Source organism: Cypionkella sp. (assembly GCF_034376685.1).
In the GTDB taxonomy this organism is placed as follows: Bacteria; Pseudomonadota; Alphaproteobacteria; order Rhodobacterales; family Rhodobacteraceae; genus Cypionkella.
Genome location: NZ_JAXMJJ010000011.1, coordinates 1 through 57,671 on the forward strand (window position 1 = coordinate 1; position 57,671 = coordinate 57,671).

The following is a 57,671-nucleotide window of genomic DNA, read 5'->3' on the forward strand; positions in this document are numbered from 1 at the left end:
GCCAGCTCCGCTGCCGCATCCGCCGCCAAGAAAAAGAAGGAAACAACACACAGCTTGACCCCTGCATGAACCGAAATCCATAATCAGAGGTGGCTCACTTCTCGGTGAAAAAACCGGCTCAGTTCTGGGTGAAAATCAACAGTCGAAGGTCGTTTCAACCGTAATTCGAACGTCCATGGCAGCTCCCCTTCCAAAAAACTCACCTTAGCATGGCCGACACCATCGACGAGGACCCCCACGTTTTGTCCACTCCCGTCGAAAGACCGGGGGCGAGACTTCAACCCGAACAGGGTTTCGATGAAAGATCGTAAGTGGACGAAGGCGCTTGGCGACGCCTCACTGGACCTTTCGGATTTGGTCCGCGCGCTGCATTGAATCCGTGATGATCGGACCGCTCACGCCGACCGGTACCTGATTGCCCAAGCCAAGCTTCGTTCGTTCCAGTGCCGGATCGAGGCGGTCGGCTATCTCTTCGAGAAGATCCAGAGCACGGTTCCTTGGAAGGCCACAGGCCTTGCCTTCGGCCTCAAAGTGGCGCGGCACAATTTCGTCAATGCCATAATGGCCGTCGATCGACATGGCGAGTCGGTAGCGTTTGCGCTGAAGGCGTCCGGTATGGACGACCGGCGCTACACTCAGGATGTCGTAGAGCGGTGCAAGACGGAAACGGCCGCGGCGGCCCAGCTGTAGGCTGAAATTCTTGGCATGCCCGTCAGATGCGCCGATCAGGAAGTAGAAGATTTGGGCGCGGAAGAAGGTTTCGCGATCGTGGATCGGATTGTCGGATTCCCGTAGGAGGTCCATGACTTGACCGATGCCCGGGCCACCTGACTTTTGGTATTTCCGGGCGGAGGGATAGCCAAGGGATTGGCAGATGTCTTCCTGCGGCAAACGTTTCAGGGTTTCGCCTTCCCACGTCCGGTCGATACGTTCAACAGCCAGTGCTGCTAACCCCGGCAGGGAGATCTTCTCGACCTTGGCCACAGGCAGCCCAATCTCGCGGGCCAGCGTCATGCAGAAAAGTTCGTTCTCGACGCTGTCGCTCATGTCGATTTCGTCGGGGCCGGGAAGGATGCCCATTGGGGTTTTGAAGATGTGGCTTGTCGGCGTGATGCCGCGCGGTTTCCCCCAATGGTCGCCGATGCGAAGATAGGCGGTCTTTTCTTGGGCCCCGGCGATGGAGATCCGGAAGTCCTCGTCTTCCCCGAGCGCTAATGGCGCCGCGGCGAGATTCTTCAGATCGGTGACCATCTCCGCCTCGGAAATCTCGCGATATTCCATGTCTTGGGCCGCGGGTTCCTCGTCCAGCGGCAAGAACTGCAACGCCCCCACGCAGTCCCGCCCGAGTGCGGACAGAAGGCAGAAGACGTCTTTTCCCTCGGCGCCGACCCGCGCCGCGATCTTTTCACGGAGTTCACCTTCCGCATCCGGCAGAAGGTTGTCGAAAGCGGCAATCACCGGATCGCCTTTCCAGTCCGCCTGTGTCAGAGGCAATACACTTGCCACGGGGAAGGCCAAGTCCGAGGCCAGCCAGGCTGAATTGTAGGAAAAGTTAACGCCGCCATCGGTGGCTTTGATCAGTGTCCCTACCGGTGTCCTTTCGTACCAAACTGCTGTCTTGCTACGCCGGATGCCGGCCCGCCTCCGTGCCAAGCGCGCCATGTTAGTTTGGATCCTGTTCGGGCATGCGCCCGGTCACGGTCAACTCGGCACCGAGGGCTTCGAGCAGCCGGAGGTAGACGTCGAGGCTGACTGAGACGACGCCGGTCTCTATATCCGAGACGGTGGATTGCGCGGTCCCCGTGATTTGGGCCAGTTGTTTCTGGGTCATACCACGCGCACGCCGTCTGGCGCGAAGCGCGGCGGCGGCCTGCCGCAGACTGCGTATGGATTGGGTTGATGCTTCTTGCATGAAGCGACAATAGCCCATGAACTATATCTATTCAATATCGCTTATGGGCCATTCTGTACGTTTATCGCCTATGGGCGATCAAGATGCATTATAGCTTAAGAACGATATGGCTACAGCCGAGCAGGGCAGTAACAGGGCATTGGTCAATCCACCGGAGCCTGTAGCCGCCGCTCGGACACCTCGCCAAAACGATGCCTTGTCACATATTTAGCCCCGCCAACGATGGAGCAGTGCGGCGGGCATTGTCAGGTTGTCGGTACCGATCTGGGAGGCTAACGCAGGATGATGATATTGTCTGTCCCCTCCTCGGCCTTGAAGGGCTATCGCTTTCCACGCTCGGTTATTGGCTATGCCGTCTGGGCCTACCACCGTTTCGCCCTAAGCCTACGAGACGTTGAGGATCTGCTGGCAGAACGCGGCATTACGGTCAGCCATGAGACGATCCGAGATTGGGTGGCTAAATTTGGAGCGCAGATTGCTGCAAAGATTCGGCGTGATCGCCCTCAGCCCGCCGACAAGTGGCACCTAGACGATGTTGTGATCCCGATCCGGGGGCAGAAGCACTGGCTCTGGCGTGCAGTCGATGGCAACGGAGATACGCTAGAAATCCTTGTGCAGTCGCGCCGAAACGCTAAAGCCGCCAAGCGTTTTCTGCGGAAACTCTTGAAGCGTTGGGGCATGCCTCGGGTCATTGTAACGGATAAATTGCGCAGCTATGGCGTTGCTATGCGCGAGCTTTGCCTTGGCGTTGATCACAGATCGCACAAGGGATTGAACAATGTCAGCGAGGCATCACATCGGCACACCCACAGAAGAGAGAAGATATTCGGCCGGTTCAAATCAGCAAGACATGCTCAGAAGTTCCTCTCTGTCCATGATCAAATTGCAGTTCTCTTTCGCCCAAAACGCCACCGCATCAACGCCGCTGACTACCACTGCACACGAACAGATGCCCATGGCCTCTGCGTTCGTTACGTGGGCGAAATCGTCGCCTGAAGCTACCGCATCAGCTGCTTATCCAAGCACTGGAAAATAACCTGACAATGCCAGAAAGGCAGCATTCAGGATCGCTGCTCAGATATTTTGGCGGAGAAGGCTTTACTGAATGATCTGGCCCGAGTGGCAATTCGTATCAATGCAAGGCGGACTGCGGCAGGCAATGCCGCAGCCCTCTTGAAATCAGGCCCTGGCGAAGGCCAGCAGATCGGGGTTAATCACCTCGGGATGGGTGGCGAAAAAGCCATGCGACAGGCCTGGATAGGTTTTCAACGTCCCATTGCGCAACAGTTTGATCGCTTTGTGGGCCGAGTTCGCAATTGGCACGATCTGGTCATCCTCACCATGCAACACCAGCACCGGCACGGTGATCGCCGTCAGATCCTCGGTGAAATCGGTTTCCGAGTAAGCCTTGATGCAGTCGTAATGCGCCTTTGCACCACCAGCCATGCCCTGACGCCACCAGTTGTTGATCAGGCCTTGGCTGATCTTGCCACCATCACGGTTGAAGCCGTAGAAAGGGCCCGAGGGCACATCGACGTAGAACTGCGCCCGGTTGGTGACCAGCGCTGCACGAAAGCCGTCGAAGACCTCCAGCGGGATTCCGTCAGGATTTGCTTCGGATTTCACCATCACTGGCGGCACAGCACCTATTAGTACAGCCTTGGCAACGCGACCGGGTTCGGCGCGGGCCACATAGCGCGCGACTTCGCCCCCACCCGTTGAGTGGCCGATGTGGATAGCATTGCGCAAATCCAAGGTGCGGGCCAGTTCAGCCACATCGGCAGCATAGGTGTCCATGTCATTGCCGGCATCCGTCTGATCGGAACGCCCGTGCCCGCGCCGGTCATGTGCAATCACGCGATAGCCTTCCGACAGGAAGAACAGCATCTGGTTGTCCCAGTCATCGCCGGACAGTGGCCAGCCGTGATGGAAGACCACCGGTTGCGCGTCTTTCGGACCCCAATCTTTGTAGAAGATGTTGGTGCCGTCTTGGGTCTTGATCGTAGCCATCGTGATATCTCCTTGAGTGTGAGCAAAAATGATCTGCGGCAGAGCGGTCAGTGCCGCCGCAGCGGCAGCCGTCAACATCATAGCGCGCCGGGTAGCATCTGTGTGCATCGCCTGTCCTTTCGGTTTTAACATGGACAAATCTAGAGATACGGATACATGAAGAAGAGTGGCGAAACGGACAATGATCGAGGCAAAACGGACATGATAGGCATCACGGGTGCGGTGGCTGAAATCGGGCTTTTGATCTATCCCGATTGCCAGCTTGCGGCGATTTATGGACTGACAGACTTGTTCCGTATCGCCGGGGAATGGACTGGGGATCCGCCGCGCGTCCTGCGAGTGTCACATTGGCAGGCCTCAGCCGAAGGCGTCGTCTGCGTCTGGGACAGTCATCCGGGTGCGCCACACCGCCTCAGCCATGTGATCGCTCCGCCCAGCATCATCATGCCTGAATTGATGGCCCCGGCCCCCGAGGCGGCACGCTGGCTGCGCGAACAGCATGCGGCAGGGACGACCCTGTGCTCGGTCTGCGCCGGGGCGTTTGTGCTGGCGGAAACTGGCTTGATCGACGGTCGCCGCGTTACCACGCATTGGGCCTTTGCCCAGCAGTTGGCGCAGCGCTTTCCGAAAGTGCATCTGGCCGAGCAGCATATGGTGCTTGACGAGGGCGATATCATGACCGCTGGCGGCATCCTTGCCTGGGCCGACCTTGGCCTAACGCTGGTACAGCGCTTGCTGGGCCCATCGACCATGCTGGCCACGGCGCGTTTTTTGCTGATCGAGCCGCCGCGACACAGCCAGAGGGCTTTCGCACAGTTCATCCCACGATTCGACCATGGTGACGACGCGATCCGACAGAGCCAGCATCATATCCACGCCCATGCGACAACATTGAACGGTGTAGCAGATCTTCAATTGGCCGCGGGGATGACAGGCCGCACCTTTTTACGCAGGTTCAGCGCGGCCACGGGATTTCGCCCGGTCGAATACCTCCAGCAGGTGCGTATCGCGAAAGCGCGTGAGGCATTGGAGCATTCGCTGACGCCGGTGGATCGTATTGCTTGGGATGTCGGCTATGCTGACCCTGCCGCCTTTCGCAAACTGTTCCAAAAGCTGACCGGGCTGCCACCTGCGGCATATCGCCAAAGGTTTGGTATCGCGTCTGAGGCGCATTAGCCTGCGCCACGCCTCGACCCGTAGCCTGTCTGGTGTATGGGAGTGCGTCACACTCGCAATTGGATCGGCAGTGGGCTAGAACACATCAGCAAAGTTGCCGCGAGATCCAGAGTGCCAGCTGTTACACCGCCGCAAGATAGCCCGAACAGTGATCAATTGATGTTCGGCGACACCGATCCGCGTCTGGGCTATTCGCGGGTGTTCTTCGCGCTGCAACGCATCAACCGTACGATGATGCCCGGCGTTGACCGCGCGCTGAAAGCAGAGGGGATCGCTGATCCTATCTGGTACGAAATTCTTTTGGCCGCAAGTGAGGCAGGGGCTGCCGGGGTGCAGATGATCGCACTGCAACGGCGGCTGTTTTTGCCGCAGTATGCTCTGTCGCGGCACATCTCACGGATGGAAAAGGCTGGGTTGATTTGCCGGCAAAGCCAACCCGGTGCAGGGCGTGGGCAGATCATTCACCTGACTGAGAACGCGCAAGGGCTGCATGAGAGGGTCTGGTTGGTGTATCGGGCCGAGATCGAGGCGCATCTTGCCGAGCGTCTGTCAACGGCCGAGGCTTATCAGGCCTTGAAGTTGTTGAACCGCCTATACCCCTGAACGAAACAGGGGCGGTTTCCCGCCCCCCACTCGTCAAACCATGATCAACGTTGATCAGAACTTCATCGCCGCAACGATGGAGATGGTGCGCCCCGGCTCGTAGAATGGCGTCACATCGGCAAAATCTGCGCCATAGCTCGCCCGGTCTGCATATTCTTTGTCGAAGACGTTGTTCACCTCGGCACGGACCACCAAGCCCTCGATGCTGGGTGAAGCGTATTCGGTGAACAGGTTCAGCACGGCATAGCCGGGGATTTCGGCATCAGCGACGCCCTCGATATCGCTATAGCGCGTGGCGGCGTCGATGCTGCCGCCAAAGGTGAAGTCACTGCCTTCGGGCGTATGTTGCAGTTCAATCGCAAAGATGCCGCCAAGCGGTGCGCCAAGGTCAAGCGCCGAGAAGCTGTCGGCACCCGCCCCGTTCACCTTGACCTTACTTTGCGAATAGCTGGCGCGCAGATAGCCATCGTCCCAGCCATAACCAAGGCCCAGATTGAAGCCACGGCTTTCTGCATCGCCATTTGTGTTGGAGCGGAAGCTGCTGACGCGGGCATCGTCGATCTTGGTCAGGAACAACTCGCCGCTGAGATCAAGGCTGCCTGCTTCATAGTCGAACCCCAAGGTGTAGTTGGTGGAGCGTGACGGGCGCAGGCTGTCATAGTCCCATGCGGGATTGTAGATGAAGTTATCCTCGATGGTCAGTCCACCAAACACCGAAGAGGTGCCGCCGCGCAGTGTCAGCTTGTCATTCAGGGCGTAGGACACCGACAGGTTGCCACTGAAGCCCGCAAAATCATCCGACCAGCCAGTGGTGCCGGTGAAGTCCTGTCGATCATAGCGCATGCCGAAGGACAGCGACAATGCCTCGGTCGGGTCAAGCCGTGCCTGTGCAAACAGGCCGGTGTTGCGCGAGGCCTCGGTGATGGCTACCACGGTATCATCGCTATAGGTGCTTTCGCGATCATAGAAATCGACCCCGACCGTGACGGTGCCCATGCCCAGCTTGATACGGTTCTCGATCTTGCCTGATGTGGTGGCAGAATCGCCCCAGCTTACGCCAAGCTCGGGGAACGTGGGCTGATCGACGCCGATGCGGACCTTTGATTTACCCAACACTATCTTTGGATCCCAGAAGCCCTCGGCCAAGGTGTTTTCATAGCTGAACGCAACGGTGTCCCGTGTGGTATCGTAGCGGCGCGGCGCGAAAGGCCGACCGTCTGAGATAAAATTGGCGCGGAACGGGCGCAAGGCGTCATCCGCCATCCGTTGACCCGAAAGCTCGAAGCGGTGGCCATCGGGGGACTCAAAAGCCAGTTTCAAAAGCATCGTCGTCAGATCGGCTGCGCTGCCCGCAACTTCGTCCCCTGATCCGGTTTCATAGTCATCACCGGTGGCGCGCTTGGCATAGCCCAACCACTCGAAACCGCCCGAACGGCCCGCCAGCGTGGCCGCGCGCCCGAAGGTGTTGCCGTTGTCGCCGAACGACAAGCGGACATTGCCGCCGACGTTCTGACCGTCTTCAAGCACGTCTCTGGCATCGACGGTTTCCATCACCACAGCACCTGCCATGGCATGCGGTCCGGCATCAGCCGGAGCGGCACCTGCATCAACGCGGACGAATTTCATCAGGCCGGGATCGAAGGCGTTGGCCGAAACATGGTGGAACAGTCGGTTGTTTTGCGACACGCCATCGACTGTGACCGCAAGGTTCAGCATATCGACGCCGTTGACGAAAATCTTCTGCGCCACAGGGATTGCACCACCGACCGAGACCGAAGCGATACCGGCGAAAAGATCCTTCAGATCGCCCATACGGGCACGGTCAAGCTCGGCCTCGGCAACGTATTGGCTATTGGCGCGGTCTGCGGCGTTGCCGTCGGGATCCGTGGCACGCACGAGCGACGGGTCCAGCAGAATGCGACCCAGAAACACCGGAGCCGACTCTGGCTCGGCTTGCTGAGCGATTGCGGTGCCGGGGCAAAGCAGTGCCAGCGCCGTTCCCGCAGAAATCGTGGACATAGAAAGGCGCGCGCGGGCGCGGCGGGTGTGAAACGCAGCCATCAGGACCTCCGAATTGCGGCTTGATTGGCTTGGGATTCCCTGGCTTTTGCCGCGAACTAGCAGTCCAGCATCGAACATGCAACTGCATGTTTGTGAGATCTGGCAGAGGGGATCGTTGGGGCAACCGTGGTGCAACAGTCTGGAGCAATGGGTTGGATTTGACCTCGAACAGTCTGTTCCGACGGTTACACGAACCGTAATCGGGGTCTGCCAGAAGATGGCATGGTGCGGCCCGGTGCCTAGACGTGGTGCAAGATCAGTGGGCGACCCTCAAACTGTTCAACCCGCAGCGTCATGTCGTACAGCGGTTCCAAGACCCGTGGCGTGAATACCGCTTCGGGCGGGCCCTCGGCCACAATGCGGCCCGCCTTCATGGCAACGACATGGTCGGCCCATGCGGCGGCGTGGTTCACCTCATGCAGCACCATCACCACGCTGCGGCCAGCGTCACGCAGACTTGCCAATTCTTGCATCAACCCACGCGCGTGGGCCATGTCCAACGCGGCAAGCGGTTCGTCCAGCAACAACCAGTCGGTGCCCTGCGCGAAAGCCATTGCCAGATGGGCGCGTTGGCGCTGCCCACCGGAAAGTTCGTCAAGGAAACGATCAGCCAGATCGGTCAGGCCCAGCCGTGTGATCGCGGCTGCGACCAGCGCCTGATCGTCCTCCTGCGGGCGGCCATGATGATGCGGCCAGCGCCCAAAGGCGACCAACTCGCGCACCCGCAGGCGGCTGGCGATACCCGCGTTCTGCGGCAAGATCGCCATCGCCTTCGCCAATACCTCGGTCGGCGTCTGCGTCAGATCCAATCCGGCCACGCTGATCTGTCCCGATTGCACCGGCAGCAGCCGTGCGATCAGCGACAATAGCGTGGATTTCCCTGCGCCGTTCGGGCCGATCAAAGCGGTGATTTGGCCTTTGGGGAGGGTCAGGTTGATATCGCGCAGAATGTCGGTTTTACCGATGCGGTGGTTCAGCCCGCGCACTTCAATCATCGGATCCGTCCTTTCAAAAGAAGGCCAAGGAACACCAAACCACCCACAAATTCCACAACGGCGGGCAGCGTAGATTGCTGGCCCAACGCGCGCTCGAACAGGGTTTGCCCCGCGACCAGCATCAGCGCGGCCAAAAGCATCGCCGTCAGCAACAAGGGCAAATGTCGGTCAGAACCAGTCAGAGGCCGGGCCAAAGCTGCGACGATCAGGCCCAGAAACGCCAGCGGCCCGACCAGCGCGGTCGCCACTGCGACCAGCACGGCGACAAGCACCAGCACCAAAAGCACCAGTCTGTCATGCCGCAATCCCAGCGACACAGCCGTTGGCCTGCCCAGCGCCAGCACGTCCAGCTTTGATGCCAGCCCTATCGCCACCGCAATCACCATCGCTGTCGTCAGCGCGACAAAGGGCAGAAGGCTTGCGTCGATCCGCGAAAAGCTGGCCGCCGATTCCGACTGCACGATCACAAAAGCGTTCGGGTCCATCACCCGCGACAGGAAACCGCTGGCGGACCGGAACAGGATCCCCAGAATCACCCCGGTCAGCATCATGCGCGGCACATCCTGCGCGCCCCGGCCCAGCAACGTGCCGAACAGCAGCAGCGCGGCACCAACCAGCACCGTCACCTCAGTCGCGAACTTCGCGGGCCCGGAAATCGCCGCAAATCCTATTGGGCCAAGGCTGACCACCAGTGCGGTCTGCAAGAACAGAAACAACGCATCGATGCCCATGATCTGCGGCGTCAGAATGCGGTTGCGTGCCACGGTCTGGAACAAGATCGTCGCGACGGCGACAGCCATCCCAACCACCAGCAAGCCTGCCAGCCGAGTGCTGCGCAAAGACAGCACGAACTGCCACTTCTGCCCAAGGCCGGGCAGCAGATACAGTGCCGACGCGAACATGAGGGCTACGGCTAGCAAGATCAGCCTCTTACCCATGCCGAGGCGCCCGCCACAAAAGCCACAGGAAAAGTGCCGCACCAACGATGCCCAGCACCGAGCCCACCGGCACCTCATAGGGAAAGATCACCAGCCGCCCGATGACGTCGCACACCAACAGCAGCGCCGCACCGCCCAGAGCCGTCACCGGCAGGCTGGCGCGCAGATTGTCACCCATCAGCCGGGAGACGATGTTTGGCACCACTAGCCCCACAAAGGGCACCATGCCGACCGTCGCCATGACCAGCGCTGTCACCACCGACACAACCACCAGCCCGAGCCGCATCACCGCAGCAGGTCGCAACCCCAACCCGCGCGCCATGCCATCGCCAAGACCCAGAATGGCGAAGCGATCAGCAGCGAACAGGGCCAGTGCTGCAGCAGCACCTGCGACCCACAACAGCTCATAGCGCCCGGCGATGACGCCCGAAAACTCGCCCGTCATCAGCCAGATGCCCACCAGTTGCAAAAGATCGGTCTGCCAGCCGATATGCAGCACCATCGCGCCAAGCACTCCCGACCAAACCAGACCTGCAAGGGGCACCAGCAGCACCTCTTGTGGCGGCAGCCGACGGATCATAGCCAAGAACAATGCGGTTCCGGCCAGCCCGCCCGCGCTTGCCGCAAGCATCTTGACCCAAAGCGACGCCTCGGGCGCCAGCAGCGTCGCGGCAATCAACCCCAGCGCTGCAGCCTCGCCGGTGCCGGTCGTGCCCGGCTCGACAAAGCGGTTGCGCACCAGTTGCTGCATCACAACGCCCGCCACCGCCAGCGCAGCCCCAGTCAGCATCACCGCCAACGTGCGCGGCAAGCGCGACACCCAAAAGATCAGGCTGGCGTCGCCCGACAGATCCGCGACGCCAACCAGCAGACTTGTCGCCGCAAGTGGGACAAGCGCAATCGCAAGGATCAAGCTGAGCCGCACCGGGCTACTTCGTGAACGCAGCGAGAAGCTCGTCCAGCGTGGTCATCATGGACGTATAGCCGCCACCCGCTATGTAAATCGGGGTTGAGGAAAGGTAGACAATCTGTCCCTTCTGCCCGGCCGCTGTTCCTGCGACCAGTGGATTGTCCAGGGTTTCCGAAGCCAGCGCTGGCTCGCCGATTGCGGCAGACCGATCGACCACGATGATCCAGTCTGGGTTCACCTCGGCCACAAACTCAAACGACACCGCATCGCCATGGGTTTCGGGGTTCAGGTTCTGGTGTGCTTCGGGAATGCCTAAAGTGTCGTGCAGCCATGCAAACCGCGAGCCCTTGCCATAGGCCGAGATCTTCGGCCCATTGCTCATCAGGATCAGCGCGCGGCCCTTGCCACTGGCGGCGGCCTTCACCTCGGTAATCTTGGCATCCAGTGTTGCGTTCAGCTCGGCTGCCTTTTCCGCCTTGGCAAATAGTGCGCCGTAGGCCGTGATCCGATCACGGCCCTGCCCCACGACGTCTTCCCAGATCGTCATGTCGATGGTTGTCGCCACCTGCGACAACGGCTCGATCTGAGTCGAGGACCGGCCACCAGCGATGATAAGATCCGGCGACAGTGCAGCCAACGCCTCCAGATCAGGTTCGAACAGCGTGCCCATGACCGGAACTTTTCCGGCAAGATCGGCCAAGTAGGGCACATACAGCTTGTCCGGCACGCCAGCCAGAGTGACGCCAAGGGCTGTCAACGTATCGATCGCTGCAATGTCCAGCACGGCGACGGTGGCAGGCGATAGCGGCAAGCTGACCTCACCCTTGGCCGTCGCAATGGTCACATCCTCGGCAAGGACAGGAGCGGCAACCACGGACAGGGCAAGAACGGCCGCGAGGCGGCGGAACTGATGCAGCATGACAGTCTCCAAGGCTTTGGGCGTGTGGCTGGAGAACTGGCTTCACGCGATTGCGCGCTGGATAGCGGCTTGCCGCGCGCCGGTCCAGCGAATACTCAGGGTAAAATACTAAGGTATTTCCCGCAATTGTCGCCACCACCGACACTGAAATGGCTGTGGTAGTTGCCACCCCCGGTCCGCCACCGGCCTTACGGCCTCGATCTTGAACTCACGGCTGAACTTGCGTCTCATCATATCCGCTCTCCAGTTCCTTGGTCACGATCTTATCTTCGTTTCCACGAAACCGGCAGCATGTCACCTGACTGCCTGTCGGCGATTGCTGCGCATTCGCCTGTCGGCCAACGGATCCCGGCCTTGCGACAGATCTCCGCAACCGCCGTGCCCTCTTCGCCCTGCTTGATGATGAACGCCTTCTGCGCGTCCGTGAATTTGCTCGCCTTCATCCGATTCCGCTCCTCTCCCAGCCAGGAAAACGTAGCGGAAAACTCCAGCTTCAAACGATCCAGTTTCCGGGGATCAGATCATCTGGATGCAGCCGTGGGGGAGAATAAGTCAGTTGAGGTGGAGGAATTCGTTCAAAAACCAAAGGCCCGCCGGTGAGGGCGAGCCTTTGGCGATCAGTTTGTGGGAAGGCTAGCCTGCAAAGTTTGGCATCGCTTCCAGCTGTTCTTTGGTCTGGCTCAGATACACACGCAGATCTTCGCCTTCTGCCTCGCGCAGAATGTCAACATCTGCCAGCGGCAGAGCAACAGGCTTTTCGCCCATACCTAGGAAGCCACCCACATCAATCACTACATCCGTGGCTTTGCCATCCGCCGCAAGCACCAGATTGGAGACTTCGCCAATGGCTTTGTCATTGGCATCGTAAACCTTCGCACCGGTCAATTTTTCGGCGGTCAGGTAGGTGGCATCAGCCGCCACATAACCATCGCGGGTCATTGGTTGACGTGTGGTCGCTGCAGGGTCGCTTGCTGCCATCGTATCAGTCGCAGCAGGATCTGTTGCAGCCATCGTGTCGGTCGCGGCGGGAGCCGCAGCGGCAGGCGCCGTCGCATCGGTATTCATCGAGTAGTCAGGTGCGGCCTCAAAATCAGCACGCGCAGCCGACATCACCAGAAAGAAGTCATCGGGTTTGTCTGCCGTGGCGCTGTCGCTGACGAATTTGATGGCTTCCATGCCAACCGCGACCTGACGTTCCCCCATACCCAGGAAACCGCCGATATCAACCAGCACGGCATCTACCTTACCGTCACGCGACATCACCACATCGTTGATTTCGCCGATGTCATCCCAGCCCTCTTGGGTGCCACTATACTCGGTCGCATCAATCGCCGCTTCCGAAGCGTAAACACGCATGCCGATAAAGTCAGAGGCCCGGACATTCATCGGATCGACTGCAGCGCGGAACATGCTGCCCGAGTCCTGAGCGAAAGCCGCACCTGCAAGGCCCGCAAAAACGGCGGTGGAAAGCATTAGGTTTTTCATCTTCATCTCCAGTCGATGCATTTTTATGACGCTGTGTTGCGCTGACTGGAAAACGTCACCGCCCAAGGGTGGTTCCGAAATTTATCAACAAATACAGCAGGAACCATCGGGCAGTTTATGCGTTTGCATTGCTTTTCTGGCATGACGGTCCGCGCGGACACTTAAAAATCAAACCTGCTCTGACAGCGACAGTCCTGATCTGTTACGCGCTGTGGAACGAATTTTTCCTTGAGGATTTAACGACGTGGCGGGTCTTGAAGGTTTTGAACGCCGCCTATGTTATTTTGCAAACCGTCCTACAAGGAGCCCGCGCCATGCAGATCCCGTCGGCCTTGGTGAATTTCCGGGCGACCCGTCTGATCGCAACCCTGCGGCTGGTGCTGCTGCCAATCGGCAGATCGACCCGCCCAACCCGGTGTGGGCGCTAAGCATGCGCGCCGAAGACATCCTTTTTCCGACCGAGGCCGGGTTGTACTGCGCGCCGGGGGATTTCTATATCGATCCGCTGCGCCCGGTGCCGCGCGCGCTGGTCACGCACGGCCATTCCGACCACGCCCGTCCCGATCATGGCGCTGTGATGGCGACTCGGCAAACGCTGGAAATCATGGCGATCCGCTATGGCGAAGGATTCACGCCAAGCCGCCAGATTGCCGAAGGCTTGATGCGGGTGGGCGATGTGACCGTCAGCTTTCATCCCGCAGGGCATGTGCTGGGATCAGCGCAGATCCTGATCACCCCCGACCACGGGCCGCGCATCCTTGTGTCGGGGGATTATTGCCGCGCGCCAAACCCCGTCTGTCTGCCGTTTGAGCCTGTGGCCTGCGATATCTTCATCACCGAAGCCACCTTTGGTTTGCCAGTGTTCCGCCACCCTGATCCCTTGACCGAGGCTGCACGTCTGCTTGCCAGCATGGCAGAATTCCCCGACCGCCCGCATCTGGTCGGGGCTTATGCGCTGGGAAAAGCGCAGCGGGTGATCGCACTGGCGCGAGCGGCTGGTTACGCAGGGCCCATCGCCATCCACGGTGCGCTGAAGCGGTTGTGCGACTACCATGTCGAGCAAGGCATTGACCTTGGCCCCCTGGTCTCGGCCACCGATCCGGGCGAGGCGCAACTCGTTCTTGCTCCGCCCTCCGCCTTCGCAAGCCCTTGGGTGCAACGCTTTCGCGATCCGGTGATTTCCTATGCCTCGGGCTGGATGACCGTGCGCGCCCGTGCCCGGCAACGCGGGGTCGAACTGCCGTTGGTGATCAGCGATCACGTCGACTGGCCGCAACTGACCGCAACCATCCGCGAGCTTTCTCCGCAAGAAGTCTGGATCACCCATGGCACCGAAGATGGGCTGATGCGCTGGTGCGAGATCGAAGGTATCTCCGCCCGCCCGCTGCGGCTGATCGGCTATGAGGATGAACCCGAATGAAGGGCTTCGCGCGCCTCTTGGAACGATTGGCCTTCACCGCAGGGCGCAATGCCAAGCTGACCATTCTGTCGCATTATTTCGCGGCTACTGCTGACCCTGATCGCGGCTGGGCGCTGGCGGCCCTGACCAGCACTTTGGATTTGCGGCAAGTCTCGCCGTCGCTGCTGCGACGATTGGCGGGAGAACGTGTGGACGCGCAGTTGTTTGCGCTGTCTTATGATTTCGTGGGCGATCTGGCCGAAACCATCGCGCTGATCTGGCCCGAAAGTACGTCCTCCAGCCCCGAAGTCACGCTGTCCGATGCGGTGGCTTTGCTGCGCGAAACGGGGAAGTTGGCGCTGCCAGCCGCCATCGCCGTCATGCTGGACCGGATGACCCCGCCCGAACGCCTTGCCTTTCTGAAACTGGCCACTGGCAACATGCGGGTGGGGGTTTCGGCCCGTCTTGCCCGCATCGCCTTGGCGCAAAACTCTGCCCGCAGCGTTGAGGAGATCGAAGAAATCTGGCATGGCCTTGCCCCGCCGTACACCCCGCTGTTTGATTGGCTTGCCGGCGGTGCCCGCCCCGAAGCGGCCTCTGCCGCGCCGTTCCGACCCGTGATGTTGTCAACGCCGATCACGCCCGAGGATCTGACCGCGCTAGACCCGGCCGCGTATTTTGCGGAATGGAAATGGGATGGCATCCGGGTGCAAGCGGTGTCCGAAGGCGGGCGGCGGCGACTTTATTCGCGCACCGGCGAGGATATTGGCGCGGCCTTCCCCGATTTGCTGGAAGCGGTGGAGTTTGAGGGCGCGGTGGACGGCGAACTCTTGATCCGTCGCGATGCCGATGTCGCGCCCTTTGCCGATCTGCAAAAGCGTCTGGGCCGAAAGGCGGTCAGCCGGGCCATGCTGCAAAGCCATCCTGCCAGCCTTCGGCTTTATGACATCCTGACATGGCAGGGCGAAGATCTGCGCGCCCTGCCGCTTGAACACCGCCGCGCGCGTCTCGAGTCCGCAAATTTTGCCCGTGACCGGATTGACCTGTCACCGTTGCTTGCGTTCACGACATGGGACGATCTGACCCATCTGCGGTCGACACTGCCCGCTGCGGTGATTGAAGGCGTGATGATTAAGCGCCGCAGCGCGCCCTATATCGCTGGACGTCCGCGCGGCCCGTGGTTCAAATGGAAACGTGATCCGATGGTGGTGGATGCGGTGCTGCTTTACGCGCAAAGCGGTCATGGCAAACGGTCGGGCTTTTTCAGCGATTTCACCTTTGGCCTTTGGGATGGGGCCGATCTGGTCCCGGTCGGCAAGGCTTATTTCGGATTCACCGATGAAGAATTGAAAGAACTGGATCGCTTCGTGCGCAAGAACACCACGCAGCGCTTTGGCCCTGTACGCCAACTCGCCCCTCTGCTGGTGGTTGAGGTCGCATTCGAGGGGCTGAACGTCTCTGCGCGTCATCGCTCGGGTCTGGCGATGCGTTTTCCGCGCATCTCGCGCATCCGCTGGGACAAGCCCGCAGCCGAGGCCGATCAACTGGAAACGCTGCGCACAATGTTGTGAATTGCGGCGGTGGTGCGGATCAAATTCGCCAGTTATTCCAAAGAATTCATGCCCAATACCGATGCCATATCGCGAAGATCCATGTGCATCGGTCACATGTAGCCCACAAGTCGCAATGGCAGGGAACCACGCGCTGCATCACCCGTTAACCTTTGCTTCTCACAGGAATTGAAGCAGAATGTGTGAAACGAATAGGTGCTGAGATGGCAGGACGCATATTGATTGTCGAAGACGAGATTATCGTCGCGATGGATCTTGAAGCGACGCTAGAGGACTTTGGGTTTGAAACTGTCGGCATCGCTGCCGATAAGGCAAGCGCATTGCAACTTGCCTCGGCTCAACCCGATGTGGCGCTGGTCGATGTAAACCTGCGCGATGGTCCGACAGGCCCTGAAATCGGTGAGCGGCTGGCGCGTGAGTTTGGCGTGAACGTCGTATTCATTACAGCGAACCCGCGCATGTTAGGCGACGGCATCCCCGGCGCAATCGGTGTGCTGCCGAAGCCCTTTGATGCGCATACGATCAAACAGACGGTGGACTATATCCTTGCTCTGAAAAGCAACACGGACCACATGATGCCGCCGCCAGCGTTGACGGTGTTTAACGGGGCACAACAACGCGCTTAGATCGGACGCGGTTTATCATACCGGAAATGCAAAACCCGCCCAGATCGCTGGGCGGGTTTTTTTTCTTATGCTAAGCGCACCTACGGTTAAGACGCTGGCTTGCCTGTGCCGCGCACCAGGCTGTTGCGCGGGCAAGTGATGGTGACGACCAATCCCCCCGCATCCCATTCCCGCTCTATCGTGCCGTTCAGGTGCGACTGGGCGCTCGCCAGCACCAACTTAGTGCCAAACCCCGTGGTTGCGGGTTCTCCCATAACCATTGGGCCGCCCATTTCTGCCCATATCAACTGACAATGATCTCCATCGCAGGAGGTGAATATATGCACCTGACCTTGAGTGGTGGATAGCGCACCATACTTTTTAGCATTGGTTGCCAATTCATGCAGGATCAACGCAAAGGGGGTTGCTGCGGCATCATCAACTGGCACGTCCGCTCCGGATATGGCGATCCGCCCATCGTCCATGGCAAGGTAGGGCTTCAGAATTTCGCGGGCGAGGCTGTGTAGCGTCACACCTCCCTGATGCGGGCGCGACTGGTCGGAATGCGGTCGCGCCAGATCATGCGCGCGGCCCAAGGCAGCGATACGCGCCTGTAGATCCTTGGCGAAGACGGTGGATTCAGGGGCGCGACGCCCCGACAGACCGACCAGACTTTGGATGATGGCGAAAATATTCTTGATGCGATGGCTCAACTCTTGGCTCAGCAATTCGACGTATTCTGCGGCCTTTTTGGTGTCGTGGATATCGGTGCAGGTGCCGAACCAGCGAATGATCTCACCCTTGTCGTTGCTAACCGCCCGAGCCCGGCCCAAGACCCAGCGATATTCCCCGGAATGGTGACGCAGGCGATACTCGATCTCATAGGGCTCGCCGGTTGCAAGCGAATGTGACCAGCGTTGCCATGCCCGCGCCTGATCGTCAGGATGAAACATGCCGTTCCAAAGTTCACCATCGGTGCTGCCCTGAGGCACTCCGGTAAAGCGATACCAGCCAGAATTGTAGTAATCGTGGAAACCGTCCGCTTGCGTAGACCACACCATCTGCGGCATCGCATCTGCAATCGCAGCAAAGCTGAGATGCTTCTTGCGGGTTTCTTCCGCGTCTCGAAGATTCCGATTTCCCAGCATCTTGCTGTAGCTGATGTCGATCAGAACCCCAGAAGTCCCGGCAGCGCCACTGTGTAATCCCCGCATTAGAAACAACCGCTCGGTGCTGTCGGCGGCGCTGACGCGCAGCTCAAACTCGAACGGAACAGGGTCGGCGTCAGATCCGGCAAGCAAACTCAGGACGCGCGCGCGGTCACTTTCAGCCATCCGATCTAAGAACGCAGCCAACAAGCCTTGATCATCGCTTCTAAGCCCGAGCACCTGCTGCAATCCGCTTGTTGTGAGAAATCTGCCCTCGGTCTGGTGGATCTTAAAAGGAAACACTCCACCTAACGCCTGTGCCCGCAGCAGATCTTCTGGGAATGTGCTGCCGTGTGCCTCTACGTTTTGCGAGCGGTCATCGTACGATAAAGTCATATGGTGGTCCTGGAACAAATCGTGCTGAGATTATAATCGAAATGCGCGACTTCTGGTTCCACCGCGTCCGAGAACATTGTTCCCCTAAGATTATCACACAGCCGTGCTTCAGGCGCTTTTGTACCACATCCGGTCACGGCACAAGAATGCGGAACTTGGCTGCGGCGCAAACCTGCCCGTTGGCTCATCTACCACCCACGGCGTTACCGACAACTCGGATCCGTCAAAATCCATGACGGAAAACCCATGGTCGCGCTCGCCGAACCGGCTGCAAAGCGCCGTGCCGGTCTGGATCTGAAAAAGCGGGCGCGCGCCTTGCTTGCAAATGCCAAGTCCAATCGTCCAATGGTGCAGGTGCCCCGAAAGTATGGCATGCAACCCGGCGTCGATCAGCTTCTGGGTCGCGGCCTGCGCGTTTGCCGTTTCGCCCCTCTCAAATCCCGCCGGCTCCTCGAACGGATGATGGCACACCAGGATGTTGGTCACATCCGTTGGACCTTCGAGCATCGCCCGGCACACCCAGTCAACTTCGTCCATGCGCGCCACACCGCCGCGCCATTGCAGCGGATCGGCGGTGTTCACGCCAAACAAACGCAGGCGCCCAATGCTTAGCACAGGCGTCAGATCTCGCGCGGCGCCCCGGCGATACGCGCCAAATGGGTTCAACAGCCGCGCCAGCGGATTGAACACAGGCAGGTCGTGATTGCCCGGTATCGCCATGAACGGCACACCCAGCCCGCGCAGAAACGCCATCGCAGCCCGGAACTGCCCCGCAAGCGCCCGCTGCGTCAGATCGCCAGAAACAACCACCACATCCGGCCTGTTTAGCAGAACCGCGTCGTGTAATGGCTGCACCAATTCGGGCCTATGCAGGCCAAAATGCAGATCGGTCAGGTGCAACAGCCTCGTCATTTCGCAGCTGCCACCGGGTCATGCGCCGCCTCGGCGGGAACGATCACTGAGAGCGCATCGCGCTGCACCCGCAGACGGAAAGGCCCCGTCGCACGTTCCTTCTCGCCATCAAACGCCAGCAACCTGCGGAGTTGGCGGGTCTCGATCAGGATTTCATCCGCGATCAGCAGATCAAAATCCTGCCCCCGCGCCGTTTTGCCTATAGCCAGTCGAAACGCCGCCGTGATCAGATGCCGTGGGCTGTGGCCCTTCGCCAGAAACAGCGCCAACTGACCATCACGCACCGCTTCGGCACCCTCCAGGCCCATATTGTCCAGCTGATACGCACTGCGCGCCACGAAGGCCAACGGCGTGCGGAAATCTCGCTTCGCCCCATCCAGCGTCAGCGAAAGATGCATTGGATCGCGCAGTTCCCACAGCGTGAGCAAAACCGACCAATAAGCCGCCACCCTGCTGCGCCCCCAGCGCTTGTACACCGCTTCACGGCGCTCAAGGATTTTCGGATAGACGCCAAAGCTGGCATTGTTCAAAAAGATTCGACCGTTGACCTCACCCACATCCATCCGCCCAACACGGCCCGACAAAAGCGTGTCCAACGCCGCATCCAAAGTTTCGCCCACGCCCAATTCGCGCGCGAAATAATTGAACGTGCCACCCGGCAGCACACCCATCACGGTATCGCTGCCCGCAAGCGCGCCCGCGACCGCAGATTGCGTGCCGTCCCCTCCCAGAGCGACCACCACATCGGCGCCTTCACGGGCCGCCCGCTGTGCTGCCCCTGCAATATCCGCGCCGCTGCGCACCGAATAGGTGACATATTCACCGACATTTGGCGTCAGCCTTTCCCGGATCTTATCCTCGTTCGCAAGCGCATCCTTCTTGCCCGCCGCCCCATTCAAAACCAATGCCAGCTTTGACGTCGGCAAATCGAGTTTCCGAGATGTGTTGGTCATGACGGCCCCTGTGCTGACAGTACCACCATCTATGGTGTTCCGGCATGAAATCAATTGGCAACTGCTGTGGTTGCCGCCCATTGTGCAAGGGGCTCTGACTTCTGGGCTCGGTGATCGAGTGCGGTCTTCTGTCAGGCCTGTATATGCGGCACTTGGTAATGTCGCAAACTTTCCGGGCTTCCAGCTGGGTGTGTAATGATGCAGAAGATTTCGGTGAACGTGGTGAGCGAACGGGACGTAAAGATGATCGATTTCAAGGGCGTGCACTGCCCGAAGTCGGCGATCCTTCACGCTGTGTTTTTCTACGTCCGCTACGCGGTCTCCTACCGCGACCTTGAAGAGATCCTGGCATAGCGCGGCGTCAGCGTAGACCATGCCACGCTGAACCGCTGGGTGGTGAAGTTCTCGCCACTGATCGCTGCAAACGCGCAGACCAGAAAACGACCGACAGCCATTTCGTGGCGCATGGACGAAACCTACATCAAAGTCCGTGGTCGATGGACCTACCTTTATCGGGCGGTTGATCGCAACGGCCAAACTCTTGACTTCATGCTGTCTGAGCGCCGTGACACGGCTGCCGCCCGGCGCTTCTTCAAGCGAGCGATCGGCTCAAAGGGCGTGCCGAACCGAGTGGTGATCGATAAAAGTGGCGCTAATCTGGCCGGCCTGCAGGCGGTGAACGTGATCCTGAAATTCACCAGCGCCGGCCGCACCGTCGACGTCCGGCAGGTCAAATACTTGAACAATATCTTGGAGCAGGACCATCGCTTCATCAAGCGGCTCACCCGCCCTATGCTTGGCTTCAAGGCCTTTCATTCCGCCGCCGCAACCATCGCGGGAATCGAAACCGCCCACATGATCCGAAAGGGTCAGTTCGGCGCCAATGGTCTTACCGCGTTTCAGCAATTTGCACAGCTCGCAGCATAATCACGTCCAGAGGTTGGCTATTCCAATTCGGTTCGGAAATTTGCGACGTAGCCCCTTGCTCTGACCGTCCCAGCCTTGCGCGATCAGGTCATGTCGGAGTTGCTTTGCAGGAAACCTAGCCGCTTGTTGGACAAGGGTATTCCGGTCGACATCGGATATGTGCACCATCCAGGAAAACGGTCAGTGGAGACGATATGGCGCGCGCGTTTTTGTCGTATCATGCAAGCCGAGCCGAAAGCCCGCTAAAACCGGGGCTACCCACACATGATGCGACCGCCCCCCGACGGCATCAATGTGCCAAGGTGGGCAGTCACATCATCAGAGTTGGTCTGACGGCCAGTCTCAAGCTTAGGGACGGATTGCGGTGCCGCCTTCCGCAGCAAGGGCCAGCACCTCGACCGGCTCCCCTGCCCCATTTGACCGGTACCAATCCACAGATCCGACCGTACGGTAATAAAGGGTATAGTATGGCAATTTATGATACAGTATGAAAATTAAGGGCACGGCATGCCGCCGAAAACAAATGAAAATCTCAGCCGCGATTCTGATTAATTAGGGTACAGTGACATTCGCCATGGGTTACCAGAAACCTGCGGCCATCGGCGGTGATATAATCGACCTGAGCCGTCACCTCGATCCCGCCGAAATGCGTGCCGAAGTAAGATCGCGGCCATTCATCGTGATTGCCGGGAATGAATATAATCTAGGTGCCGGTCTGTGCCTTGGCCAGCAGCGCCTGCACCACATCATTATGCGCCTGCGGCCAATGCCAATCGCGCCGCAGCCGCCCGCCATCCACAATATCGCCAACAAGATAGATCGTGTCGGCATCATGCTCGACGAGAAACTCCAGCAACATCCCAGCCTGACAACCGCGCGTGCCGAGATGAGTGTCGGAAAGGAACAGGGATCGGTAGAGCAAAACATCCCCCAGAGATTGCGCGGCCCATTTGTGGCACTAACACAAACTGCGAATGGCGAAAGGGGTGTGACACGCTCGGTGTGCTTTGGCAAAACGGACTCAGGTTGCGTTCGCAGGCGGTTTCTGGCCAATGCCGCGGCAGAACCCCGCCAAGTTTTTTGGGCGAAACGGCAAAGAGAAGTTGGTGGATGCAGGCCTAATCTTACAAAGTGGCCCCGTTAGAAGGCCGTCACGCAGACAAGTGTTGGCGGCTCTGAAAGCGGGAGGAGGAACCCATGACCACATTGACGCCCTTTGGGCGCATTAAAACGCTGCGTGGACTGCTGGCAGGTCTTGCCATTGTCACGACTCCGGTTGCGGCCAACGCGGACGAGTTCATCAACATTCTGACTGGCGGCACTTCAGGGGTGTATTACCCGATCGGCGTCGGTCTGGCCAAGATTTACGCCGATGGCATCCCAGGTGCGCGCACTCAGGTGCAGGCCACCAAGGCCAGTGTCGAAAACCTGAACCTCTTGCAACAAGGCAAGGGTGAGTTTGCGATTGCCCTCGGCGATGCGGTCAAATTGGCCTGGGATGGCAATGCCGATGCGGGCTTCGCCGCGCCCTTGGACAAATTGCGGGGTATTTCGGCGGCTTACCCGAATTACATCCAGATTGCCGCCAGCGCCGACAGCGGCGTCGTGACACTGGCTGATCTGGCGGGACATAGCCTGTCGGTCGGGGCCGCCAAATCCGGCACCGAGCTGAACGCGCGCGCCATTCTAGGGGCCGCTGGCATGAGCTATGAAGGGTTGTCGAAGATCGAATACCTGCCCTTCGCGGAATCGGTCGAGCTGATGAAAAACCGCCAGCTGGATGCCAGCCTGCAGTCGGCGGGTCTTGGCGTTGCCTCGTTGAAGGATCTGGCCACCTCGACCCCCACAACCATCGTGGCCATTCCGCCGGAGGTGGTAGCTGCCCTTGGCGCGCCCTATCTGTCCGCGGTGATCCCGGCCGGCACCTATGAAGGCCAAGCCGCCGACGTGCCGACGGCGGCAGTCGGCAATTTCTTTGTCACCCACGAAGGTGTGTCGGACGAGACCGCCTATCTGATGACCAAACTGTTGTTTGAGAACCTTCCCGCGCTGCAAGCCAGCCACAATGCTGCGGCGTCGATCAAACTGGAAACTGCGCTGGACGGCATGCCGATCCCGCTGCATCCGGGGGCAGAACGCTACTATCGTGAAATCGGCTTGATCAAGGACTAAGCCCGCTCAGCCAGACTGCGGCGGCGCCCTTTGTGGTGCCGCCCTTTTTCATACCGACTTTGGGAGCAGTGGCACATGACTTCGCACGACAGCACACATCACGACATGCCAGCGGGTTCGCCCGATCTGGGGTTGCACGATCCCTTGGCGCAAAGCTTCCCTGCAGGCCCTGAAGGCCGTGCACTGTTCTGGATCGCCGTGGCGTTTTCGGTGTTTCAGATCGCCACGGCGGCGCATCTTCTGGACCTGCCCAGCCAGATCGTGCGGGCGGTGCATGTTGGCTTTCTGATGGCGCTTGGCTTTCCGCTGCTGGCGCTGATCCGGGGCAAACTTGCAAGCGTCCGGGGCATGTTCTGGGCGATGGGCGGCCTTGGTGTGCTGGTCGCCTTCTATCAGTGGTGGGAGTTCGTGCCGCTGCTGACCCGCGCGGGCGATCCATTACCGCGCGACATCGGGGTGGGCATTGTCGCACTTGTGCTGGTCTTTGCGGCAACATGGGTGACGATGGGCCCCGCCCTGCCGATCATCGCCGGGCTGTTTCTGGCTTACGCACTGTTTGGTGAATATCTGCCAAGCCCGCTGAACCATCGCGGCTATGACCTGAGCCAGGTGATCGACCACATGGCCTATGGCACCGAAGGCATCTACGGCATTCCGACCTATGTGTCGTCGAGCTATATCTTCCTTTTCATCCTGTTCGGAGCCTTTCTGGAAAAGGCGGGCATGATCAAGCTGTTCACCGATGTCTCAATGGGTCTGGTCGGGCACAAGCAGGGCGGGCCAGCCAAAGTTGCCGTGCTGTCCTCGGCGCTGATGGGCACGATTTCGGGCTCGGGCGTGGCCAATGTGGTGACCACGGGGCAGTTCACCATCCCGCTGATGAAGCGCTTTGGCTATAAATCGGCGTTTGCTGGCGGCGTCGAGGCCACAGCCAGCATGGGGGGGCAATTGATGCCGCCGGTGATGGGGGCAGTCGCTTTCATCATGGCCGAGACGCTGGGCGTCGACTATATCGAGATCGTCAAGGCCGCCCTGATCCCCGCGATGCTGTATTTCGCGGCCGCCTTCTGGATGGTGCATCTTGAGGCTGGGCGGCTGGGCTTGTCGGGCTTGACCAAGGACGCGCTTCCGTCGCCGCGCCGCGCGTTGCGCGAAGGCTGGCACCTTCTGCTGCCGCTGGGCGTGTTGGTCTGGCTGTTGTTTTCCGGCTATACCCCCCTGTTCGCCGGTACTGTCGGGCTGGCCTTGACGGTGCTGTTGATTCTGGGCACCTCGGTGGCGCTTGGCTTGCCCGATGGCGCGGTTCGGATGATTTTCTGGATCGGTCTTGGGCTGGTTGCCGCTGCGTTCTTCCAGTTCGGCATTGGCATCGTGCTGGCCGCCGTCGCCGGCCTTGTCGCGTGGAACGCCTTTGCCAAAGGCGGGCGCGAAACCCTGCTGATCTGCCGCGATGCGCTGGCTGATGGCGCGAAAACCGCGCTGCCGGTCGGCATTGCCTGCGCCTTGGTGGGTATCGTGATCGGGACGATGACGCTGACCGGGGCGGCCAATACCTTTGGCCAGTTCATCGTCGGCGTGGGCGAGAAAAGCATGATCCTGTCGCTGGTGCTGACCATGGTGACCTGCCTTGTGCTGGGCATGGGCATCCCCACCATACCGAATTACATCATCACCTCGTCTATCGCCGGTCCTGCGCTTCTGGCCTTGGGCGTGCCGCTGATCGTGTCACATATGTTCGTGTTTTACTTCGGGATTCTGGCCGATCTGACCCCACCCGTGGCGCTGGCCTGCTTTGCCGCCGCGCCGATTGCCCGCGAAAACGCGCTGAAGATCAGCCTTCAGGCCGTCAAGATCGCGGCGGCTGGTTTTGTGATCCCGTTCATGGCGGTCTATGCGCCCGAGATCATGCTGCAACCGGGCGGCGCGTTGACCGAAAGCATCGGCTTTATACCTGCCGTGATCTATACCGTGGGCAAGGCTGTGCTGGCGATCGGGCTTTGGGGTGCCACGGTGATTGGCTGGCTGGGCCGTCCGCTGGCGCTGTGGCAACGCGCGCTGGCGCTGGCCGCCGCGGCCGCGATGGTCGCGTCAGTGCCGATGACAGATGCGATCGGCGCTGTGCTGTTGGTGCTGTTTGCCGCAAGCCTCTGGCGCGGCGCAAAGGCCGCAGCGTGAGCATATGCCTGATGGTCGGGGCCAGCCTGCTGGCCCTGTCCGACCGCAGCTTTACGCTGGACTGGCAGCATTCGGTCGAAAAGACCCGCTGGCGCGAAAGCTGGCAGGTCACAGCCGATGGCCTGCATCTGACCGAAGCCGCCGTCAAGGGATCTGGCGCGGGCATGGAACCGGGCGAAGGCGCGCATTTGCAGGGTGGCTGGTGGGTTTGGGCGCCCGATCTTGACCCACTGCCCAACCTGAGCCTTGCCACGTCGGGGGCAACCGGGGCTGGCTGGCACTTGTGCAGCGGTGAAATCTGCCATGATATACCCGAGACGGGGGCGACGGTTGTGCTGCGCCCCTGCACGGAGGAGGAATGGCGCAAAGGATCCGGGCCTTGAGCGGGCGGCGCAGTTGGCTTTTGCTGATTGCGGCTTGTGCGGCTGCGGCCGTAGCCTTTGTTCTGGCGTGGAGCCTTGCCCTTTCCGGGCTGCAGGCGAGACTTGATCAGCAACTTGTACTGACGGGCCGTGCGGTGGAAACCGAAATCAGCCGGTTTCGGTCTCTGCCAGATGTGGCGGGCGAAGATGCCCGCATCGCCGCCGCCTTGACGGACCCATCCGCGCATGAAGCCGCAAGTCGCTATCTGAAACGTGTCGTCGATCACTCCGGCGCGTCCGAGCTATATTTGCTTGATGCGACTGGCGTGACGATTGCGGCCTCGAACTGGGCGACCTTGGGCAGTTTTGTCGGGCAGGATTACGGCTTTCGTCCGTATTTCCGCGATGCCATGGCAACCGGGCGGGGACAGTTTTACGCCATCGGTGTGACCACGGGTCTGCCCGGCTACTTCCTTGCCACCCGCATCAGCGCGGGGAGAGTAGACGGCGTGATGGTGGTGAAGGTCGATCTGCGACCCTTGCAAGACACATGGCGCGAGGCGGGTCTTGCTATGGCTTTGGCCGATGCCGACGGCGTGGTGTTCCTGTCTGGCCGTCCCGATTGGTCCTACCGCGCTTTGCGGCCTTTGTCTGCTGACACGCTGGCCCGGTTGGCCCAACAGCGCACCTACGATGGCATTGACTTGACGCGCACCGCGCCCTTGCTCGCCTCAGGCGAATTGGCCGCCTCAGCTTTCGCCTTCGGACCGCTGCACCCAAGGCTGATCGTGCTGGATCAATCTGGTTGGCACCTTCTGGCTGCCGCACCCACTGCCCCGGCCTTGGCCAGTGCAACAGGTTGGGCCATGGGTGCAGCCCTGGTGGCGCTGGTGCTTATGGCCAGCGCCATGGTGCTGCACCAGCGCCGCCAACTGACCACCCTGCGCCTGCGTCAGAACGAGGTGCTGGAGGCGCGCGTCACCGAACGTACCGCTGCGTTGGCCCGCGAAATTGACGCAAGGCGTCAGGCCGAGATCGACCTGCGTGCCGCACAGCAAGGCCTGATCCACTCCGAAAAAATGGCCGCCCTTGGGCGTATGTCGACCGCCATCGTGCATGAAATCAGCCAGCCACTTGCCGCGATGGAGGCGACGCTGGCCGCAGCTGAGCTGACTTTGCCGAAGACCGACACCACCACCGCCCCGCGTCTGGACACCGTGCGCGGGCTGATCCGGCGGATGCAGCGCACCACCAAGCATCTGAAAAGCTTTGGCCGCAAAGAACCCGGTGACCGCGTGCTGGTCGATCTGACCCCGGTGATCATCAGCGCGCTGGAGCTGGTGACGCCTCGCGCCCGCGCCGTTGGTGTGACACCGATTTTCGTACCGCCGCCCCTGCCGTTGACGATCATGGCCGGCCCGGTGCGGATGGAGCAGGTGCTGGTCAACTTGCTGCTGAATGCGCTCGACGCCGTTGAAAACCGACCCAATCCCCAGATTACTTTGCGCGCAACGCAGATGTCCAGAATGGCATGCCTGACCGTCACCGACAACGGCTCGGGCATTGCCTCTGAAGACCTGTCGCGCGTGACCGAACCCTTCTTCACCACCAAATCGACCGGCGAAAGTCTGGGTCTGGGCCTGTCGATCAGCCGCACAATTCTGGGTGAATTCGGAGGCGAGCTTGCTCTTGCTGCGGCCCCCGGTGGCGGCACTGAAGTGCGGGTCAGCCTTCCCCTTGTTGCCCGTGCCAACCTGCCCGCGCAACAGGCCGCCGAATGACCGGCCCCACGCCGATCCCCGCATGCCTGTTCATCGTCGATGACGATGCCGATCATCTCGCCGCGCTGTGCGATCTCGCCGGAGCGGCAGGGTACCGTTTCAAAGGGTTCTCTGATGGGGCGACAGCGCTTTTGGCCTGCCAGTCGGCACTGCCCGATGCCCTTGTCACCGATCTTCGCATGCCCGGTATGGATGGCATTGCGCTGTTGCAGGCGGTGCGCGCCAAGGGGTGGGATCTACCAATTCTCATGATCACCGGGCATGGCGACGTAACTCATGCCGTGCGCGCCATTCAAGCCGGGGCCGAGGACTTTCTGGAAAAGCCCTACGACAGCCAGCACCTGTTGATGGTTCTGGCCCGCATCTTGCAGGCACGCGCCACGCGGGCCGAACTCGCGCGGCTTCAGGCATTGCTGGGCAAGGACGATACTCCGCTGTTGCTGGGCGAGTCATCCGCACTAAACGCTCTGCGCGCCCGCATCGCCCTGCTGGCACCCTTGCCCGTCGATGTGGTGATCATCGGTGATACCGGAACGGGCAAAGAATTGGTCGCCCATGCTTTGCATCAGACCAGCAACCGCAGCGCGGGCCCGTTCCACGTCGTCAACTGCGCCGCCCTGCCGGAAGCGTTGTTCGAGATAGAGATGTTCGGCCACGCGGAAGGCGCCTTTCCCGGCGCCGGTGCCGCGCGTGCCGGTCGGATCGAGGCGACTTCTGGCGGCACACTGGTGCTGGATGAAATCGAAAGCCTGCCGCTGGCCATGCAGGCGAAGCTGTTGCGCGTGCTAGGTGAACGTATGGTGCAGCGGCTGGGGGATGTGGAAATTCGCCCGTTGGACTTGCGGCTGATTACCATCAGCAAAACCGATCTGCGGCTGGCGACGCAATTGGGCGGATTTCGGGCCGACTTGTACTACCGCCTTGCCGGTGCCGAAATAACCACGCCGCAGCTGCGCCAAACCGGAAACGACATCGTCCTGCTCTACAGCCATTTCGCCAGCGCCAGCGCCCGGCGCAACGCCCGTCCCCCCCCCGAAATCAGCTTCGCGCTGCGCCGCGATCTGATGCGTCGACCCTGGCCCGGAAACGTGCGTGAATTGCGCAATGCAGCCGAAGCTCATGCGCTTGGCCTGAGCACGCCTCTTACCCCTCAAAGCATGGATACCACCACGCAATCGACCGGGTCCCTTGCAGAACGTGTCGCGGGCTTCGAAGCGCGCGAGATTGCGGCAGTCCTGGACAAATGCCGCGGAAACGCCATCAAAGCCGCAGAAATCCTGCAGATGCCCCGGCGCACACTGGCCGACAAGATCCGACGCTATGGGTTAAAGTTGCAGACTTGATGGATGGCGGCACCGCCGACTTTGTTGCCCGAAATGGTGCGGTGGTCCTGGTGCTCAGGCAGCTCAGCTGCGTCGACAAAGTGGCTTAACCCTTGGTTCGCGCGAATGCGGCCTGCTGTGAGTTTTATGGACGCGAAGATAGGATCCTGAGTAAATTGTCCTTGCACCAGAAGAGGCGTTGCTTGGCAATTTTGGACAGGAGGATGAAATGTCTGGCACCAAGTTTGAAGACGAACTCAAGCGCGATGCAATCTCTCAGATTGAGAGTCGTGGCTACTGTGAGGTGACACCAGAACTTGCAGAGAGGCGGGAATATCTGAGAATCGGTGGGAACCGGCGAAAATGCCCGTGAAAACCGGCGCTTATGCCGAAATGGCAAAGCTGCCAGACCTGAGGTAACCCGAGTCTGCATAATTGACCTTATCGGACAAGTGCTGCCTGAAATCATGCTAAAGGCATGGAATTTACTCTGGAATGGTGCGTTGTTCCTGTTGAGCGCGTTCCGCGCGGAAATGATCAATCAGAAACCCGAAAGAGATTGGCGGTGGTCGGTATGTCGCGAAGCCCGAAACGGAAATCGATGAATGCAGCCCTTTGGTCGGCCGTTTTGGCGATTGTTTTCGTCCAACCGCAGTTCGGCTTTTCCGCTTGGTCTGGCGTCGGAATAGCCTTTGCGCAGGATGATGATGGCGGCGATGACGATGGGGGCGATGACGATGGTGATGACAGGGACGATGGCGATCGTGATGACGGGCGCGACAACGACAGATCGCCCGGAAAGCGTACCATCCGCGTGAAGCCCGGCAAATCGGCCACTCCTCGCCGAACGCCACGGGTTGAAGTCGCTCCCGCGCCTGACTTTGCGCAGGGTGAGATTGTCGTCACCAATCTCAGCGAGTCCGACCTTGCGCAGTTGCAGACCGAAGGCTTCGCGGTGATTGAGTTGGTCGAGTTGGTCGAAGTCGCAGTGGTTCTTCACCGACTGCGAGTTCCCAGAGGGCTCACGCTAGAACAGGCCCGTGATCGGGTGCGTGCTCAGCGGACCGGGACGACAGGGGATTTCAACCATTATTACCGCACTGAGGAAGAGCCCACCGCCCCTGCCTTCGGCTCCGCGATCACGCCAGTGGCGTTGGCCCCCTCAATGCCTTGTGCCCATCTGAATTGTGCGGCGCTGGACCTGATTGGCTGGCCCGCCGAACGCAATCAATCCCCGCAATGCCGGGTCACTGTGCCAGTCGGGGTGATCGACACCGGCGTGAATGCAGCCCACGAAAACCTGTTGGGGGCAGATATCGAAGTGCTTCGGCTGGTGGACGAGGAAGTTGACGCCTCGAAAGCAGTGCATGGCACCGCGGTGGCGGCGCTGATAGTGGGGCAAGACACCGACCGCGTGCCGGGGCTGATCCCCGAGGCGAAGGTACTGGTTGTCGATGTCTTTGGTCGCAATGGCGGCGATGAGCGTGCCTCGGTCGTGTCATTGGTCAAAGCGCTGGACCTTTTGGTCGTGCGGGGCGTCAAGGTGATCAACATGTCGCTCGCCGGGCCGCCGAACGCGACGCTGGAGGCAGCGCTCGCGCGGCTTGCTGAACCGGGCGGTGCGGTGGTGCTGGCGGCCGTTGGCAATGGCGGACCAAAAGCCGCGGTGGCCTATCCGGCGGGCTATCCCTCGGTGTTGGCAGTAACTGCGGTCGATCAGAGGGGACAGGTTTACCGTCGGGCGCAGCGCGGCGCACATATCGACCTGGCCGCGCCTGGGGTGGAGGTGTGGAGTGCCACTTCGATCAGCGGCGTCAAGCCCAAGTCAGGCACATCTTTCGCGGTGCCCTTTGCCACCGCAGTGGCAGCGGTGCTTGCTTCGCGCGACCCTACTGCCACACCAGAGGCGTTGACAGCGCAAATGCGGGCGCTGGTGCGCGACATCGGTGCGCCGGGACCGGACGAGGTGTTTGGCGCGGGGCTTCTGTCAGCAGCCTCTCTTTGCGCGCCCAAGATTTTTGCTGTCCCAGTGGAATAACACCTGAGTGGCCGCGTTGTCCTGATGTGACCCAAAAGCGGATTGGCCGCTGGGGCAAGATCAGGAAAGGAGAATGCCATGACCACTCTCACTCTGCGCGGCAACCAGATCGGCGAAGCCCTTCAGTTCGACGCCAACACCGGCACAACGGCGGTGGAAATTGGCCGTGTCTGGTTTTCGGCCACCGATGTGGTGCGGATCACTTTCGCGCCTGCTGCTTTTGACCCCGTCACCGGGCAACTGATTGCTGGCGCCGGTGCAATAACCGGCTTGACCATAACAACTGCGACAGGCCAGGTTACCACGTTCGGCGTGTCCAAAGCCAATCCGTTGGACGTGGACCCAGATCAAACAAAAAATGGCGGAGATTTCTTCTACATCTCGGAATCACCTGCTGCCGGAATTGGCGGCGCCTATGCCGGACTGCAACTGGCAAAAATCGTTGTCACGGATGTGACCCTGATTGGCGGCACGGAGCCAGTTTTCCGCAACACGGGCGACTTCAGCCCGGATAATGGCACCGTTACACCGCCTGTACCCCGGTTTATTGGCGATGCGCAGGACAACGATTTGTTGGGCACCGCCGCCGCAAACCGGATGGAAGGGCGCGCAGGCAACGACTCGATTTTGGCTCTCGGGGGCAATGACACTGTCTTAGGCGGTGACGGCAACGACCGCATGAATGCGGGCACGGGCAATGACATTCTGCGCGGCGGGAATGGCGATGATCGGATGCTCGGCGGTGGAGGGGCTGACCGACTGTTTGGCGATGCAGGCAACGAGGTGCTGGATGGCGGTACAGGGCTTGACCAACTGACTGGCGGCGCGGGAGGGGATACCTTTGTATTCGGAAACGGTGACCGTGCGCTGGATTTCAACGCAAGCGAAGGCGATCAGATTGCATTTAATGGTGCGTGGGGCCTTGATCTGGCCGACATCACCGTGACCGTCGGCGCGACCGCGACCACCATCGCTTGGGGCGCGCGGACCATGACGCTTGCCGGGGTGACGCAGCCCTTCGATCTGGGGAACGCCTTCGACTTTGGCTATGATCCGAACAACTTCGACTTTCTTTAAGACATGTGGCGCAGTGAAGCGGGGCGCATCCAACAGGTTGCGCCCCTCTTTGCATTCGTCCGCCCTTGCCGTGCTAGCCTGAACCGGCCCCGCGCCCTTTATACGGAGACCTACTATGCTGCGCCTGCGCTCCAAACCCCAAATCACCTTCACCTGCGAACCTGCAGACCTTGGCGTGATCGCTCCCCCGGTGCCCGCCAAAGCCTATCTGCCCGACTGGTTCCGCAAGCTTCCTGCCACCGATGAAAGCGTGAGCGGTCTGAGCAACACCGGCCTGACCGTCAAGCGTTGCATGCCGTTTCTAGATGCGATGACGACGGGCTGGATCATCACTCTGCCCGCCACCGTGCGTCTGGAGATCAGCGAGAACGGCACGCAAGTTGATGCCGGATGGGAGTTTGACCGCACATTGGTGTCCAATCACGGCAGCCATCAGGTCAAGGGCAATCCCTTTGGGGCACGTCCGCCCTGCAAGTTTCACAACTTCTGGACCATCGCCACACCTGCGGGATGGAGTTGCCTGTTCGTGTCTCCGCTGAACCGCCCGAATGGTGTGTTCGAGGTGGTGTCGGGCATCGTCGATACAGACACCTATCGCTCTCCCATCCACTTCCCGTTCTTCGCTACCGGCGAGGACGGGATGCATGTGATCGAAAAAGGCTCGCCGCTGGTGCAAGTCATTCCCTTTCGCCGCGACAGTGCCGAGATCGAGGCCTCCATCCGCGCCGAAACGCCCGAGGAGGCCGCAACGCGGATCAAGGTGCTGCGCAACACCCAAGCGTCCGAAGGTTGGTATCGCACGACGGCGCGCGCCAAGCGCTGACCCGGCGTCGCGCACGTGGCACATGTCCAAAGCGCCGACCCTCAAAATAGGGTCGGCGCTTTGCTGTGCAGGGCTCGTTTTCACAGGGGGGGCGACCTTCCTGCCATGAGGGGCCAGCACCTGTCGTCGATCGGACCGCATATCTCGCCTGGACCAGCCAAGGATAGCGGCGAGACGGGTTGGTCGGAACGGCCCCAAACAAGAACCGGCCCCCAAAAGGGGGCCGACTTTAGCGTTGCGCTGTGGCGCGTATCAATCGTCGTTGTCGTTATCCGACGAGTTGTTCGAGCTGTTGGAAGAGCTGTTCGAGGACGAATTCGACGAGCTGTTGGACGAGGAGTTCGAGTTGGAATTGCTCGACGAGTTCGAAGAGCTGTTAGAGTTGGAGTTCGACGAGCTGTTGCTGGACGAATTGGAACTGGAGTTGGAATTCGAGTTGGAGTTCCCGCCGCCGTAGCGCTTGCCCTTCTTGGCCTTCCCGGCCTTCTTTTTCACCTTGAAGTCGACCTGCTCCACATGGTCGGCGGCCATACCAGCGGGCTGAAACGGCTTGGTGAATTGGAACGCGCCCGCATGCGCAAGGATGGGGTTCAGCGCGGTGCCCACAAGAACAGTGGCGGTCATCAGAGACTTGAAGAATTTCATGGTCTTTTCCTTTGATCTGCGGCCTTGGCCGGATTGCCGTACCAAAACAACGCAGCAGGCCGAGATCTATTCCGTGTAAGGGTCACTTTATCCAAAACACTGGCGGATCAGATCGCAATTTTTGCAACCGGCCTATGGCACAAGGAATACGCCGCCCGAGTGTCGGGCGGCGTATGTGAGGCGGAAGAAGGATGAAACTATTTGGTCCAGCGGCGCGCAATGGCGTTGCTCTCTTCTTCGCTGCTCAGGAACGTGCCCGCACCGATGCGGTCCAGGAAGGGCGTAAAGCTCTGCGCTTCAGCGCCACTCGCAGTCGCGAAACCTTCGGCTTGCGTGGCATCGGCAAGCCCCTCCGTGATAATCACCTCAATCGTCCAAGCCGCGCCTTCGGAGCAGGCCAGCGCGGCCTCCAGCAACTGGGCCTCGGCGTGAATAACCTCGACCTCGCGGCAAAAACCGTTGGTCGTGGGCAGCGAAGACAGGATCATCACCTCTGCACCATTCGCCATGGTCTGAACGGTGCCTGATGGAAGCGACGCCAGCACCTGATGCAAGGGACTGTCAGTGGTCAGCGGACCGAGGGCCAGTTTGTTGGCATCTATCGCCGGCAGAAACACCGCCAGCACAAGACTGGCCGCCAATGCGGCCCCGGTGGCAAGCCCGCCGATCAGGAAAACACCTCCGCGCGGGGCAGATTTCGGGCGAAAGCGCACCACCTTGTCCTCAGCCACGCTGCCAAGAATCAGGTCATGCAGATGAGCAGGTACTGGTTCAAAGAGCGGAGCTGAAAACGCCTGTGCCAAAGCAGAATTGGTCGCCATCAGGTCATCAACATAGGCCTGGTCCTGCGGGTTGTCAGCCAGATGCATGACCACCGCTGCCGCATCTTCGGGCGACATTTCGCCATCCACAAAGGCGGCGAGGCGGTCTTTGTGCAGTATTGTAGATCGGTTCATTGGCGGCGTCCTTCGCTGAGGCCAAGTTTAGGTAATAGCGCCTCGCGCGCGCGCGATAGGCGGCTCATCACTGTGCCGACCGGAAGGTCCAGGACCTCGGCGGTTTCCCTATAGCTAAGCCCCTCGATCGCGATCAGGGCCAGCACTTCGCGCTGGCCTACGGGCAGCGTTGCCATAGCGGTGCGGACCTGCGCGAGCATCATGCGGTCCTCAGGCAATTGTGCAGCTTTGCCCTCGTCGCTGAGATAGGCATCCTCATGGTCGATCGTCGTGCCCCGCGTCCGGTCACGGCGCTTGTCGTCCAGCCAGAGATTCTGCACGATACGATACATCCAACTGTCCATCCGGGTACCCATTCGAAACTGATCAACGTTTCGCAGCGCCTTTTCGCAGGCCGCCTGCACCAGATCGTCGGCATCTTGGGCATTGCCGACAAGACTGCGGGCAAAACGCCTGAGTTTTGGAACCAAGGTGACCAAATCGCGCCGGAATACATCTGTCACGGAGTTCCCCCTTGATGTTTCATGCAAGAACAACGCACCAACGTCGAATCTATTCCGTCGCAAAGATTGCACCATCGCACCGTGGTTAATCCGGGATCATGTCGAGCAGTTATTCAGGCGACAGCGCCACAGCTAACACCATCAAGGCTTTACGCACAGTGCTGTGCCACACAGATGCACCGTTGAACCGGGTATCTTTTGTAGGCTGCGAAGCTGACCGGACACTTGGGCGGCCAGTTCCGGAGGGGGCTTTTTGTGGGCAACCATAGTTCACTCCCTGTTCGTATGACCCCACCAGGTGGTGTCGCAAAGCCTCGGGATGCCCGGAAAAGGCCAATCTTTGGACTTGATTATGCTGCGAGCGCTGCAAACTGCTGAAAGACGGTCATGCCGGGGTCGTCGAACTGACCTTTGCGGATCATGTGGGCAGCCTCGATCCCGGCGAGGGTTGCGGCGGCCGAATGGACAGATTTGAAGCCCATCATTGGGGCGGTGATCCGCTTGATGAAGCGGTGGTCCTGCTCGAGAATGTTGTTCAGGTACTTGACCTGTAGGATCTCAACCGTCTTGCACTTGGCGGTGAATTTGAGGCTGACATTCACCGCCTGCAGGCCGGCCAAGTTGGCTCCGCTTTTGTCGATGACGACCCTGTCGGGCACGCCATTTGTGCTTATCACCCGCTTGAAGAACCGCCGCGCAGCAGCCAGATCACGGCGCACGGACAGCGTGAAATCAAGGGTTTTCCCATGACGATCGACGGCGCGATAGAGGTAAGTCCACCGGCCTTTGACCTTGATGTAAGTCTCGTCCATCCGCCAGGAACTGGCTGTCGGCCGTTTGCGCGCCTGAGCCTCGGCTCCAATCAGCGGGGCATACTTCACGACCCAACGGTTCAAGGTCGCGTGGTCAACACGAACTCCGCGCTCAGCCATGATCTCTTCAAGGTCGCGGTAGGAGACTGCGTAGCGAAGGTAGAAGAAGACCACATACAAGATCACCGGCTTCGGAAACTGCGCCCCCTTGAAATCGATCACCACAAAACCCCTTGCCAGCTATCTCCCGCAACTTTTTGAGAACACGGGAATATCCGCAATCGCGAAGGCGACCAAAAGGTTGCGACAGAACCCTTTTGATGCTGGGCGCGCAGAAAAGCCTTCTCACCCTGCTCAATCATCTGATCCGCCAAGCTTGGGTACGACGCAGCACACCGTGAGACAGCGCCATGTGCAAAAACCGCGCCACCACATTTGTATACAAGATCATCATTCCCATCGCCGCCGCCGGGGCGATGTCGCCTGCGTCATCCATGTTCAGCACCGCGATCGAGGCCAGCGCCGTCTGGCTGGAATAGATGAACACCACAGCCGACACCGTCGTCATCGCGTTCACAAACAGATAGATCATGATGTCGAGGATAGCAGGCAGGCAGATCGGCACAGTGACCCGGCCAAACAGCCGCCAGAACGGTTGGCGCATTGAGGTTGCAACCGATTCAAACTCTGGGTCGATCTGCTTCAGCGCGGTCAGGGCGGTCAGGTGGCCGACGGTGTAGAAATGCGTGACTGTCGAGACGACAAGGATCGCCATCGTGCCGTAAATTGCATTCAGCGGGTTCGCTGGGTTATTGAAGAAGAAGATATAGGCAAGGCCCAGCACCATGCCAGGAATGGCCATCGGCAGCATGGCAAGAAACTGGAACAATCCGCGTGCAAAATGTGATCCGTCCAGCTTTTCAACCATGTAGGCCCCAGTGAACACCACAACCGTTCCGATCACCGCTGTCAGCGCCGCAAGCTGGATCGAGTTCCAATAGGCCGACCAGCCGCCGCCATCCATCTTGTCGAAAGCAAAGTTCTTCAGGCTTAGGCTCATGTCATAGGGCCAAAAATTCACCAGCGCGGCCAGTTGGCAAGTGCCGATCATTAGCAGGATGAAGCCTGCAATCAGGGCGCACCAGCCAAGGCAAAGTGCGTCGAACCCAGGGCGCGGCTTCGGCGCGTAAGGAACCGAGCGGGCCGAGAGTTGCGAGACCTGCTTCTTCTGCACCTGACGGTCGATCACAAAGGCCAGCACTGCGGGGATCAGCAAAATGACAGAGACAACCGCCCCCATTTCGAAATTCTGCTGCCCGACGACCTGTTTGTAGATGTCGATCGCCAGCACGCTGTATTGGCCGCCGATCACCTTAGGCAGACCAAAATCGGTGATCACCAGCGTGAACGTCACGAAAGCAGCCGAAATCAGACCATAGCGCGCGCCCGGGATCGTCACCGTCCAGAAGGTGCGCCAGCGGCTGGCACGCAGGGCCTCGGCAGCCTCATACTGCCGCTGATCCGCGATGGCCAAGGCGGTGGAAATGATGATGAGCGCGTGGGGGAAGGTGAAGAACACCGACCCGATCACGATGCCAAGCGGGCCGTAGATCGAATGCCCCATCAGCAGGTCTTTCAGCAACCCCTGATTGCCGAACAGATAGATCAGCGCGATGCCCGGCAACAGCGAAGGCACCAGAATGGGCATCATGGCGATCAGTTTCATCGCGCCTTTGAACCGCATACAACTGCGGCTGATCGCATAGGCAAAGCCGAAGGCAAAGCTGACGGTCAGCACCGTGCTGACCAAGGCGATAAACAGCGAGTTCTCGATCGACCGAAACAGCGTCGGGTTCGAGAAATACGCGACATAGTTCTGCACACCGATGGTCGAAACCGGGCGCAGGTTGATGCGGCGGAAGGTGTTGCTGTCGTATTCCTGCCAGTCCGCTGCCGTGACCAGATCAAGACCCACCAGCCAAGGCGCGTCATCCAGCGCCCGCATCCGGTATTTCACTGGGCTGCGAAAGCTGAGGTTGGGGAACAACTCGACCACCGACAATCGGCCTTCTGAGGATGTGCGCAGATCATCAGGGCCAAAGCTGTTCAGCGTCGCGTTCAGCGCGGCAGCAGTGGTAGGCGGGCCGAAAGTGCTGCCAGTCTCGTCGCTGACTTGAAACTCATAGCGGGCGAGATCGAACCCATAGGTCACGAAGGATTTCGACAGCATGGTGTAAAGCGGCAGCGCCAGCGCCACGATCAGGTAAAGCGCGATCACCAGCATGAAGCCACGTTTGACCAGCCCATCCCGGTCGATCTTCAACGTCACATCGCGACCCGGCAGGATCCAGTCAGCTGCGGTCATCTCATGCGCCTTTCGGAAAGACGAGCACACGCTCGGCGGGAAGTTCCACGGTCAGCTTGCTGCCTTCGGACAGATCAAGCCGCCGCACGGCGTTCATCGAGAAATTAGCCACCAGCGGTGTCTCACCCAACTCCGCGCTGCGCAGATGCATCCGCCAAGACGAGCCGAGGAATTCCTGCGCTGAAATCGTCACTGGCAGATGGTTGGGCTTGGGCACGACCTCGTGGCCAGCGGAATGGGGCAGAATATCTTCGGGGCGAATTGCCACCATAACCGCTTGCCCGTCTGTCAGCCCCGGCACTTCGGTGTTCAGCACCCGACTGCCAAGGGTGATGGCGCCATGCTTGTAGTGACTGGCGATGCGATTGGTTTCGCCGATGAAATCCGCCACAAACAGCGTAGCCGGGTGGCGGTAAATCTCGGTTGGGGTGCCAATTTGTTCGATCAAACCATGGTTCATCACGACGATGCGGTCGGCCATCGACAGCGCCTCCTCCTGATCATGCGTCACCATGATCGTGGTCACGCCCAGCTTGCGCTGCAACTCTTTGATCTCGTGGCGCAGATGCACGCGGACCTTGGCATCTAACGCCGAAAGCGGCTCGTCCAACAATAGAAGCCCCGGATTGATTGCGATGGATCTTGCCAATGCGATGCGCTGCTGCTGGCCGCCAGAAAGCTGCGATGGATAGCGGTCGGCCTTGTCGGGTAGCCCGACCAGCTCTAACAACTCTGCGACCCGCTTGGTGATTTCAGCCTTGGGACGCCCGGTGTTTTCCAGACCGAAGGCGACGTTCTTGGTCACGGTCAGGTTGGGAAACAGCGCGTAGGATTGAAACACGATGCCATAATCCCTCTTGGAGGCGGGCAAGTTCGATATGTCGCGACCGTCTTGCAGGATATGCCCGCGCGTCTGCGGCTCAAGCCCGGCAATGGCGCGCAGAAGCGTGGTTTTGCCGCAGCCAGATGGGCCAAGGAAGCAGATGAATTCGCCCTTGCAGATCTGTAGCGACACATCACGCAACGCCGCGAAATCGCCGTAGATCTTCCAGAGGTTTTCAATGCGGAGATAGTCGTCGGTCACTGGCGTTTTCTCCGGCACGGTGGAAAGGTTTGGTGAAATCATGGCGTTCATACTACTGCTCCGATCGGCTGGGGCGTGGGCCTGGCTAGGCCCACGCGCTTGTCAGATGCTTAGGTTTTTGGCTCGCTTTTGTTGTCATAGCGCTTCGACCATTCGGCGAGGATCTTGGCGCGGTTGTTTGCAGCCCATTCGAAATCGTTCTTGATCATCTTGCTTTCGGCATCGGCCGGGTAGTTCTCGAGGGGCTTGGCCACACCGGGCATCGCCAGAACGGCGTAGCCCTCGTTGTATTCTTTCATCGCCGCCGCAGAGATTGACCAATCCACCAGCGTCTGGGCTGCCTCAAGGTTTGTGGTGCCGCCGATGATCGCAGCAGCTTCAGTATCCCAGCCCAAGCCTTCGGACGGAGTGATCACCTCAATCGGTGCGCCGTCGGATTTGGATTTCGCACCGCGGAAGTCGAAGGACACGCCGATCACGGTTTCACCGGCTGCGGCCATTTTGCAGGGCTTGGAGCCGGAATGGGTGTAGCTCGCCACGTTGGTGTGTAGGCGGTTCATATAGTCCCAGCCCTTTTCCTCGCCGAAGGTTTGCAGCCAGGCCGAGACGTCCAGAAAGCCCGTACCGGATGAGGCCGGGTTCGGCATCACGACATGGCCCGCATATTCCGGCTTGGTCAGGTCTTCCCAACTGGTCGGTGGCGTCAGGCCCAGTTTCGCGCCCTCAACCGTGTTGTAGCAGATCGCAGCCAGCCAAGCGTCAAGGCCAACCCAAGACGGCGGCGTGTCGGAGTCGACAAAACGAGCGTCCAGTTTTTCCACCCCAACGGGGGCATAGGGCTCCAGCATGCCTTCGGTCTTCAGAACCAGCAACGAGGTGGCGGCCAGACCCCAGACCACATCGGCACTGGGGTTGTTCTTTTCGGCCAGCAGTTTCGCGGTCACAACGCCAGTGGAATCGCGCACCCAGTTGACCTTGATATCAGGGTGTTCGGCATTGAAGGCTGCGGCATAGCGCTCAAGGAATTCGGCCTCGAATGCGGTGTAGACGGTCAGTTCGGTTTCGGCGTGGGCCGCAAAAGCGCCAAACACTGCAATGGCGGATGAGAGCAAGAAGGTTTTTCCGGTCATGTCTGATTTTCCCGTTGGATATTCGTTGGTTTTGATCGGCGGCCTTGTTCGACCACACGTCGATTTTCTGAGGTCATGGCCTGGTTCGTGACCAGCGCTAAACTCCATGGTGTTAGGGTGGGGGGATGACAGTTGATAAGTAAAATCTATTATTTTTATGAAAATATCGACAAAAACGATGTAAATTTTCAACTGCTTGCAATGGTCATCACGCCGACAGAAACCACCGCAGCGGCCAGCAATCTGGCTGCGATGGGGCGCTCGCCAAACCACAGAATCCCGATCAGCGCGGCGAAAATGACGCTGGATTCTCGCACCGCAGACACCGCGCCAAGTGGCGCTATAGTCTTGACATACAACACAATTCCATAGGCACTTACCGCCGCTATGCCGCCAATGGCACCGATGCCCAGCACACGCGGACTGAAGCCACCACCCGTCTGTCTGCGGATAAGCGCGATGGTCAGCGGCACGGGAAATTCCAACAGGAAAAGCCAACCCATATACGAGAAAGCATTGCCCGATCTTCGCACGCCGATGCCATCGGCTACAGAATAGGCAGCAATGAGCATACCAAGGCAAATGGCGAACAACACCGCTGCCCGCGAGGCCTGCACCGCCCCCTTTTGTAGCGCCAGAATAGTGACCCCAACTGAGACGCAAGCAACCCCAATCCAGCCCAATGGCGCAAGGGATTCGCCGATCAGCGCCACGGCAGACAGCGCCACCACCGCCGGGGCCAACCCGCGCGAGATCGGATAAACTTGGCTTAGATCTCCCAGTCGGTAGGCGCAGAAAAGCAGGATATAATAGCCGTAATGCAGCAGGGTTGAGGCCGCGATTGACGGCCAACTGGCGATGGCAGGCAGTGGAAAACTCAGCACCAGTATCAGCCCCAGAACCGCGTGCGCCGCCGACACCGCCGCCAGAACCCCAGCGCGATCATCCATCGCCTTGACCATCGCGTTCCATCCGGCGTGCAGCAGAGCGGCGAAAAGCACGAGGGCAAGCGCAGTTGGCGTCATGGGACAGTCTTTCGGGCAAATGGAAGAAAGTGGCGGAAATTGAAAAGGCGAGCCCTACCGGACCCGCCTTTGGTCTGATTCACGCTGCCGTCACGCCCAAGGCAGCGAGAATGTCTTGACGTTGGTGAAGCTTTTCATCGCCTCAATCACGCCTTCCTTATAGCCGTTGCCGCTGTCTTTGATGCCGCCGAAAGGAGACATCTCAATCCGGTAGCCGGGGACTTCCCAGACGTTGACGGTGCCTACCACCAAGCCTTTGATATAGCTCTGCATGCGGCGAAAATCGTTGGTGCAGACACCCGAGGACAAACCAAATGCGGTCGAGTTCGAGATCCGCATCGTCTCGATGTCATTGTCCGGCACACGGACGATGGGAATGATCGGACCGAAGGTTTCCTCCATCACCAGCTCGCTTTCGTGACGGACGTGATCAACCACGATGGGCGGCAGCAACGCCCCTTTGCGACCGGGATGGTAAAGAATCTTGGCACCCTCGGCTTCGGCCAAATGCACGCGTTTCTCAAAAACCTCCGCCGCGCGAGCATGTACGACGCAGCCAAGTTCGGTCGCGGGGTCCATCGGATCACCAAAGCGCAGGGCCTTGGCACGTTCCAGCACCAAGGGCACGAAACGGTCGGCGACGCTTTCCTGAACCAGAATGCGCTTCACCGCCGTACAGCGTTGGCCCGAGTTCTTCGTTGCCCCGGCCACCGCCAAATCGGCAGCCTTGGCAAGATCAGCATCGGACAGATCGTTGCAGATGATCAGCGGGTCGTTCCCCCCCAGTTCCAGCACCTGACGTTTGTAGACCGCTTTGGCCGCAATCATCTTGCCCACCGGCACGCCGCCGGTGAAGGTGATCAGATCAAAATCGGGGTTAGTGATCATCTCATCCCCGATATCTGCGGGCCAACCGGTGACGACAGACAGCATTTCTGGCGGCAAGCCCGCTTGATAGATCGCATCGGCCAACCACAGGGCGGTCAGCGGTGTGAGTTCGGTGGGCTTCACCACAATGCAGTTGTTGGTCGCGATTGCAGGTGCAATCTTGTGGCTGACCATGTTCAGCGGATGGTTGAACGGTGTGATCGCAGAGATCGCCCGCAGCGGCTCACGCGTGGTGAAGATCTTGCGCTGCTTGCCATGAGGTGTGAGGTCACAGGAAAAGATCTCGCCATCGTCATGGATGCACATCTGCCCGGCGAGGGTATAGACGTCATAGGAGCGCCCGCATTCGTAGAGCGCATCCGCCAGCGAAATACCAAGTTCCGCCGTGATGATCGGCGCCAGTTCTGCTTTGCGCTCGCTGATGATGCGGGCGACGTTCAACAGGATCTTCTGCCGCTCATAGCGCGTCAGGGTTGGTTGATAGGCGCTCGCGATGGCAAAGGCTTCGCGCGCGTGCTCGGCGGTGCCCGCTGGAACAGTGCCGATCAGTTCATCCGTCCAAGGGTAGTGGACCGGCACGCGGTCCACGGTGTCAACTTTGCGGCCTGCGATGCGCATGCTCTCGTGCCGGATTGCGATGGGAGGGGATCTTTTCAACATATCACACCTCAGAGCGCCGCGGCGGTGCAGGCAAAGAAGAAGGCATCAAAGTTGCGCAGCACCGGCGCGGTCGGCAGATCCACCACACGGTTGACGATGAAGGGCACGATTTGCTCAGTCAGGCCACCGTGGCTGCGCAGCGGCTCGTTCAGCGCGGCAAGATCATGGCGGTGCGCCGATGTGCCCAGCGTCATGTTCTCACCCGAGATCATCACGATATCGCCGATCCGGTCGCCGGGCAGTTCAAAGCGGCGCATCGCTTCGGCCTTATCGACCACCAGTGTCATCTCGGGAATGGCGGCGAGTTCGGCGATCACCGCCGCCTGGTCGGCGCTTTCCGGCAGATAGGCGGTGGCGAAAGAGCCAAGTGCGCCATGATGCACCACATAGGGGTCGGTGATCGGCAGGATCACCCGTGCTGCATCTTTGCCCAACATGACATCCAGCTTGTCCTGCACATAGATCACCGCGGGCGAACCATCGGCGAGATGTTTTGGCTTCATGCCATGGTCGGCGGTGACGACAATCGCCGCACCCAGCGCGTCCAACTGCGCCAGATAGAGGTCGAACATCTTGTAAAAGCTCTGCGCCTCGGCCTGTTCGGGGGCGTATTTGTGCTGCACATAATCGGTGGTGGTCAGATACATCACATCCGGCTTCCAGTCGCGCAGCAGCTTAACCCCGGCGGCAAAGACGAACTCTGACAGATCGGCAGAGTAGACCTCCGGCACCGGCATGCCAAGCCAAGCACTGGCGTTGTTGATGCCGTTTTCCGCAAGCGTGGCTTTATCCGACCGCTCTGCCGAAAAGCAGATCGCGCGGTCTTCGTCAAAGCGCAGGCCAGCCCCCAGCAGCGCGCGCAGCTTGTCTTTCGCGGTGACGACCGCGACGCGGGCGCCGGCATTATAGAACTGGCCAAAGACGGTTGGCGCGCGCAGGAAGCGCACGTCGTTCATCATCACCTCTTTGCCGGTTTCCCGCTCGTAGAGATAGTTGCCGCAGATGCCATGCACCGCAGGCGGGCGGCCCGTCGCAATCGACAGGTTGTTGGGATTGGTGAAGGACGGGATCACCGAATGGGCCAGCCGGTCGGTGCCCTGCTCGCGCATCCGCTTCAGTGTCGGCATCAGGCCCTTGTCGATGGCCACCTCCAGATAGGCTGGCTCGCAGCCATCAAGGCAAATGGCGATGGCAGGCACCTTTGGCCAGGGGTAGGTCCGGTCATTGGCGACGACGGGGGGGCGGGAATGGGCGTTCATCTGGGTATCCGTTCTATGAGGTTTGGATCAGGCGGCAAGTTTTGCGCGTTCTGCGATGGCTGCAGCCGGGGGCGCGGCCGTATCGACGCCCATTTCAGTCAGCGCCTCGGCGGCGGCCGTAACCACCCGACGCATGATATGTTCATCCATCCGGCCGATGCAGCCGACGCGGAAGCTGTCCACAACCGTCAGCTTGCCCGGATAGATGATGAACCCTTTGTCCTTCATCAGGCTGTAGAACGTCGAGAACACGAATTTCTCATGCGCCGGATTGAAGAAGGTGACGATGATCGGTGACAGCCAGCGGTCAGCCAACAGGGTTTCGAACCCAAGATCACGCATCCCGTCGACCATCACATCGCGGTTCCGGGCATAACGCGCGCCCCGGCCTTCGACGCCGCCTTCGACAGCATGAAGCCGCAGCGCTTCAAGGAATGCGGCCACAACATGGGTGGGGGGTGTAAAGCGCCATTGGCCGGTTTTGACCATGGCCGCCCATTGCGCGTGGACATCAAGGCTGAGCGAATGGGCATTGCCTTTTGCCGCCTCAAGCGCTGATTTGCGGGCGATGACAAAGCCAAAGCCCGGCACGCCTTCGATACATTTGTTGGCAGAAGATACCATCGCCTCGTAGCGGATGCGGTTCACATCCAGATCGACCGCACCGAAAGCTGACATCGAGTCGATCAACAGCTTGCGGCCACAGGCGGCTACAGCCTCGGCAATCTCCGCCACCGGGTTCAGGATGCCCGAGGAAGTTTCGCAATGGATGGCGATGACATGGGTGATAGCGGGATCAGCCTCCAGCGCTTGCCGCACCTCAGCGCCACGCGGCGGCAGGTAGTCGCCCTTGTCAATCAAGGTGAAGGCGCGGCCCATCACCCGCAACGTTTCGGCGGCCCGCAGCCCGTAGGCACCATTGGCCAGCACCAGCACCTTGCCGTCACGGGGCACCATTGTCCCCAGCATCGCTTCAACCGCGAAAGAACCGGACCCCTGCATCGGCACGCAAACAAACGCACCACTGGCATCGCCAGCCAACGCAATCAGCTGATCGCACAGGGATTTTGTCATTGCACGGAAATCACCGTCCCATGACCCCCAATCACGCAGCATCGCCTCTTTGACGCTGTATGCGGTGGTCAGAGGGCCTGGGGTCAGCAAGAAAGGTTCGCCCAGACGGGGATCGGGAAAGGTGGAATTGGCAGGGGTCATGACGGCCTCATTGGGTTTGATGCGACTTTCTTAGACAAGGTTCCCACGCGCCAGATCATATGTAAAATCGTTAATAAAGATAAGATCATAGATTAAATCGTTAGATTGCGGGATCCGTCAACCGACTTTCCAGCAAGTGGCCCGTCTCGGCCAGAATGGGATAGGCGACCTTGACCAAAAGCGAATTCACTTCTTTCAACGCCCGCACGATCTCCATGTGAATGTCGCTGGTCTCGATGCTGTGCACGTTGCCCGACCGCAGCCGCGCGATGTGGCGATTGTGAAGATCGCGCTCAATTTGCCGCAGACCGGCCTTTTCAGCCACCAGTTCGCGCGCACTGTCGAGATTGCCAGAGACCAGCACATTCTGCGCAATCTGCATGTTCGCCATGACACGGGCGTGCAGGTTGGTCAGCTCTCGCCAGCCCTCATCAGAAAAGCGGACGCGCAGCCGCGCCTTGTCAGCGGCCTGAGACAGCAGGTTCTTCGCGATGATGTCCCCAATGGCCTCGAAATCAATCGCAAGGCCCGCCAGTTCCAAGCCGCGCCGCGCCTCATCTTCGGTCAGCTTGCCGCGATTAACCTCTGCAACGAACAGCTTTATGTCGGTGTGGCGTTGGTTCACCTCCTCATCCATCCGGCGGATGTTGAGAATTTGGCGCTCGTCACCGGCTTCCAGAATATCCATCACCGGGCGCAACATGCGTTCCAAGGCTTCGCCCATCCGCAACAATTCGCGCCGCGCGCTGGCCAAAGCCAGATTGGGCCGGGTGATCGAGCCTCGGTCAAGTGCGCTGCGCCACGCGCCCGAAGTGTCGGAGTTTTCCACAGGGGTCGGCAGCAGCGTTGCTGTCAGCCTTTCCATCACGCCCGCAAACGGGAGCGCCACGATCAAAATGCACAGGTTGAACAGAACATGAAAGTTCACCAACTGCACGCCCGCGCCGCTGCCCAAACGATCCAGCGGCTGCGGCAGCACCTGAAGCAGCACCAAGGCGATGACAGCGCCCGCGCCCCTGAAGATCAGGTTTGCCAAGGGGATGCGCCGTTCGGGCAGACCCGCGCCTCTGGTCAACCACACCGCAACCATCGCGCCGCCAAGGTTCGCCCCCAGCACCATCGGGGCAGCCGCCTCGACCGGCAACACGCCGTTTGCCGCGAAGTTGGCAAAGATCAGCAGCGTGGCCACCGAGGAGTGCAGCCCCCACGCCAAAACAGCCGCCACGGCAAAGGCGGTCAGCGGATCATTGGCAAGCCAGCCTGCGATCTGCGGCAACACTGCGCTTTCTCGCAGCGGCGCGGTTGCATCGCCAACCATACGCAGCGACAGCAGGATGAAGGCGATGCCCAACACGACCCGCCCCAACTGACGCAATTGCCGGTGTTCAAACTTCAGAAACAGCGTAGCACCCGTCAGCAACAGCACCGGGATCAGTTCCCGCAGATCGAACGAAAACAGCTTGACCACCACGGCCGAGCCGAGGTCAGCCCCCAGCAAGGCGGCGATGCCCGCGCTGACACCAATGATGCCAGATGCAGAGAAGCCGACCGCTAGGACGCCGACCGCCGTGGCACTTTGCAGAACGATTGCCAGCACCGCGCCAGCAAACGCCATCCCCGCTGTACTTCCCCCGGCCTTGCGCATGGCCGCACGCAATTCCGCAGCCCAAGCGCGTTCTACCCCCGTGCGCACCATGCGGACCGCCCACAAAAGCAACATGACTGCGGCGGCAAGATGCATCAGAATAAGGAAAGGGTGCATTGGCGAGCTCCGGCAAATGATCCGCCAAGAAACGCCGTTGCCATCTATAAATCAAATCGTTAGTTTCTATTGTATCATAGATTTTACAGGTGCCGCATGCGCTATGTCCAGCTTCGTGCCTTCCATTATGTCGCGATCTGCGGCGGATTTTCCCGCGCGGCAGAAGAATTGTTTCTGACCCAGCCGGCGATCTCTGACCAAGTCCGCAAGCTGGAAGAAGAAAACGACATTCTGCTTTTCAACCGCGTGCGCAAGCAGGTGACGCTGACGGCTGCGGGCGAACAGCTTTTGCAGATCACCCGTCGGCTGTTTGATAGTGAACAGCAAGCCATTGATTTTCTGTCTGAAAGCCGGGCGCTGCAATCGGGCAATCTGCGCATTGTAGCCGACAGCGCGCATCACCTGATGCATATCCTTGTGGCGTTCCGCAAACGCTATCCCGGCGTGCGGATATCGGTGCGCGCTGGAAACACCGAAACGGTTGTCGCCAGCCTGCACAGCTATGAGGCCGATCTTGGCATTCTGGGCGAGATGCCCACCTTGAAGAATTTCGACTGCCAGTTGCTCAGCTCGTCGCCGATCATCGCCTTCGTTGCCATCGGTCATCCCCTGGCAAACAAGACACGACTGACCTTCGCAGAGCTTGCCAATCATGCATTGGTGCTGCGCGAACGTGGCTCCAAGACACGCATGAAACTGGAAGAGGCCGCGCGCGCCGAGGGTCTAGAGCTGAAACCCACCATAGAGGCCGAGGGTCGAGAGGCGGTGCGCGAAATCGTGGCCTCTGGGGCTGGCATCGGTTTTGTCTCGTTGGCAGAATTTGGCGAGGACAAGCGGCTTGTTCCGATCCGGCTTGATCCAGAGGATCAAATGATGATGGATGAAGCCCTGATATGCCTTCACGAACGGCGTGGTTCCAAACTTGTCCGGGCGTTTTTTGACATCGCAAAGCAGGGTGCGGCGGGCCAAACCTGAAGCTCGGCACGAAGGCAAAAGCCATCGGCATGGAAATCAGCTTTACTGCCGTTTCAGCGGGCCCAAGCTGGCAGCCATACGCGCGACCATCTCTTGTCCGGTATCATTTGGTCGCATGGCAGGCGCTCGATCCTGAATGTCTTCACCAGTGCGCGCGGCGTAAAGACGTTTGCCGTAGCAGATCAGATGCTCCACCCCCTGCATCGTCGCCACCACGGCGGGCAGCATTGCGGCATAGGTAGTCTCGGCTGTAGCTGTGTCTCCCCGACGATGTGCGTCATAGGCAGCAACTGCGTAGTCGATACAATCGGGTGCGAGGATCAGACCCCGACAGCCAATGCGGAAGTTGTCCAACATCTCCAAACCTGCGCGGCCGTTGAACACTGGCAGTCTTCCGCCCGTCGCGGCGATGACACTGGCGATATCGGTCACCGGCCCTTCACCTTTGATCGCGCGGATGTTGGGGTGCTGGCCCACCAGATCGGCAATCTCGGCGGCACTCAAGCCGCGCCCCATGAAGGCGGGCGCGTTCTGGATGGCAACGGGGAGGGTTGTGGCCTCGGCGACCCGGCCAAAGAAACGGATGTATTCTCCCGCACCATAGCTGCCAACCATCGGCGGTTGCAGGATCACCCAATCAGCCCCGACACTTTCGGCGTGCTTGACCTGTGCCACCTGCTCGGCCACAGAAGCGCCAAAAATGGTGAAAGCCAGCGGCACCGCGCCTGCGGTATCTTCTGCCACCCAATCCATCACCGTGCGGCGCTCTGCCTCGGACAGTTTGGCAACCTCTGTGGCAAGGCCGAGGGCGGCCATGCCATGCACGCCCGCGGCAAGACAGTGCTGCACCTGCCTGCGCATCGCGGCGCGGTCCAGCCGTTCATCGGCATCAAACAGCGCGTAGAGAATGGTGTGAATGCCATGCAACTGATCGGTCGAGAAATCGCGCATCACTTTACCAATCTGCAATCGAACCATCGGCATGACGCCAGACCGGTGCCCGCCAAGCGTGGCCTTCCGCCGCGCGCGCGATCACAACGGCTTCATCCACCTCAATGCCCAAACCGGGCCCCATCGGGATCGGCAGGAATCCCGCCTCCACTTTGAAGCGGCTTTCGGGGGTCAGATAATCGTTCAGATCGCCGCCTTGATTGTAGTGGATACCAAGGCTTTGTTCCTGAATGACCGCGTTGTAACAAATCGCATCGACTTGCAGACAGGCCGCCAGCGCAATCGGCCCCAGCGGGCAATGCGGCGCAAGGCCAACATCGTAGGCTTCGGCCATATGACCGATCCGCACCATTTCCGAGATTCCGCCGACATGGGCGGTGTCAGGGTTGATCAACCCTGCCGCGCGCTTTTCAAACACTGGGCGGAAGTCGTAGCGCGAGTGCAGACGGTCGCCAATGCACAGGGTGATCGAGGTTGATCGCGCAAGATCTGCCAGCACATCGACATGCGCCGAAACCACCGCATCCTCGACAAACATCGGGCGCAGATATTCCATCTCTTTCAGCAGCACCTTGGCCATCGGGGCATGCACTCGACCGTGGAAATCGAAAGCCAGATCCATCGCCGGGCCCACCGCATCGCGCAAAGCCCCAACGCGGGCGACGATCTGATCGACCTTGCGATAGGTGTCGAAGTATTGCAGTTCCTCGGTGACATTGAATTTGCAGGCGTCATAGCCCGCCGCGATCAAGCCCTGTGCATCTTCGATCAGATTTTGCGGCCGATCACCGCCGATCCAGCGGTAACTGCGCACCCGGTCACGCACCTTGCCACCCAGCAACGCGTGGATCGGCTGGGCGTAAGCCTTGCCCTTGATATCCCACAACGCCATGTCGATGCCGGACATCGCACTCATCAACACCGGACCGCCGCGATAGCAGCCGTTGCGGTAGATCATCTGCCAGGTGTCTTCGATCAGCATCGGATCGCGGCCGATCATCACCGCCTCTAGCTCGCGGATCTTGGCGGCAAGAGTTTCGGCATGGCCTTCCAGCACCGGCTCTCCCCAGCCCACAATGCCTTCGTCGGTTTCGATTTTCAGAAACAGCCAGCGCGGCGGGAAGACAAAGCTCTTCAGTGCAGTGATTTTCATCGACTCTATCCGTGTTGCAGGGTGCTGAGGCCGCCATCGACTGTCAGGCAGCCGGCTTGTCGAAATGCCATGCCATCGTGGTCGAACAGGTTTGGCCGTTGCCCGGCTCTGTTGCGCAAATCGGCTGACGGCCGGACTTCCCCTTATCCCGGACAGACTTATCCCACGGCCTTTGTGACGGGGATGCCGAGCGCGGTGAAGCCGTTCAGCACGGCGACACGAACCTGGAACTCCGCCACCTGACGGTCGAAGTCGCGCGCCATGAGGCGCTGGCCCAGCAGTTTCACACAATGCATCTTGGTTTCGACGCGGCTTCGACGGTGGTAGCCACTCCATCGTCGCCAGAGCGCACGGCCGAGGTATTTCGATGCCCGCAGTGCCTCGTTGCGCGCGACCGCACCTGCCGTGATCGCCTTCCACGGCTTGGCGTTCTTGCAGGGCGGTATGACGGCATTGGCCCCACGTTCGGCAATGGCATCATGGCACTTTCGGGTGTCGTAGGCGCCGTCGGCCGCTACACTGGCTATGTCCTGATCGGTGGGGATCTGGGCCAATAGTTCGGGCAACATGGGGGCATCGCCGATATCGCTGCTGGTGACCTCGACTGCCCTAACCTCCAGTGTTTCCTCGTCGATCCCGAGATGGACCTTTCGCCAGACCCGGCGCTTGGGACCGCCATACTTACGTGCGTTCCACTCACCTTCACCCTCGACCTTGATCCCGGTGCTGTCGATCAGCAGGTGTAGCGGACCCTGCGATCCCCGATGCGGGAGGTTAACGGCCAGCGTCTTCTGGCGGCGGCTCAGCGCGCTGAAATCCGGCACATCCCAGTCCAGGCCAATCAACCGCAGCAGGCTCTCGACGAACCCGGTCGTCTGCCGCAGCGCCATCCCGAACAGGGCTTTCATCGTCAGGCAGGTCTGGACGGCGGCATCGCTGTAAATGGGCTGTCGCCCCCGCTTGCCTGTCGGCTGCGCCGCCCACGACATGTCAGGATCGAACCAGATCGTCAGCGATCCACGGCGCTTGAGCACCTTGTTATACGCGGGCCAGTTCAGGGTCTTGTAGGTCAGTGTGTTCGGTCTGCTCATCCACCACAGCTATCACGCTGGATTCACAAGATGAATCCTTGGCAGGATTTGTGCAACAGAGCCGTGCAAAGGCAGCGACTGCCGGGCTCACGATCAGCAACGACAAAGATTTGCTAGCGGCTATCATCGGGGGCAAGTCCAACCCGCGCGCGGACAGTCGCTGGGTTGATCTTCGGCATTGGGACGATGGGGGCGAGTGCGAAATCCAGCGCGTCGTCGTGGACCTTCCGCCTGGGAGCGATGTTGCATAGGCCGAAGGTCGCGCCTGAGTTAGCTTCGTTCAAATCGAACGGCTTGCCCGCCGACTGCTTGAGCAGGACGAGGAGGTTTGCTTTCGTGATCGTCTGACCGTTCCTGCCACCGCTAACGGCGTAGCCCGCTGCGGTCGAGTAGATGGACAAGGTGACATGCCTTGGCGATGAGCAGATCGCAGTGGCGAAAATTATTTCGAGCCTTGCGGAACCTGACCTCCCGCTGATCGTTACTGAGAGGATAGCCGAAATTCGAACCTAGCATTGACGGCTAATAGTTTCGATGCGTTCATGAAATCAAACTGTACCCAGCTGGAGGCTAGGCATGACCACTCTGACCGTGAACGGCAAAGAGGTGACGGTTGATCTTGATCCCGACACTCCCCTGCTTTGGGTCTTGCGCGATGAGTTGCGCCTGACAGGAACGAAATTTGGCTGTGGCGTCGCGCAATGTGGCGCGTGCACAGTCATGCTCGACGGCATGCCGCGAAGATCTTGCATCACCCCGATCTCAATGGTGGATGGCAGCGAGGTTACCACAATTGAGGGCATGCGAGGGCCCGAAGTGACTGCAGTTCAGGCGGCTTGGGCCGGGATTGACGTGCCGCAGTGCGGTTGGTGTCAATCGGGTCAGGTGATGTCGGCGACGGCCTTGTTGCAAATGATTTCTAGCCCAACCGATGAGGACATCGACAACGCGATGGCAGGCAACGTCTGCCGCTGTGCTTCTTATGTCCGCATCCGCGAAGCGATCCACACCGCTGCCAAAACGCTGGAGGGTTAAGCCATGACCACACAAAGCAAAGGCTTTCAAGCCACCCGCCGGAGCTTTTTGGCGGGGGGTGCGGGCCTGACACTGGCCTTGATGCTGCCGCTGGGGCGCGGTCGGGCTGCGGCGCAGACGACAGCCCCTTTCGCGCCAAATGCATTTATCCGCATTGGCACCGATGACACCGTGACGGTGTTGATCAAACACATAGAGATGGGTCAAGGGCCCTACACCGGGCTTTCAACGCTGGTGGCAGAAGAACTCGATGCCGGTTGGGGCCAGATGCGGGCCGAAGCGGCACCTGGCAATGACGCGCTTTATGCCAACCTTGCCTTCGGGGCGCAGGGCACTGGCGGGTCCACCGCGATTGCCAACAGCTATATGCAGATGCGCAAGGCCGGCGCCACCGCCCGGGCGATGCTGGTTGCTGCTGCCGCCGCCCAATGGGGCGTGCCTGCCGCCGAGATCACTGTGTTGCAGGGCATGGTCTCTCATGCGGCCAGCGGCAAATCCTCGGGCTTTGGGGCGCTGTCACAAGCGGCCGCAACAATGGAGATGCCCGCTGACCCGCCAGTAAAAGATCCCGCTGCGTTCACACTGATCGGCACCGACCGTCCGCGTCTGGATACCGTGGCCAAGTCGAACGGCACTGCACAGTTCACCATGGATGTCTATCGTGACGGGATGCTGACGGTGCTGGTGGCGCATCCACCGAAATTCGGTGCGGTGGTGGCAAGTTTTGACGACAAGGCGGCTTTGGCGGTTCCGGGTGTGGAAATGGTCCGCCAGATCCCAAGTGGCATCGCAGTTTATGCGACCGCAACCTACGCCGCGATGAAGGGGCGTGAAGCGCTGAGCATCACTTGGGATGATAGCAAGTCTGAAACCCGCAGCTCGGCAGAGCTTTATGAGATGCTGTCAACCGAGGCGAAAACCGGCGGGCGGGTGGTCGAGGAAAATGGCGATCTAGCTGCACTGTCAGGTGCTGCCATGTTGCATGAGGCCGAATTTCGCTTTCCTTACCTTGCCCATGCCCCGATGGAGCCGTTGGATGCGGTGATTGAGGTTAAGGCAGGTAAGGCCGAGATGTGGTTTGGCAGCCATTTTCCCACCTTTGACAAACCTACCGCTGCAGCAGCTTTGGGGATGAAGCCAGAGGATGTGTCGATCAACGTGCTGCTGGCCGGGGGATCATTTGGGCGTCGCGCCCAAGGCTCTGCGCACTTAGCCGCCGAAGCCGGGGAGATCGCCAAGGCAGCTGGCCGCGACGGCTGTTTCAAGCTGGTGTGGACGCGCGAAGACGATCTGCGTGGCGGTTATTACCGCCCGATCACCGTCCACCAGATGCGGGCAGGGCTGGATGCAAATGGTGCTCTGATTGGCTGGGAAAATACCGTCGCCAATCAGTCGATCATGGCTAGCACACCGATGGCTGGGTTTATGAAAGACGGGATGGATGCCACGTCCTATGAGGGGTCTTACGATCTGCCCTATAAGGTTGGCGCCCACCGGATTGGCTGGGCGCAGGCGCAAAGCCCGGTACCAGTGCTGTGGTGGCGCTCGGTCGGCCATACCCACACCGCCTTCGCGGTTGAGGTGTTTTTAGATGAATTGCTGGAGAAATCCGGCAAAGACCCGGTGCAAGGGCGGCTCGATCTGCTTAAGCCTGAGGCGACCCGCGAACGCGGCGTGATTGAGGCGGTGGCAAAATTGGCTGGCTGGAAGGGCCGCACGGCGGATGGCAAAGGCTATGGCATTGCCATGGCAAAAAGTTTTGGCACCTATGTGGCTGAAATCGTCGAGGTTGAAGATAAGGGTGGCTTCCCCAAGGTCACCCGCGTGTGGTGCGCGGTGGATTGCGGTGTGGCCGTGAACCCCAACATCATCCGCGCGCAGATGGAGGGCGGCATCGGCTACGCGCTTGGCACCGCTTTGTTCAATGAGATCACGCTGGAGCCGGGCGGCACCGTCGCGCAGAGCAATTTCGACCGCTACCGCATGTTGCGCATCAATGAGATGCCAGCGGTAACAGTTGAAATTATCGCAAGTGCGGCGGATCCGACTGGGGTGGGCGAACCAAGCGTTCCAGCACTTGCCCCGGCTTTGGCCAACGCATGGCGCGCGCTGACCGGCACGGCCACCTATCAGTTGCCTTTTGCCGCTGCAGTGTCGTGAAAGGACAGCCAATGAAAACCACTTTTCGCGCTTTCGCCGCACTGCTGCTGATTGGCCTGCCAGCCACGGCACAAGAAACTCTGCAACCACCCGCTTCGTTTGACAACATCCCCGACCAAACTGCGCGCTCTGCGGCGCTTTTTGAAGAGATGGGTAAGGTTCTGCAAAGCCCGCGTTGCTTGAATTGCCATCCTGTGACGGGCGGGCCGACGCAAGGCGACGATATGCACGCCCACATGCCCCCTGTCGTGCGGGGTGAAGCAGATTTTGGCGCAGCGGGAATGAACTGCACCACCTGCCACGGCAGCAAGAATGTAAAATTTGCCACCGGACCGGGTAGTATTCCAGGGCATGAGCCTTGGATGTTGGCACCGGTTTCGATGGGCTGGCTGGGTCTCAGCCTGTCTGAAATCTGTGTTCAGTTGAAAGATCCTACACGCAACGGCAATCGGGATATGGAGGCATTGTATGAGCACAACGCCACCGATGGACTTGTCGGATGGGGATGGGCGCCCGGCGAAGGGCGAACACCAGCCCCCGGCAGTCAGGCCGAGTTCGCCGCTTTGACGCGCGCTTGGATTGATACCGGATCAGCCTGCCCAAAATGACCTGTCACCACTGTCGGGATTGATCAGATCTACAGGATGCAGCCCAACGTCTCTTTGCTGTGTAGACGCGGCTTTTTCGCTCTGCAGAGAGTCCGCTTAGGTCGCATGCATTTTGCATATGCCGGACCGTCGTCAGGCAGCTATCTGCCCAAAACACCTAAGTATGACGAGAAATGTGGGATGTAATCGTTGCCGGGCTGGCCGAAGACCGGGTGGAGCTGGTGGACAGGAGGATTGTCCTAGGCCTGCCGAAACCCTTCCAATCGTCGTCCTGCATGGAGCAAGGGCCGGATCGTCAGCCAGAAGCGACCCTTGACGCCGCAGCATGTCTGGTCCACCCGAGTTCGGCTCGAGATGATGGCTAACAAGTGTGACTTGGCCCTGTTCAATGCTGCCATCGACAGCAAATTGCGCGGCTGCGATCTCGTCTGTCTGAAGGTGTGAGGTGTATTTGCCGCTGGCTGCGTCAAGGAGCAGACCTCAATCACGCTGCGCAAAACTGGCAAACCCGTTCGGTTCGAATTCACAAAGACGTCCAGGCAGTCGCTGGAAAGTTGGATCGCGGATCCTGTGTTGATCGGCTCAGAGAATGTATGGCCTAGCCGTTTGCACGCGAGCCCCACCTATCCGCGGCAATATGCACGCATCATGCGCGAATGGGTCACCTCCATCAACCTTGAGCCCATTGCTTACGGCACGCATTCAATGCGGCGAACCAAGGTGGCGGCTACTCGACGGTGCAGATCAGCGCTTGCATGCTTGAAAAGCAGTTTTTCGTAACACGCGTGGCATCCAACGCCGATCCGGCTGACAGGGCTGATTTTTCCAGCGCCGTCGCCTCTCGGTGACCGCAGAAGCTCGCGATTTGGAAACAAGCGCCTTACTTGCCTCCTTTCTGGCTCCGTCGTCGTAAGGGCCGGGTCGATGGCATGCCGCAGCTCGACAAAGGATCGAACAGACCGCCGCACGCAAAACACTGCAGCCCCCCATTTACGGGCGACGCTGCCCTTGCGGTCATGCGAGATCGTCGCCCGGATATGGCGAAAAAATCTCGCGCGAATCGAAGTAATATCGGAATGAACTTCGGCACCTCGAACACCGTTATCAACGCCGTCTCGATGCGGCGCGGGGCGCCGCAGCTGGCAGAAAAGAGCACGTTCTGAACGCACTGGCAGAAAAACCGTCCAAGCCTACAGGACGAAGTCGGTGGCCTGCAGGGCGTAGTTCGACACGACCAGAACCCTGAAATCGCTGAATCCGTCTCCGTTGACATCGCCCTCGACCAGAGTTCCCAGGAGATTGGTCGAGATGCTGAGGTCGCCCGCCGAGGCAAAGAAGGGCTGGGAGGCGTTGAAGTGGAAGGTCTGGTTGCCAGTCAGCGAGCTGTCAGCATCAATGGCCGAAAGGTCGATCTTGTCAACGCCCTTGACGAAATCCATCACACGATCGAGGCCCGACATCGGCGCGTCGGCGAGCGTGGTGAAGATGAACCGGTCAGCTCCGTCGCCGCCATAAAGCAGGTCGATCCCGACATCACCCCGCAGTTGGTCGTTGCCTGCCCCACCATAGACCTTGTCGTTGCCGTCGCCGCCCCAAACCCGGTCATTGCCGCCGTCGCCTGTGAGCGTGTCGTGGCCCGCCTCGCCATAGATGAAATCATCGCCGGTACGGCCCATGACGCTGTCATTGCCTGCCCCAGCATAGGCGAAATCGATGCCGATGCCCGCATCTATGATGTCGTCGCCATCACCGCCATAAGACCAGTCGTCGCCGGACCCCGCCATCAGGCTATCGTTACCCGTGCCGCCATAAAGCCGGTCGGCATCGTTGCCGCCGTCCAGCGTGTCATTGCCGACTCCACCCTCCAGCCAGTCCAGGCCGCCCGCGCTGCGGACCTCGTCGTTTCCTACGCCGCCGGTGACAGTGTCGTCGGCGGCATTGGTGAAGATCACGTTGGACAGGCCGTTTCCGGTGACGGTGCGAGCCGCGCCGGTGCTGTCAGCCGAAAGCGTCAGGTTCTCGATCGCGTAGAGGTTCGAGCGGGTCATATCGACGTTGGTATAGCGCAGGTCCAGCGTGTCGGTGCCCGAGTCGGAATACTCGAAGATGGCATTGGCAGATTCGGTGTTCCACGACCGGATGACATAGGTATCATCGCCCGTGCCGCCATACAGCTTGGCCGAGCGGGCAAAATTCAGGATCAGCGTGTCGTCGCCCTCGCCACCGGACAGCACATCGCCCTTACCGTAGTAGGCGTCCAGCGTGTCATTGCCGGCCATTCCACGCAGAACGTCGCGGACGATAGAACCGAGCATGTTGTTGCCGGAGGCATTTCCGGTCACCTCGACGCCCAGCACGGTGTCGTCGATTTTGTTGTCCCAAGTGATGCGGTCATCCTGAGCGTTCGTGTTGTTGGCAATCAGGTTCTCGACATTGGCTGCCATGACGAAACCCGACCAGCCGGTCGAAAGCTCGATCGTGTCGGTGCCACCGGCAGCGCCGGCATCTTCGTGGATGATGGCATCTGCCGTGCCCATGGTGACCGCGCGGACATCGTTGTAGCGCAACAGGACATAGGTGTCGTTGCCCGCCCCGCCATAGATGTCGGTTTCGCCACTGCCCCGGAGCACGACCGTGTCGTTGCCTTCGCCGAGATAAAACTTCTGATCCGCGTAGAACGCCCCGCCATCGTCGATGATGAAGTCATCGCCGGACCCGACATCG

General features: G+C 59.9%; 51 protein-coding genes and 3 pseudogenes (1 of these 54 running past the window's edge). 23 read left to right on the forward strand and 31 right to left on the reverse strand.

Annotated elements, in window-relative coordinates:
- Window positions 1-336: 336 nt before the first annotated feature.
- Together U1A24_RS02815 and U1A24_RS02820 are read right to left on the reverse strand one after the other, a co-directional pair.
- Window positions 337-1,662, reverse strand: coding sequence for a HipA domain-containing protein (locus tag U1A24_RS02815; protein ID WP_322320473.1), 1,326 nt, complete (start codon window positions 1,660-1,662; stop codon window positions 337-339).
- Window position 1,663: 1 nt separating this feature from the next.
- A complete protein-coding gene (locus U1A24_RS02820) occupies window positions 1,664-1,930 on the reverse strand; it encodes a helix-turn-helix transcriptional regulator (protein WP_322320474.1) in 267 nt (88 codons plus the stop codon).
- Between the two features lie 267 nt (window positions 1,931-2,197).
- Between U1A24_RS02820 and U1A24_RS02825 the strand changes: the two genes are divergently transcribed.
- A complete protein-coding gene (locus U1A24_RS02825; protein WP_322320475.1) occupies window positions 2,198-2,908 on the forward strand; it encodes an IS6 family transposase in 711 nt (236 codons plus the stop codon).
- Window positions 2,909-3,091: 183 nt separating this feature from the next.
- Here the strand turns inward: U1A24_RS02825 and U1A24_RS02830 are convergent, their stop codons facing one another.
- A complete protein-coding gene (locus tag U1A24_RS02830) occupies window positions 3,092-3,922 on the reverse strand; it encodes an alpha/beta hydrolase (protein ID WP_322320476.1) in 831 nt (276 codons plus the stop codon).
- 201 nt (window positions 3,923-4,123) lie between these two features.
- Here U1A24_RS02830 and U1A24_RS02835 point away from each other — a divergent pair, with 201 nt between their 5' ends.
- Together U1A24_RS02835 and U1A24_RS02840 are read left to right on the forward strand one after the other, a co-directional pair.
- Window positions 4,124-5,098, forward strand: coding sequence for a GlxA family transcriptional regulator (locus tag U1A24_RS02835; RefSeq protein WP_322320477.1), 975 nt, complete (start codon window positions 4,124-4,126; stop codon window positions 5,096-5,098).
- A gap of 159 nt (window positions 5,099-5,257) precedes the next feature.
- Complete coding sequence (locus tag U1A24_RS02840; protein WP_322320478.1) at window positions 5,258-5,701, forward strand: MarR family winged helix-turn-helix transcriptional regulator; 444 nt, start codon at window positions 5,258-5,260, stop codon at window positions 5,699-5,701.
- Window positions 5,702-5,755: 54 nt separating this feature from the next.
- Here U1A24_RS02840 and U1A24_RS02845 read toward each other — a convergent pair whose 3' ends face one another.
- From U1A24_RS02845 to U1A24_RS02875, 7 genes and pseudogenes are all read right to left on the reverse strand, one after another.
- Window positions 5,756-7,720, reverse strand: coding sequence for a TonB-dependent receptor domain-containing protein (locus U1A24_RS02845; RefSeq protein ID WP_322320479.1), 1,965 nt, complete (start codon window positions 7,718-7,720; stop codon window positions 5,756-5,758).
- Window positions 7,721-8,001: 281 nt separating this feature from the next.
- Window positions 8,002-8,757: an ABC transporter ATP-binding protein gene (locus U1A24_RS02850; RefSeq protein ID WP_322320480.1), complete on the reverse strand. Its 756-nt coding sequence runs from the start codon at window positions 8,755-8,757 to the stop codon at window positions 8,002-8,004.
- On the reverse strand, window positions 8,754-9,695 hold the full coding sequence (locus tag U1A24_RS02855) for an iron chelate uptake ABC transporter family permease subunit (RefSeq protein ID WP_416173449.1): 942 nt from the start codon (window positions 9,693-9,695) through the stop codon (window positions 8,754-8,756). Before U1A24_RS02855 ends, U1A24_RS02850 begins: the two co-directional genes overlap by 4 nt.
- Window positions 9,688-10,620 (reverse strand): ABC transporter permease, encoded by a 933-nt coding sequence (locus tag U1A24_RS02860; RefSeq protein WP_322320482.1) that lies wholly within the window; start codon window positions 10,618-10,620, stop codon window positions 9,688-9,690. Before U1A24_RS02860 ends, U1A24_RS02855 begins: the two co-directional genes overlap by 8 nt.
- Before the next feature lie 4 nt (window positions 10,621-10,624).
- Window positions 10,625-11,524 (reverse strand): siderophore ABC transporter substrate-binding protein, encoded by a 900-nt coding sequence (locus U1A24_RS02865; RefSeq protein WP_322320483.1) that lies wholly within the window; start codon window positions 11,522-11,524, stop codon window positions 10,625-10,627.
- Between the two features lie 332 nt (window positions 11,525-11,856).
- Window positions 11,857-11,967, reverse strand: a pseudogene (locus U1A24_RS02870) (transposase); the annotation flags it as partial.
- Window positions 11,968-12,157: 190 nt separating this feature from the next.
- Window positions 12,158-13,009 carry a PRC-barrel domain-containing protein gene (locus tag U1A24_RS02875; RefSeq protein ID WP_322320484.1) on the reverse strand — a complete coding sequence of 284 codons (852 nt, stop codon included), beginning with the start codon at window positions 13,007-13,009 and terminating at the stop codon, window positions 12,158-12,160.
- 68 nt (window positions 13,010-13,077) lie between these two features.
- Here U1A24_RS02875 and U1A24_RS02880 point away from each other — a divergent pair, with 68 nt between their 5' ends.
- From U1A24_RS02880 to U1A24_RS02895, 4 genes are all read left to right on the forward strand, one after another.
- A complete protein-coding gene (locus U1A24_RS02880) occupies window positions 13,078-13,437 on the forward strand; it encodes a hypothetical protein (protein ID WP_322320485.1) in 360 nt (119 codons plus the stop codon).
- Between the two features lie 2 nt (window positions 13,438-13,439).
- Window positions 13,440-14,429 carry a ligase-associated DNA damage response exonuclease gene (locus U1A24_RS02885; RefSeq protein WP_322320486.1) on the forward strand — a complete coding sequence of 330 codons (990 nt, stop codon included), beginning with the start codon at window positions 13,440-13,442 and terminating at the stop codon, window positions 14,427-14,429.
- The gene (locus tag U1A24_RS02890) at window positions 14,426-15,979 is read left to right on the forward strand and encodes a cisplatin damage response ATP-dependent DNA ligase (RefSeq protein ID WP_322320487.1); all 1,554 of its coding nucleotides are present in this window, start codon (window positions 14,426-14,428) and stop codon (window positions 15,977-15,979) included. The genes U1A24_RS02885 and U1A24_RS02890 overlap by 4 nt, the downstream gene beginning before the upstream one ends.
- A 203-nt stretch (window positions 15,980-16,182) precedes the next feature.
- Entirely contained in the window at window positions 16,183-16,605 is a 423-nt protein-coding gene (locus U1A24_RS02895) for a response regulator (RefSeq protein ID WP_322320525.1), read from the forward strand.
- 86 nt (window positions 16,606-16,691) lie between these two features.
- Here the strand turns inward: U1A24_RS02895 and U1A24_RS02900 are convergent, their stop codons facing one another.
- The 3 genes from U1A24_RS02900 to U1A24_RS02910 all read right to left on the reverse strand — a co-directional run bounded on the left by U1A24_RS02900 (window position 16,692) and on the right by U1A24_RS02910 (window position 19,993).
- A complete protein-coding gene (locus U1A24_RS02900; RefSeq protein ID WP_322320488.1) occupies window positions 16,692-18,128 on the reverse strand; it encodes a sensor histidine kinase in 1,437 nt (478 codons plus the stop codon).
- A gap of 108 nt (window positions 18,129-18,236) precedes the next feature.
- Complete coding sequence (locus tag U1A24_RS02905) at window positions 18,237-19,040, reverse strand: metallophosphoesterase (RefSeq protein ID WP_322320489.1); 804 nt, start codon at window positions 19,038-19,040, stop codon at window positions 18,237-18,239.
- The gene (locus U1A24_RS02910; protein WP_322320490.1) at window positions 19,037-19,993 is read right to left on the reverse strand and encodes a diacylglycerol/lipid kinase family protein; all 957 of its coding nucleotides are present in this window, start codon (window positions 19,991-19,993) and stop codon (window positions 19,037-19,039) included. The genes U1A24_RS02905 and U1A24_RS02910 overlap by 4 nt, the downstream gene beginning before the upstream one ends.
- A 243-nt stretch (window positions 19,994-20,236) precedes the next feature.
- Here U1A24_RS02910 and U1A24_RS02915 point away from each other — a divergent pair.
- Window positions 20,237-20,920 (forward strand): annotated as a pseudogene (locus tag U1A24_RS02915) (IS6 family transposase).
- 54 nt (window positions 20,921-20,974) lie between these two features.
- On the opposite strand, the pseudogene U1A24_RS02920 reads toward U1A24_RS02915, so the two are convergent.
- Window positions 20,975-21,134: pseudogene (locus tag U1A24_RS02920) on the reverse strand (ISKra4 family transposase); the annotation flags it as partial.
- A gap of 489 nt (window positions 21,135-21,623) precedes the next feature.
- A complete protein-coding gene (locus U1A24_RS02925; protein WP_322320491.1) occupies window positions 21,624-21,842 on the reverse strand; it encodes a UDP-2,3-diacylglucosamine diphosphatase in 219 nt (72 codons plus the stop codon).
- 275 nt (window positions 21,843-22,117) lie between these two features.
- Here U1A24_RS02925 and U1A24_RS02930 point away from each other — a divergent pair, with 275 nt between their 5' ends.
- The 9 genes from U1A24_RS02930 (at window position 22,118) to U1A24_RS02970 (ending at window position 33,127) form a co-directional block, all read left to right on the forward strand.
- Window positions 22,118-23,092, forward strand: coding sequence for a TAXI family TRAP transporter solute-binding subunit (locus U1A24_RS02930; protein WP_322320492.1), 975 nt, complete (start codon window positions 22,118-22,120; stop codon window positions 23,090-23,092).
- A 105-nt stretch (window positions 23,093-23,197) separates the two neighbouring features.
- On the forward strand, window positions 23,198-25,267 hold the full coding sequence (locus U1A24_RS02935) for a TRAP transporter permease (RefSeq protein WP_416173450.1): 2,070 nt from the start codon (window positions 23,198-23,200) through the stop codon (window positions 25,265-25,267).
- The gene (locus tag U1A24_RS02940) at window positions 25,264-25,650 is read left to right on the forward strand and encodes a DUF1850 domain-containing protein (RefSeq protein WP_322320494.1); all 387 of its coding nucleotides are present in this window, start codon (window positions 25,264-25,266) and stop codon (window positions 25,648-25,650) included. The genes U1A24_RS02935 and U1A24_RS02940 overlap by 4 nt, the downstream gene beginning before the upstream one ends.
- Window positions 25,626-27,410: a sensor histidine kinase gene (locus tag U1A24_RS02945; protein ID WP_322320495.1), complete on the forward strand. Its 1,785-nt coding sequence runs from the start codon at window positions 25,626-25,628 to the stop codon at window positions 27,408-27,410. Before U1A24_RS02940 ends, U1A24_RS02945 begins: the two co-directional genes overlap by 25 nt.
- Window positions 27,407-28,753 carry a sigma-54 dependent transcriptional regulator gene (locus U1A24_RS02950; RefSeq protein ID WP_322320496.1) on the forward strand — a complete coding sequence of 449 codons (1,347 nt, stop codon included), beginning with the start codon at window positions 27,407-27,409 and terminating at the stop codon, window positions 28,751-28,753. The genes U1A24_RS02945 and U1A24_RS02950 overlap by 4 nt, the downstream gene beginning before the upstream one ends.
- A gap of 580 nt (window positions 28,754-29,333) precedes the next feature.
- On the forward strand, window positions 29,334-30,770 hold the full coding sequence (locus U1A24_RS02955; RefSeq protein ID WP_322320497.1) for a S8 family serine peptidase: 1,437 nt from the start codon (window positions 29,334-29,336) through the stop codon (window positions 30,768-30,770).
- 78 nt (window positions 30,771-30,848) lie between these two features.
- The gene (locus U1A24_RS02960) at window positions 30,849-31,847 is read left to right on the forward strand and encodes a calcium-binding protein (RefSeq protein ID WP_322320498.1); all 999 of its coding nucleotides are present in this window, start codon (window positions 30,849-30,851) and stop codon (window positions 31,845-31,847) included.
- A 115-nt stretch (window positions 31,848-31,962) separates the two neighbouring features.
- Window positions 31,963-32,670 carry a DUF6065 family protein gene (locus U1A24_RS02965; RefSeq protein ID WP_322320499.1) on the forward strand — a complete coding sequence of 236 codons (708 nt, stop codon included), beginning with the start codon at window positions 31,963-31,965 and terminating at the stop codon, window positions 32,668-32,670.
- Between the two features lie 262 nt (window positions 32,671-32,932).
- Window positions 32,933-33,127: a hypothetical protein gene (locus tag U1A24_RS02970; protein ID WP_322320500.1), complete on the forward strand. Its 195-nt coding sequence runs from the start codon at window positions 32,933-32,935 to the stop codon at window positions 33,125-33,127.
- Between the two features lie 385 nt (window positions 33,128-33,512).
- Here the strand turns inward: U1A24_RS02970 and U1A24_RS02975 are convergent, their stop codons facing one another.
- The 11 genes from U1A24_RS02975 to U1A24_RS03025 form a co-directional block, all read right to left on the reverse strand.
- Window positions 33,513-34,271 carry an anti-sigma factor family protein gene (locus U1A24_RS02975; RefSeq protein WP_322320501.1) on the reverse strand — a complete coding sequence of 253 codons (759 nt, stop codon included), beginning with the start codon at window positions 34,269-34,271 and terminating at the stop codon, window positions 33,513-33,515.
- Complete coding sequence (locus U1A24_RS02980; RefSeq protein ID WP_322320502.1) at window positions 34,268-34,774, reverse strand: RNA polymerase sigma factor; 507 nt, start codon at window positions 34,772-34,774, stop codon at window positions 34,268-34,270. Before U1A24_RS02980 ends, U1A24_RS02975 begins: the two co-directional genes overlap by 4 nt.
- A 350-nt stretch (window positions 34,775-35,124) precedes the next feature.
- A complete protein-coding gene (locus tag U1A24_RS02985) occupies window positions 35,125-35,808 on the reverse strand; it encodes an IS6 family transposase (RefSeq protein ID WP_322320503.1) in 684 nt (227 codons plus the stop codon).
- Window positions 35,809-35,944: 136 nt separating this feature from the next.
- Window positions 35,945-37,951: a putative 2-aminoethylphosphonate ABC transporter permease subunit gene (locus tag U1A24_RS02990; protein ID WP_322320504.1), complete on the reverse strand. Its 2,007-nt coding sequence runs from the start codon at window positions 37,949-37,951 to the stop codon at window positions 35,945-35,947.
- Between the two features lies 1 nt (window position 37,952).
- Window positions 37,953-39,086: a putative 2-aminoethylphosphonate ABC transporter ATP-binding protein gene (locus tag U1A24_RS02995; RefSeq protein WP_322320505.1), complete on the reverse strand. Its 1,134-nt coding sequence runs from the start codon at window positions 39,084-39,086 to the stop codon at window positions 37,953-37,955.
- A 59-nt stretch (window positions 39,087-39,145) separates the two neighbouring features.
- Window positions 39,146-40,165 (reverse strand): putative 2-aminoethylphosphonate ABC transporter substrate-binding protein, encoded by a 1,020-nt coding sequence (locus U1A24_RS03000; RefSeq protein WP_322320506.1) that lies wholly within the window; start codon window positions 40,163-40,165, stop codon window positions 39,146-39,148.
- 188 nt (window positions 40,166-40,353) lie between these two features.
- Complete coding sequence (locus U1A24_RS03005) at window positions 40,354-41,190, reverse strand: EamA family transporter (protein WP_322320507.1); 837 nt, start codon at window positions 41,188-41,190, stop codon at window positions 40,354-40,356.
- A 90-nt stretch (window positions 41,191-41,280) separates the two neighbouring features.
- Window positions 41,281-42,738: a phosphonoacetaldehyde dehydrogenase gene (phnY, locus tag U1A24_RS03010; RefSeq protein WP_322320508.1), complete on the reverse strand. Its 1,458-nt coding sequence runs from the start codon at window positions 42,736-42,738 to the stop codon at window positions 41,281-41,283.
- Window positions 42,739-42,746: 8 nt separating this feature from the next.
- A complete protein-coding gene (gene phnA / locus U1A24_RS03015; RefSeq protein WP_322320509.1) occupies window positions 42,747-43,997 on the reverse strand; it encodes a phosphonoacetate hydrolase in 1,251 nt (416 codons plus the stop codon).
- Window positions 43,998-44,024: 27 nt separating this feature from the next.
- Window positions 44,025-45,212, reverse strand: a complete 1,188-nt coding sequence (locus tag U1A24_RS03020; protein WP_322320510.1) for a 2-aminoethylphosphonate--pyruvate transaminase — start codon at window positions 45,210-45,212, stop codon at window positions 44,025-44,027.
- 100 nt (window positions 45,213-45,312) lie between these two features.
- The gene (locus tag U1A24_RS03025; RefSeq protein WP_322320511.1) at window positions 45,313-46,974 is read right to left on the reverse strand and encodes a Na/Pi cotransporter family protein; all 1,662 of its coding nucleotides are present in this window, start codon (window positions 46,972-46,974) and stop codon (window positions 45,313-45,315) included.
- 96 nt (window positions 46,975-47,070) lie between these two features.
- On the opposite strand from U1A24_RS03025, the gene U1A24_RS03030 reads away from it, so the two are divergent.
- Complete coding sequence (locus tag U1A24_RS03030; RefSeq protein WP_322320512.1) at window positions 47,071-47,949, forward strand: LysR substrate-binding domain-containing protein; 879 nt, start codon at window positions 47,071-47,073, stop codon at window positions 47,947-47,949.
- A gap of 42 nt (window positions 47,950-47,991) precedes the next feature.
- On the opposite strand, the gene U1A24_RS03035 is transcribed toward U1A24_RS03030, so the two are convergent.
- From U1A24_RS03035 to U1A24_RS03050, 4 genes are all read right to left on the reverse strand, one after another.
- A complete protein-coding gene (locus U1A24_RS03035; protein ID WP_322320513.1) occupies window positions 47,992-48,933 on the reverse strand; it encodes a dihydrodipicolinate synthase family protein in 942 nt (313 codons plus the stop codon).
- On the reverse strand, window positions 48,905-50,053 hold the full coding sequence (gene dgoD, locus U1A24_RS03040; RefSeq protein ID WP_322320514.1) for a galactonate dehydratase: 1,149 nt from the start codon (window positions 50,051-50,053) through the stop codon (window positions 48,905-48,907). The genes U1A24_RS03035 and dgoD overlap by 29 nt, the downstream gene beginning before the upstream one ends.
- Before the next feature lie 158 nt (window positions 50,054-50,211).
- Window positions 50,212-51,144: an IS5 family transposase gene (locus U1A24_RS03045; protein ID WP_322320515.1), complete on the reverse strand. Its 933-nt coding sequence runs from the start codon at window positions 51,142-51,144 to the stop codon at window positions 50,212-50,214.
- 113 nt (window positions 51,145-51,257) lie between these two features.
- The gene (locus U1A24_RS03050; RefSeq protein ID WP_322320516.1) at window positions 51,258-51,545 is read right to left on the reverse strand and encodes a hypothetical protein; all 288 of its coding nucleotides are present in this window, start codon (window positions 51,543-51,545) and stop codon (window positions 51,258-51,260) included.
- A gap of 175 nt (window positions 51,546-51,720) precedes the next feature.
- Between U1A24_RS03050 and U1A24_RS03055 the strand changes: the two genes are divergently transcribed.
- The 5 genes from U1A24_RS03055 to U1A24_RS03075 all read left to right on the forward strand — a co-directional run bounded on the left by U1A24_RS03055 (window position 51,721) and on the right by U1A24_RS03075 (window position 56,110).
- Window positions 51,721-52,179, forward strand: a complete 459-nt coding sequence (locus tag U1A24_RS03055; RefSeq protein ID WP_322320517.1) for a (2Fe-2S)-binding protein — start codon at window positions 51,721-51,723, stop codon at window positions 52,177-52,179.
- 3 nt (window positions 52,180-52,182) lie between these two features.
- A complete protein-coding gene (locus U1A24_RS03060; protein WP_322320518.1) occupies window positions 52,183-54,339 on the forward strand; it encodes a xanthine dehydrogenase family protein molybdopterin-binding subunit in 2,157 nt (718 codons plus the stop codon).
- An 11-nt stretch (window positions 54,340-54,350) separates the two neighbouring features.
- On the forward strand, window positions 54,351-54,947 hold the full coding sequence (locus tag U1A24_RS03065; protein ID WP_322320519.1) for an Isoquinoline 1-oxidoreductase subunit: 597 nt from the start codon (window positions 54,351-54,353) through the stop codon (window positions 54,945-54,947).
- Between the two features lie 173 nt (window positions 54,948-55,120).
- Window positions 55,121-55,312, forward strand: coding sequence for a hypothetical protein (locus U1A24_RS03070; protein ID WP_322320520.1), 192 nt, complete (start codon window positions 55,121-55,123; stop codon window positions 55,310-55,312).
- Window positions 55,313-55,984: 672 nt separating this feature from the next.
- Complete coding sequence (locus U1A24_RS03075) at window positions 55,985-56,110, forward strand: hypothetical protein (protein ID WP_322320521.1); 126 nt, start codon at window positions 55,985-55,987, stop codon at window positions 56,108-56,110.
- A 27-nt stretch (window positions 56,111-56,137) separates the two neighbouring features.
- On the opposite strand, the gene U1A24_RS03080 is transcribed toward U1A24_RS03075, so the two are convergent.
- Window positions 56,138-57,671: the 3' portion of a calcium-binding protein gene (locus U1A24_RS03080; RefSeq protein ID WP_322320522.1), read on the reverse strand. It continues 203 nt past the right edge of the window; only the last 1,534 of its 1,737 coding nucleotides appear in the window; its start codon lies off the right edge, out of view — the gene reads right to left on this strand; its stop codon occupies window positions 56,138-56,140.

Bases quoted from the DNA above. Each gene is read 5' to 3' on its own strand.
- U1A24_RS02815 (WP_322320473.1), bottom strand. From the start codon at position 1,662: ATGGCGCGCTTGGCACGGAGGCGGGCCGGCATCCGGCGTAGCAAGACA.
- U1A24_RS02820 (WP_322320474.1), bottom strand. From the start codon at position 1,930: ATGGGCTATTGTCGCTTCATGCAAGAAGCATCAACCCAATCCATACGC.
- U1A24_RS02825 (WP_322320475.1), top strand. From the start codon at position 2,198: ATGATATTGTCTGTCCCCTCCTCGGCCTTGAAGGGCTATCGCTTTCCA.
- U1A24_RS02830 (WP_322320476.1), bottom strand. From the start codon at position 3,922: ATGGCTACGATCAAGACCCAAGACGGCACCAACATCTTCTACAAAGAT.
- U1A24_RS02835 (WP_322320477.1), top strand. From the start codon at position 4,124: ATGATAGGCATCACGGGTGCGGTGGCTGAAATCGGGCTTTTGATCTAT.
- U1A24_RS02840 (WP_322320478.1), top strand. From the start codon at position 5,258: ATGTTCGGCGACACCGATCCGCGTCTGGGCTATTCGCGGGTGTTCTTC.
- U1A24_RS02845 (WP_322320479.1), bottom strand. From the start codon at position 7,720: ATGTCCACGATTTCTGCGGGAACGGCGCTGGCACTGCTTTGCCCCGGC.
- U1A24_RS02850 (WP_322320480.1), bottom strand. From the start codon at position 8,757: ATGATTGAAGTGCGCGGGCTGAACCACCGCATCGGTAAAACCGACATT.
- U1A24_RS02855 (WP_416173449.1), bottom strand. From the start codon at position 9,695: ATGGGTAAGAGGCTGATCTTGCTAGCCGTAGCCCTCATGTTCGCGTCG.
- U1A24_RS02865 (WP_322320483.1), bottom strand. From the start codon at position 11,524: ATGCTGCATCAGTTCCGCCGCCTCGCGGCCGTTCTTGCCCTGTCCGTG.
- U1A24_RS02875 (WP_322320484.1), bottom strand. From the start codon at position 13,009: ATGAAAAACCTAATGCTTTCCACCGCCGTTTTTGCGGGCCTTGCAGGT.
- U1A24_RS02885 (WP_322320486.1), top strand. From the start codon at position 13,440: ATGCGCGCCGAAGACATCCTTTTTCCGACCGAGGCCGGGTTGTACTGC.
- U1A24_RS02890 (WP_322320487.1), top strand. From the start codon at position 14,426: ATGAAGGGCTTCGCGCGCCTCTTGGAACGATTGGCCTTCACCGCAGGG.
- U1A24_RS02895 (WP_322320525.1), top strand. From the start codon at position 16,183: ATGGCAGGACGCATATTGATTGTCGAAGACGAGATTATCGTCGCGATG.
- U1A24_RS02900 (WP_322320488.1), bottom strand. From the start codon at position 18,128: ATGACTTTATCGTACGATGACCGCTCGCAAAACGTAGAGGCACACGGC.
- U1A24_RS02905 (WP_322320489.1), bottom strand. From the start codon at position 19,040: ATGACGAGGCTGTTGCACCTGACCGATCTGCATTTTGGCCTGCATAGG.
- U1A24_RS02910 (WP_322320490.1), bottom strand. From the start codon at position 19,993: ATGACCAACACATCTCGGAAACTCGATTTGCCGACGTCAAAGCTGGCA.
- U1A24_RS02930 (WP_322320492.1), top strand. From the start codon at position 22,118: ATGACCACATTGACGCCCTTTGGGCGCATTAAAACGCTGCGTGGACTG.
- U1A24_RS02935 (WP_416173450.1), top strand. From the start codon at position 23,198: ATGCCAGCGGGTTCGCCCGATCTGGGGTTGCACGATCCCTTGGCGCAA.
- U1A24_RS02945 (WP_322320495.1), top strand. From the start codon at position 25,626: ATGGCGCAAAGGATCCGGGCCTTGAGCGGGCGGCGCAGTTGGCTTTTG.
- U1A24_RS02950 (WP_322320496.1), top strand. From the start codon at position 27,407: ATGACCGGCCCCACGCCGATCCCCGCATGCCTGTTCATCGTCGATGAC.
- U1A24_RS02955 (WP_322320497.1), top strand. From the start codon at position 29,334: ATGAATGCAGCCCTTTGGTCGGCCGTTTTGGCGATTGTTTTCGTCCAA.
- U1A24_RS02960 (WP_322320498.1), top strand. From the start codon at position 30,849: ATGACCACTCTCACTCTGCGCGGCAACCAGATCGGCGAAGCCCTTCAG.
- U1A24_RS02965 (WP_322320499.1), top strand. From the start codon at position 31,963: ATGCTGCGCCTGCGCTCCAAACCCCAAATCACCTTCACCTGCGAACCT.
- U1A24_RS02975 (WP_322320501.1), bottom strand. From the start codon at position 34,271: ATGAACCGATCTACAATACTGCACAAAGACCGCCTCGCCGCCTTTGTG.
- U1A24_RS02990 (WP_322320504.1), bottom strand. From the start codon at position 37,951: ATGACCGCAGCTGACTGGATCCTGCCGGGTCGCGATGTGACGTTGAAG.
- U1A24_RS02995 (WP_322320505.1), bottom strand. From the start codon at position 39,086: ATGAACGCCATGATTTCACCAAACCTTTCCACCGTGCCGGAGAAAACG.
- U1A24_RS03000 (WP_322320506.1), bottom strand. From the start codon at position 40,165: ATGACCGGAAAAACCTTCTTGCTCTCATCCGCCATTGCAGTGTTTGGC.
- U1A24_RS03005 (WP_322320507.1), bottom strand. From the start codon at position 41,190: ATGACGCCAACTGCGCTTGCCCTCGTGCTTTTCGCCGCTCTGCTGCAC.
- phnY (WP_322320508.1), bottom strand. From the start codon at position 42,738: ATGTTGAAAAGATCCCCTCCCATCGCAATCCGGCACGAGAGCATGCGC.
- phnA (WP_322320509.1), bottom strand. From the start codon at position 43,997: ATGAACGCCCATTCCCGCCCCCCCGTCGTCGCCAATGACCGGACCTAC.
- U1A24_RS03020 (WP_322320510.1), bottom strand. From the start codon at position 45,212: ATGACCCCTGCCAATTCCACCTTTCCCGATCCCCGTCTGGGCGAACCT.
- U1A24_RS03025 (WP_322320511.1), bottom strand. From the start codon at position 46,974: ATGCACCCTTTCCTTATTCTGATGCATCTTGCCGCCGCAGTCATGTTG.
- U1A24_RS03030 (WP_322320512.1), top strand. From the start codon at position 47,071: ATGCGCTATGTCCAGCTTCGTGCCTTCCATTATGTCGCGATCTGCGGC.
- U1A24_RS03035 (WP_322320513.1), bottom strand. From the start codon at position 48,933: ATGCCGATGGTTCGATTGCAGATTGGTAAAGTGATGCGCGATTTCTCG.
- dgoD (WP_322320514.1), bottom strand. From the start codon at position 50,053: ATGAAAATCACTGCACTGAAGAGCTTTGTCTTCCCGCCGCGCTGGCTG.
- U1A24_RS03045 (WP_322320515.1), bottom strand. From the start codon at position 51,144: ATGAGCAGACCGAACACACTGACCTACAAGACCCTGAACTGGCCCGCG.
- U1A24_RS03055 (WP_322320517.1), top strand. From the start codon at position 51,721: ATGACCACTCTGACCGTGAACGGCAAAGAGGTGACGGTTGATCTTGAT.
- U1A24_RS03060 (WP_322320518.1), top strand. From the start codon at position 52,183: ATGACCACACAAAGCAAAGGCTTTCAAGCCACCCGCCGGAGCTTTTTG.
- U1A24_RS03065 (WP_322320519.1), top strand. From the start codon at position 54,351: ATGAAAACCACTTTTCGCGCTTTCGCCGCACTGCTGCTGATTGGCCTG.
- U1A24_RS03070 (WP_322320520.1), top strand. From the start codon at position 55,121: ATGTGGGATGTAATCGTTGCCGGGCTGGCCGAAGACCGGGTGGAGCTG.
- U1A24_RS03075 (WP_322320521.1), top strand. From the start codon at position 55,985: ATGGCGAAAAAATCTCGCGCGAATCGAAGTAATATCGGAATGAACTTC.